53 protein-coding genes are annotated in these 43,362 nt (G+C 55.0%); 7 read left to right on the plus strand and 46 right to left on the minus strand.

Going from position 1 to position 43,362, the window contains the following annotated elements; all coding sequences use genetic code 11:
* Positions 1-256: 256 nt before the first annotated feature.
* From PQG80_RS27210 to PQG80_RS27230, 5 genes are all read right to left on the minus strand, one after another.
* Positions 257-1,009 carry an ABC transporter permease gene (locus PQG80_RS27210; protein ID WP_432432815.1) on the minus strand — a complete coding sequence of 251 codons (753 nt, stop codon included), beginning with the start codon at positions 1,007-1,009 and terminating at the stop codon, positions 257-259.
* A gap of 91 nt (positions 1,010-1,100) precedes the next feature.
* Entirely contained in the window at positions 1,101-1,877 is a 777-nt protein-coding gene (locus tag PQG80_RS27215; RefSeq protein ID WP_271754956.1) for an ABC transporter ATP-binding protein, read from the minus strand.
* Between the two features lie 4 nt (positions 1,878-1,881).
* Positions 1,882-2,943: an ABC transporter substrate-binding protein gene (locus tag PQG80_RS27220; RefSeq protein ID WP_271754957.1), complete on the minus strand. Its 1,062-nt coding sequence runs from the start codon at positions 2,941-2,943 to the stop codon at positions 1,882-1,884.
* 196 nt (positions 2,944-3,139) lie between these two features.
* The gene (locus PQG80_RS27225; protein WP_271754958.1) at positions 3,140-4,219 is read right to left on the minus strand and encodes a TetR family transcriptional regulator; all 1,080 of its coding nucleotides are present in this window, start codon (positions 4,217-4,219) and stop codon (positions 3,140-3,142) included.
* A gap of 132 nt (positions 4,220-4,351) precedes the next feature.
* Positions 4,352-5,275: a reverse transcriptase domain-containing protein gene (locus tag PQG80_RS27230; RefSeq protein WP_271754960.1), complete on the minus strand. Its 924-nt coding sequence runs from the start codon at positions 5,273-5,275 to the stop codon at positions 4,352-4,354.
* A gap of 206 nt (positions 5,276-5,481) precedes the next feature.
* Between PQG80_RS27230 and PQG80_RS27235 the strand changes: the two genes are divergently transcribed.
* Both PQG80_RS27235 and PQG80_RS27240 read left to right on the plus strand, forming a co-directional pair.
* The gene (locus tag PQG80_RS27235; RefSeq protein WP_271754961.1) at positions 5,482-5,916 is read left to right on the plus strand and encodes a MarR family transcriptional regulator; all 435 of its coding nucleotides are present in this window, start codon (positions 5,482-5,484) and stop codon (positions 5,914-5,916) included.
* Between the two features lie 16 nt (positions 5,917-5,932).
* Positions 5,933-6,685 carry an SDR family NAD(P)-dependent oxidoreductase gene (locus PQG80_RS27240; protein ID WP_271754962.1) on the plus strand — a complete coding sequence of 251 codons (753 nt, stop codon included), beginning with the start codon at positions 5,933-5,935 and terminating at the stop codon, positions 6,683-6,685.
* Between the two features lie 298 nt (positions 6,686-6,983).
* Here the strand turns inward: PQG80_RS27240 and PQG80_RS27245 are convergent, their stop codons facing one another.
* Together PQG80_RS27245 and PQG80_RS27250 are read right to left on the minus strand one after the other, a co-directional pair.
* On the minus strand, positions 6,984-7,850 hold the full coding sequence (locus tag PQG80_RS27245; RefSeq protein WP_271754963.1) for an FAD-dependent oxidoreductase: 867 nt from the start codon (positions 7,848-7,850) through the stop codon (positions 6,984-6,986).
* 41 nt (positions 7,851-7,891) lie between these two features.
* A complete protein-coding gene (locus tag PQG80_RS27250; RefSeq protein ID WP_271754964.1) occupies positions 7,892-8,320 on the minus strand; it encodes an FAD-dependent oxidoreductase in 429 nt (142 codons plus the stop codon).
* 366 nt (positions 8,321-8,686) lie between these two features.
* Between PQG80_RS27250 and PQG80_RS27255 the strand changes: the two genes are divergently transcribed.
* The gene (locus PQG80_RS27255) at positions 8,687-9,631 is read left to right on the plus strand and encodes a hypothetical protein (protein ID WP_271754965.1); all 945 of its coding nucleotides are present in this window, start codon (positions 8,687-8,689) and stop codon (positions 9,629-9,631) included.
* 379 nt (positions 9,632-10,010) lie between these two features.
* Here PQG80_RS27255 and PQG80_RS27260 read toward each other — a convergent pair whose 3' ends face one another.
* The 3 genes from PQG80_RS27260 to PQG80_RS27270 all read right to left on the minus strand — a co-directional run bounded on the left by PQG80_RS27260 (position 10,011) and on the right by PQG80_RS27270 (position 12,510).
* Positions 10,011-10,793, minus strand: coding sequence for a dienelactone hydrolase family protein (locus PQG80_RS27260; protein WP_271754966.1), 783 nt, complete (start codon positions 10,791-10,793; stop codon positions 10,011-10,013).
* Positions 10,794-10,883: 90 nt separating this feature from the next.
* Positions 10,884-11,645, minus strand: coding sequence for a metallophosphoesterase (locus PQG80_RS27265; RefSeq protein ID WP_271754967.1), 762 nt, complete (start codon positions 11,643-11,645; stop codon positions 10,884-10,886).
* 220 nt (positions 11,646-11,865) lie between these two features.
* Positions 11,866-12,510, minus strand: a complete 645-nt coding sequence (locus PQG80_RS27270) for a TetR/AcrR family transcriptional regulator (protein WP_271754968.1) — start codon at positions 12,508-12,510, stop codon at positions 11,866-11,868.
* Between the two features lie 106 nt (positions 12,511-12,616).
* Between PQG80_RS27270 and PQG80_RS27275 the strand changes: the two genes are divergently transcribed.
* Entirely contained in the window at positions 12,617-13,261 is a 645-nt protein-coding gene (locus PQG80_RS27275) for a peroxiredoxin family protein (protein ID WP_271754970.1), read from the plus strand.
* Positions 13,262-13,326: 65 nt separating this feature from the next.
* Here the strand turns inward: PQG80_RS27275 and PQG80_RS27280 are convergent, their stop codons facing one another.
* From PQG80_RS27280 to PQG80_RS27315, 8 genes are all read right to left on the minus strand, one after another.
* Positions 13,327-13,716, minus strand: a complete 390-nt coding sequence (locus tag PQG80_RS27280) for a DUF350 domain-containing protein (protein ID WP_271755007.1) — start codon at positions 13,714-13,716, stop codon at positions 13,327-13,329.
* Positions 13,710-14,429, minus strand: a complete 720-nt coding sequence (locus PQG80_RS27285; RefSeq protein ID WP_271754971.1) for a hypothetical protein — start codon at positions 14,427-14,429, stop codon at positions 13,710-13,712. Before PQG80_RS27285 ends, PQG80_RS27280 begins: the two co-directional genes overlap by 7 nt.
* Positions 14,422-15,621, minus strand: a complete 1,200-nt coding sequence (locus PQG80_RS27290) for a glutathionylspermidine synthase family protein (RefSeq protein WP_271754972.1) — start codon at positions 15,619-15,621, stop codon at positions 14,422-14,424. Before PQG80_RS27290 ends, PQG80_RS27285 begins: the two co-directional genes overlap by 8 nt.
* Positions 15,618-16,334, minus strand: a complete 717-nt coding sequence (locus PQG80_RS27295) for a hypothetical protein (RefSeq protein ID WP_271754973.1) — start codon at positions 16,332-16,334, stop codon at positions 15,618-15,620. The genes PQG80_RS27290 and PQG80_RS27295 overlap by 4 nt, the downstream gene beginning before the upstream one ends.
* Positions 16,335-16,346: 12 nt before the next feature.
* The gene (locus PQG80_RS27300; protein WP_271754974.1) at positions 16,347-16,580 is read right to left on the minus strand and encodes a hypothetical protein; all 234 of its coding nucleotides are present in this window, start codon (positions 16,578-16,580) and stop codon (positions 16,347-16,349) included.
* Positions 16,581-16,772: 192 nt separating this feature from the next.
* Positions 16,773-17,141, minus strand: coding sequence for a DUF948 domain-containing protein (locus tag PQG80_RS27305; protein ID WP_271755008.1), 369 nt, complete (start codon positions 17,139-17,141; stop codon positions 16,773-16,775).
* 53 nt (positions 17,142-17,194) lie between these two features.
* Positions 17,195-18,820 (minus strand): glycoside hydrolase family 13 protein, encoded by a 1,626-nt coding sequence (locus PQG80_RS27310; protein WP_271754975.1) that lies wholly within the window; start codon positions 18,818-18,820, stop codon positions 17,195-17,197.
* Between the two features lie 52 nt (positions 18,821-18,872).
* Positions 18,873-19,403 carry a VanZ family protein gene (locus tag PQG80_RS27315; protein ID WP_271754976.1) on the minus strand — a complete coding sequence of 177 codons (531 nt, stop codon included), beginning with the start codon at positions 19,401-19,403 and terminating at the stop codon, positions 18,873-18,875.
* Positions 19,404-19,582: 179 nt separating this feature from the next.
* Here PQG80_RS27315 and PQG80_RS27320 point away from each other — a divergent pair, with 179 nt between their 5' ends.
* A complete protein-coding gene (locus PQG80_RS27320; RefSeq protein ID WP_271754977.1) occupies positions 19,583-19,864 on the plus strand; it encodes an ArsR/SmtB family transcription factor in 282 nt (93 codons plus the stop codon).
* Positions 19,865-19,957: 93 nt separating this feature from the next.
* On the plus strand, positions 19,958-21,172 hold the full coding sequence (locus PQG80_RS27325; protein WP_271754978.1) for an MFS transporter: 1,215 nt from the start codon (positions 19,958-19,960) through the stop codon (positions 21,170-21,172).
* Positions 21,173-21,241: 69 nt separating this feature from the next.
* Here PQG80_RS27325 and PQG80_RS27330 read toward each other — a convergent pair whose 3' ends face one another.
* The 3 genes from PQG80_RS27330 to PQG80_RS27340 all read right to left on the minus strand — a co-directional run bounded on the left by PQG80_RS27330 (position 21,242) and on the right by PQG80_RS27340 (position 25,518).
* Positions 21,242-23,239 carry a glycoside hydrolase family 43 protein gene (locus PQG80_RS27330; protein ID WP_271754979.1) on the minus strand — a complete coding sequence of 666 codons (1,998 nt, stop codon included), beginning with the start codon at positions 23,237-23,239 and terminating at the stop codon, positions 21,242-21,244.
* A gap of 97 nt (positions 23,240-23,336) precedes the next feature.
* Positions 23,337-24,212 carry an RNA polymerase sigma-70 factor gene (locus PQG80_RS27335; protein ID WP_271754980.1) on the minus strand — a complete coding sequence of 292 codons (876 nt, stop codon included), beginning with the start codon at positions 24,210-24,212 and terminating at the stop codon, positions 23,337-23,339.
* Positions 24,205-25,518 (minus strand): phytoene desaturase family protein, encoded by a 1,314-nt coding sequence (locus PQG80_RS27340; protein WP_271754981.1) that lies wholly within the window; start codon positions 25,516-25,518, stop codon positions 24,205-24,207. Before PQG80_RS27340 ends, PQG80_RS27335 begins: the two co-directional genes overlap by 8 nt.
* 163 nt (positions 25,519-25,681) lie before the next feature.
* Between PQG80_RS27340 and PQG80_RS27345 the strand changes: the two genes are divergently transcribed.
* On the plus strand, positions 25,682-26,656 hold the full coding sequence (locus tag PQG80_RS27345) for a glycosyltransferase family 2 protein (protein ID WP_271754982.1): 975 nt from the start codon (positions 25,682-25,684) through the stop codon (positions 26,654-26,656).
* A 126-nt stretch (positions 26,657-26,782) separates the two neighbouring features.
* Here the strand turns inward: PQG80_RS27345 and PQG80_RS27350 are convergent, their stop codons facing one another.
* From PQG80_RS27350 to PQG80_RS27470, 25 genes are all read right to left on the minus strand, one after another.
* Positions 26,783-27,790, minus strand: coding sequence for a YsnF/AvaK domain-containing protein (locus PQG80_RS27350; protein WP_271754983.1), 1,008 nt, complete (start codon positions 27,788-27,790; stop codon positions 26,783-26,785).
* A 173-nt stretch (positions 27,791-27,963) separates the two neighbouring features.
* The gene (locus tag PQG80_RS27355) at positions 27,964-28,674 is read right to left on the minus strand and encodes an alpha/beta fold hydrolase (protein WP_271754984.1); all 711 of its coding nucleotides are present in this window, start codon (positions 28,672-28,674) and stop codon (positions 27,964-27,966) included.
* Positions 28,675-28,716: 42 nt separating this feature from the next.
* On the minus strand, positions 28,717-29,211 hold the full coding sequence (locus PQG80_RS27360) for a DUF2798 domain-containing protein (protein ID WP_334219853.1): 495 nt from the start codon (positions 29,209-29,211) through the stop codon (positions 28,717-28,719).
* A gap of 172 nt (positions 29,212-29,383) precedes the next feature.
* Positions 29,384-29,806, minus strand: a complete 423-nt coding sequence (locus PQG80_RS27365; protein ID WP_271755009.1) for a DUF1801 domain-containing protein — start codon at positions 29,804-29,806, stop codon at positions 29,384-29,386.
* 691 nt (positions 29,807-30,497) lie between these two features.
* Positions 30,498-30,971: an NUDIX domain-containing protein gene (locus PQG80_RS27370; protein ID WP_271755010.1), complete on the minus strand. Its 474-nt coding sequence runs from the start codon at positions 30,969-30,971 to the stop codon at positions 30,498-30,500.
* A 4-nt stretch (positions 30,972-30,975) separates the two neighbouring features.
* Positions 30,976-31,398 (minus strand): NUDIX hydrolase, encoded by a 423-nt coding sequence (locus PQG80_RS27375; protein WP_271754986.1) that lies wholly within the window; start codon positions 31,396-31,398, stop codon positions 30,976-30,978.
* A 36-nt stretch (positions 31,399-31,434) separates the two neighbouring features.
* Entirely contained in the window at positions 31,435-32,298 is an 864-nt protein-coding gene (locus tag PQG80_RS27380) for a hypothetical protein (protein WP_271754987.1), read from the minus strand.
* Between the two features lie 28 nt (positions 32,299-32,326).
* A complete protein-coding gene (locus PQG80_RS27385) occupies positions 32,327-32,779 on the minus strand; it encodes a DinB family protein (protein ID WP_271755011.1) in 453 nt (150 codons plus the stop codon).
* Between the two features lie 287 nt (positions 32,780-33,066).
* Positions 33,067-33,441 carry a VOC family protein gene (locus tag PQG80_RS27390; RefSeq protein ID WP_271754988.1) on the minus strand — a complete coding sequence of 125 codons (375 nt, stop codon included), beginning with the start codon at positions 33,439-33,441 and terminating at the stop codon, positions 33,067-33,069.
* 24 nt (positions 33,442-33,465) lie between these two features.
* Positions 33,466-34,128, minus strand: a complete 663-nt coding sequence (locus PQG80_RS27395; RefSeq protein ID WP_271754989.1) for an HAD family hydrolase — start codon at positions 34,126-34,128, stop codon at positions 33,466-33,468.
* Positions 34,129-34,144: 16 nt separating this feature from the next.
* A complete protein-coding gene (locus PQG80_RS27400; protein ID WP_271754990.1) occupies positions 34,145-34,603 on the minus strand; it encodes a RidA family protein in 459 nt (152 codons plus the stop codon).
* 66 nt (positions 34,604-34,669) lie between these two features.
* The gene (locus PQG80_RS27405; RefSeq protein ID WP_271754991.1) at positions 34,670-35,116 is read right to left on the minus strand and encodes an HIT family protein; all 447 of its coding nucleotides are present in this window, start codon (positions 35,114-35,116) and stop codon (positions 34,670-34,672) included.
* The gene (locus PQG80_RS27410) at positions 35,091-35,597 is read right to left on the minus strand and encodes a P-loop NTPase family protein (protein WP_271754992.1); all 507 of its coding nucleotides are present in this window, start codon (positions 35,595-35,597) and stop codon (positions 35,091-35,093) included. Before PQG80_RS27410 ends, PQG80_RS27405 begins: the two co-directional genes overlap by 26 nt.
* 44 nt (positions 35,598-35,641) lie before the next feature.
* Complete coding sequence (locus PQG80_RS27415; protein WP_271754993.1) at positions 35,642-36,196, minus strand: hypothetical protein; 555 nt, start codon at positions 36,194-36,196, stop codon at positions 35,642-35,644.
* Between the two features lie 233 nt (positions 36,197-36,429).
* Complete coding sequence (locus PQG80_RS27420) at positions 36,430-36,903, minus strand: GNAT family N-acetyltransferase (protein ID WP_271754994.1); 474 nt, start codon at positions 36,901-36,903, stop codon at positions 36,430-36,432.
* A 31-nt stretch (positions 36,904-36,934) separates the two neighbouring features.
* Positions 36,935-37,219 (minus strand): hypothetical protein, encoded by a 285-nt coding sequence (locus PQG80_RS27425; protein ID WP_271754995.1) that lies wholly within the window; start codon positions 37,217-37,219, stop codon positions 36,935-36,937.
* A 179-nt stretch (positions 37,220-37,398) separates the two neighbouring features.
* The gene (locus tag PQG80_RS27430) at positions 37,399-38,007 is read right to left on the minus strand and encodes a hypothetical protein (RefSeq protein ID WP_271754996.1); all 609 of its coding nucleotides are present in this window, start codon (positions 38,005-38,007) and stop codon (positions 37,399-37,401) included.
* Positions 38,008-38,454: 447 nt separating this feature from the next.
* The gene (locus tag PQG80_RS27435) at positions 38,455-38,820 is read right to left on the minus strand and encodes an MmcQ/YjbR family DNA-binding protein (RefSeq protein ID WP_271754997.1); all 366 of its coding nucleotides are present in this window, start codon (positions 38,818-38,820) and stop codon (positions 38,455-38,457) included.
* Positions 38,821-38,858: 38 nt separating this feature from the next.
* Entirely contained in the window at positions 38,859-39,434 is a 576-nt protein-coding gene (locus tag PQG80_RS27440) for a GNAT family N-acetyltransferase (protein WP_271754999.1), read from the minus strand.
* Positions 39,435-39,456: 22 nt separating this feature from the next.
* Complete coding sequence (gene aac(6'), locus PQG80_RS27445) at positions 39,457-39,903, minus strand: aminoglycoside 6'-N-acetyltransferase (RefSeq protein ID WP_271755000.1); 447 nt, start codon at positions 39,901-39,903, stop codon at positions 39,457-39,459.
* A 3-nt stretch (positions 39,904-39,906) separates the two neighbouring features.
* A complete protein-coding gene (locus PQG80_RS27450) occupies positions 39,907-40,206 on the minus strand; it encodes a hypothetical protein (protein ID WP_271755001.1) in 300 nt (99 codons plus the stop codon).
* A gap of 371 nt (positions 40,207-40,577) precedes the next feature.
* On the minus strand, positions 40,578-40,901 hold the full coding sequence (locus tag PQG80_RS27455) for a DUF3024 domain-containing protein (RefSeq protein WP_271755003.1): 324 nt from the start codon (positions 40,899-40,901) through the stop codon (positions 40,578-40,580).
* Between the two features lie 70 nt (positions 40,902-40,971).
* A complete protein-coding gene (locus PQG80_RS27460) occupies positions 40,972-41,538 on the minus strand; it encodes a histidine phosphatase family protein (protein WP_271755004.1) in 567 nt (188 codons plus the stop codon).
* A gap of 152 nt (positions 41,539-41,690) precedes the next feature.
* Positions 41,691-42,266, minus strand: coding sequence for a hypothetical protein (locus tag PQG80_RS27465; protein WP_271755005.1), 576 nt, complete (start codon positions 42,264-42,266; stop codon positions 41,691-41,693).
* Positions 42,267-42,354: 88 nt separating this feature from the next.
* The gene (locus PQG80_RS27470) at positions 42,355-42,876 is read right to left on the minus strand and encodes a GrpB family protein (RefSeq protein WP_271755006.1); all 522 of its coding nucleotides are present in this window, start codon (positions 42,874-42,876) and stop codon (positions 42,355-42,357) included.
* Positions 42,877-43,362 lie beyond the last annotated feature (486 nt).

Below are 43,362 nucleotides of genomic sequence, written 5' to 3' on the forward strand. Positions count from 1 at the left end.
GCGTTAGTTACATTTGGTGACTAACTCGGCAGATTTGCGAGGCGGCGGGCGACGTTAGTTACATTTGGGCACTAGCTCGGCGATTATGCGAGGCTGCGGGCGGCGTTAGTTACATTTGGGCACTAGCTCGGCGAAAATGCGGGCGGCGGGCGACGTTAGTTACATTTGGGCACGATCTCGGCTGGCTGTGTGCGGCAGCGGCTTCTCCGTTGTCCGCCGCACCGTCGCTTGGCAACGGCGGCGCGGCGGCAGGCGGTTACTCATAGTGGTTGCGCCTGAGCGCGACGTGCCCCGCGACCGCGACGATCCCGTACAGCGCCATCGAGAGCACCGCCAGCATCGCGATACTGACCATGACCATGTCCATCTGGAACACCTGGCCCCCGTAGATAATCATGTAGCCGAGACCGGCCTTGGACGACAGAAACTCGCCCATGATGACGCCGACGAGCGTGAGCCCTACGTTGACCTTGAGCGTCGCGATAAGATTCGGTACGCTCGCGGGCAGCAGCACCATCCGGAGCATCTGCAGCTTGGTCGCGCCGAACGACTCCATCAGCTTCAGCTTCGACTTGCTGATCTCCTTGAAGCCCGACTCGATCATCAGGATCGTGACGATGACCGAGATGGCGATCGCCATGCCGTACACAGAATAGCGGTCTCCGAGCCAGATATAGAAGATCGGCCCGAGCGCTACCTTGGGCAGCGCGTTTAGCACGACCATATACGGCTCGAGCACTTTGGACGCGTACGCGGACCACCAGAGCAGCACCGCGATCGCCGTGCCGACCGCCATCGAGAGCGCCAGGCCGATGACGGTCTCCGTCGTCGTGACCCACGCATGATGCCACAGCCGGCCCTCGATCGCCAGGCTTCGGAAGGCGGACACCAGCTGCGACGGACGGCTCGTCAGCATGGCGTCGACCCACTTGCGGTCGGCGGCCAGCTCCCAGAGGCCGAGGAACGCGGCGAGTAACGCGAATCTCGCCAGCCAGACGAACAATCGCATTCGCCGCTGTTTAGCCAGAAACCTTCGATATTGCGGAGAGGTTTGACCATCGATCGGTACGGATGATCGCCCCGGCATGTAGGGCGTTTGCTTAACCGGAGACGGCATGGCCTTCCAGCTCCCTCCATATGGCGTTGAAGTACGCGTTGTAACGGCCCGCCTCCCGCTTTTTCCACGGGGACAGTCCCTCGCCCTCGTCGAAGCGGATATCGTGTACGCCGGAGATCGTGCTCGGCCGCTTCGTCATGACCATCACGCGGTCGGCCATGCCGATCGCCTCGGAGATGTCGTGCGTCACGAGCAAGGCCGTTTTCCCTTGATCCTTGATGATGCGAAAAACCTCGTCGGCCAACGTCAGTCGCGTCTGATAGTCGAGCGCGGAGAACGGCTCGTCGAGCAGCAGGATATCCGGCTCCGCGACGAGCGTCCGGATGAGCGCCACCCGTTGACGCATGCCACCGGAAAGTTGCGCCGGGTTGTGGCCGGCAAACCCGCCGAGCCCGTAGCGTTCGAGCAGCTCGAGCGCCTTGCGCTTCGCCTTCTTCATATCCATGCGACGGATCTCTGCCCCTACGAGCAGATTGCTCAGCAGATCCCGCCACTCGAACAGATGATCGTGCTGGAGCATGTATCCCACCTTGGGGGAGACCCCGCGCACCTCCGTCCCGTCGATCAGCACGCTGCCCTTCGTCGGCTTCTGCATGCCGGAGACGAGGGAGAGCAGGGTGCTCTTGCCGCACCCGCTCGGCCCGACGATGCTGATAAATTCCCCGCGGTCGATCGTCAGGTTCACGTCGCGGAGCGCCTCGGTCTCCTGCCTTAACGTAAAGTAACTGAGTCCAACGTCTTGAAGCTCGATATGCGCCACCGGCTCATCCCGCCTCTCCAATCCGCTCTACAAAGCGCATGTCCACGATCGCATTCATATCGGCGACCTTGTCCTCGGCCTTCAGCACGCCGTTCTCGATCAGCACGCTCTGCAGCTTGTCGAACGCCTCCGCGGTCAGCACGGGATCCGCCGGCCACGTGTCCTGGTCCTGGTAGCGATGCACCGATTGGACGATCAGAGCGCCGGGCGTGCCTTCGAAATAAGGCGCGAGCGCCTCCGCGATCTCGTCGTCCGATGCGGCGGACAGCCATTCGGTCGCTCTGGCGACTGCGTTCACGAAGCCTTGGATGAGCTGCGGATGCTCGTCGATATAGTCGGACGTCGCGACGAACGAGGTCTCCGGGAAGTCGCCGAACGCTTCGCCGAGCGAAGCAACGTAATGCGCCTTGCCCTCGGCGATAAGCGTGGAGGCGACCGGCTCGAACAGCTGGATATAATCGCCCTGACCGCTCGCGAAGGCGCCGGCCATCGCCGGCGCGGCGATGTTCGTCACGACGTTAGCCTCGTCCGCGCCCTTTGCCAGGAGCGTCGATGCCATCACCATCTGCGGCGCGCTGCCCGGACGCCAGCCGATGATCTTCTTGCCCTCGAGCGCGCGCCAGTCGAAGGCGTCGGCCGGCTCGCGGGACAGCAGGAACGAGCCGTCCTTCATCGTCAGTTGATGGAAGACCTTGAGCTTCTTGTCGCCCTGCTGATTGTAAATGTAGATGGCGGTCTCGGGTCCGACGAGCGAGATATCGGCGGTCCCCGCGATGAGCGCCGCAGCCCCCTTGTCGGAGCCTTGCGCCGTGTTCATGTCGAGCTTGATGCCCTCCTCCTCAAAGTAACCCCTGGAGATGGCGACGTAATAGGGCGCGTAGAAGATCGAGCGGATGACTTCGGAAAACTTGATCGTCACGATCTCCTTGGGAGTTGCGGACGCGCCCGGGCTCGGGTCCGCGCCGGACGGCGAAGCGGACGGTTCGTTCGCTCGGCCGCATGACGCCGCCGACGCGATCAGCAGCAAGGCGAGCGCCAGCATGACGGTTCTTTTTAGCATGATCATGTCCTTACCTCCTGTCGATATCCTGTCATGAGATGCATTATATGCCCGGAGGACTTCGCTGGCGCCCCGGCGCGGACCGGTTCCGGCAGGCAAGCCAAAAAAAGCCGATCATTCGCATACGGGATCCCATCCATCCGGGATCGCCCTTTGCTTGATCGACTTTTATTCGCGCCAGCCGGCTGGCGTCTATCCTATATTACTGGCCGTCTTCCGCGGTCAGCGTCAGTCGAATCGCTTCCTGCACGCCTTCCCAGTGCGCCTTCATCTCCTCGCGTGCGGCCGGGCCGGACAGCTTGTCCTGATGGATGCTGATCGTAGCGCCCTGCTTGGCGGGGAGCACCCGGATCTGCAGCGCGGAGGGCGCCTCCCAGTCGCTCTTCATCCATTGCAGCCGGACATGGGACAAGGGCTTGACGACGGTGAACCGTCCCGAGTTCCCTTCCCGCGTCGCGAAGTTCTCGCCCTCGCGTACGACGGCGCCTTCGGTTTCCCCGAGCCACAGGCGCAGCCCTTCGGAGCCGGTCAACCAGCGCCAAGCCGCCTCCACCGTTACCGGCACCGTCCTGCGCACGCCGATCTGATAGCCGGCATCCTTCGTCTTCCCGACCGGGCTTGTCTCCGCTTGCCGTATCGTCTTGTCCATGTTCCCGTGCCTCCCCCAATCGTCATATCGAGGCGCCAATGCCCGCTCGAACAAATCCGCGCCGGATTCGACGACGTCCGCCATGGACGCCTCGGATAGCGGATCGCCCCCGTACAAGCGGGATACGAACGCGCCAAAATGCATCCACATGAACGACATCGCCTGCATCTGCGTATTCGTCTCGACGAGCTTGCCCGCAAGCCGCATCTCGCCCAAGTAGTCCGTCAGCAGCTCGAGCATTTTTTCCGGGTGCCGCCGGGCCTTCTCCCGCACCCCCGCGAGCGCGTCGTCCTTAAGCACGATCAGATACAGCTTACGGTTGCGCGCCATGATCTCATGATAGACCCGGCCGATCGTACGCAGATCCTCGCCTAGCTCCCAGACGATTTTTTCCTCGAACGCGGTCTCCATTTCCACGGCATAATGATATCGCTCCACCGCCTGCTCGATCAGCGTCAGCTTCGAGCCGAACCGCCGGAACAGCGTCATCTCGCTCACGCCCGCCGCCGCCGCGATTTCTTTGGTCGATACGCCTTTGAACCCCCTGTCGGCCATCAGTTCGATGGCGGCTTGCATCAGCTTTTCTCTGCTGTCGGTCTCTTCTCGCGGTATGAGGTTGACCTCCTTCTTCATGGTAGTTAGTGGTCACTAACATCCTTAATCCATAAATTAACCTTTTTCCCCTGACTTTGCAACCTGTATCGTTGCGGCACGAGAAAAAGCACGCTCCGAGAACGTGCTTTTCGCATGTCTGCTTGATTAGGATCATACCGGCGCAAATCGGGTCGTCGTTTTGCCCGATGCGGATGTCACGCGGCGGGATCGAAACGACGAGCCTAAGTATTCGAACGATACGTTCGGATAGCCGCCTTTGCGCGTTCCGTCCTTGCAATAAACGATTTTCGTTTTATCCGGATGAACGACCAGGCCGTGCGCCTTCAGCCGACGCCGGATTTGCTTCAACAGCGTTTTGGCTTCCGATTCGGTTTTGCAGTGACAGAGGATGTCGTCGGTATATCGTTCGAACGGTATATGGGGACGATTTTTTTGCATCCAGTTATCGAAAATGCCGCGCAAATAAAAATTGCCAAGCAAAAAGTTTAATTTATTGCCCTGCGCAAGCCCCTTTTTCTTTCGGATCAAAGCCCCGGATTTCGTTTTTTCGGGCGATTTGATCGTACGTTGCGTATAGAGCAGCACCCAGGGATTGCGGATGTGCTGCCTGAGCATATTCATAAGCAGCCGGTGATCGACGCTGTCGCCGAAGCTTCGAATATCGAGCACGACCGCCCAATCGTAACGGAGACATCGCTGGCCGGCGGTACGGATCGCTTCCTCGCGCGCTTGCTGCTTTTGCCTGTGGCCGTACGAATTCGGATGAAAAAGGCCCTCCAAGCGGGGATAAAGCTCGTTTTTCAGCATCGTCTGCACGATAAAATCTTTGACCGTCGGAATGCCGATCGCCCTTAATCCGCCCTTCCGCTTGGGAATGAATACCCTTCGGACCGGGGACGGCCGATACTTGCCCGAACACAATTGCTCGCGCTGTTCGCGCATCCACTTCGCGGGATTCCGTTTGTAATCATGGATCGTTTGACCGTCCACGCCGACAACTTTGGTTTTCCTCGATTGCCTGAATGCTTCGCGAATCAATCGCGGCGATATTTGGAACCTTCTGGCGCGTTCCACGCGAACCCCCCTTTGGATGGATGCGGTCGAGTCCCTACTGTATATGTCATCTCGTTTATTTTGATTGTGCGGTATCCCACCGCGTGCGGGTTCCGGATATAGAAGGTTGACGGGAAAGCGGGCGTTCGTTAAACTAAATTAGTTAAAAGATATTAAGTATTTAATTTCGAATCATTAAATGTGCTGAACAATAGGCGGACTCGGAGGTGATCGGACTGGACAAGCAGGAGACGCTGTCTACGTTGTTCGCGAATCAGATGCTCACGGTCGTCGCGAGCTATGCCAAGCTGCTGGAGAGCCAAATGACGGCGCCGCAGTATTACATGCTCCAGACGCTGGCTCGGTCGGACCGGATGACCGTGTCTCAATTCGCGAGCCTTCTGGGCGTGTCGCTGCCGGCCGTGACGAATCTGAGCGGCAAGCTGGTAAGCAAAGGGTATGCGGAACGGGTCGTGTCCGAGGAGGACCGCAGGCAAGTCTTTCTGAGGATCACCGATGCGGGACGGGCGTTCGAGAAGCGCATGCTGGACAAGTACAAGGAATTGACGAGCGGGATGTGGGACGGGTTTGCGGATGCGGAGATGGATCTGCTCATCGAAGCATACCGCAAGATGTCGGCGCATCTGCAAACGAAAATATAACGGGAGGTTATCGATCATGGGAAGACTGGAAAACAAGGTCGCGATCATTACGGGAGCCGCTGGCGGCATGGGCAAAGCGGACGCGCTGCTGTTCGCGCGGGAAGGCGCGAAGGTGGCGGTCACGGACCTTCAGGAGGAAAAGCTGCAGGAGGTCGTCAAGGAGATCGAAGAGGCCGGCGGCTCCGCGATCGGCTTCAAGCATAACGTCGCGTCGGAGGAAGACTGGAGCCGCATCGTGGCGGAGGTCGTCAAGGCGTTCGGCAAAATCGACATTTTGGTCAACAACGCGGGCATCAGCAATGCGACGCCGTTCCTCGAGATGACGGCCGAAAGCTGGGACAAGACGATGTCGATCAACGTATCGAGCGTCTTCTATGGCCAGAAGCACGTCATCCCGCACATGATCGAAGCCGGCGGCGGCTCGATCGTCAACATCTCGTCGATCGCCGGCCTGACCGGCGGCAGCGGCGCGGGCCCGTACACCGCGAGCAAAGGCGCGGTGCGCATGCTGACCAAGGCGACGGCCGTCGATTATGCGCGGTTCGGCATCCGGGCGAACTCGGTCCACCCGGGCTATATCGAGACGCCGATGACGGCCGGCATCTTTAACGACGACCGCATGACCCAATGGGCGCTCTCGCAGACCCCCCTCCAGCGGCTCGGCAAGCCCGAGGATATCGCGCGCGGCGTCCTGTTCCTGGCGTCGGACGAGTCTTCCTATATTACCGGCATCGAGCTGCCGATCGACGGCGGCTACTACGCCAAGTAAGCCCGCGTCCGGATCTGCTAATCCCCGGACGCGATTTTCGGCAGTACCTTCGCCCTTCCCTGGCGCGCATCCAATCGTCCGAGCAGCACGGAGATCTCCGCGATCCCCGCCTCTTCTCGGACGCGCGCCGGGGAAGGGCTTTTCTTTCGCCTCTTGTAGTGAAGGCGATGGGCGGCGGCGCGGCGATTGGAGGCGGATCGCATAGGCGCGCGCAAAAAAAGCCGCCCGGAGGCGGCTTAGAAATTGATGCAGCATGGTTACGCGTAACCTTTCGCTTTGGCTTCGGGTCTGGATTTGTTTACAGCTTCTCGACGATAAAATCGTCGAAGTACGTTTTTTGCATATGGGAGTATACGCCCGCCTGGCCGGAGGTAAAGGCGATCGAGGTCCCGCTGACGAGCAATACGCCGTCGATATAGCCTTTGATCGAGCTGCCGTCCACTTCCATCCGGAAGGTATGATAAGCGCCGGACGCCGGATCTGCGCTGAGGGTTGCCGAAGCCAGCGTCGTGTCGGCGCCGTTCTGATATTTCACCAGCGACACCGTATGATAGTATCCCGAATAGCTCATGTAGTAATAATTGCTGGCATTTTGATATCTCGCGATCAAGCCGACGCGGTCGTGCCAGCTGTCTACCTTGAGCTTGGACTCGACGCTGTAGTTCGTCCATGCGCTCGGAGCAGGGCTCGTCGGCGCCAACAGGCCGCCCGGGGTATGCAAGACGAGGAACCAGCCGCCGTAAGCGATCTCGTCGTCGAATACGGTTCTGTTCATCGGATCATGCTCGGTCATCAGGTAGACTTGGATTCTGCGGCTCTCGCGTTTGCCCGGCACCTGCCCGATCCAGTCGATGGCGTGATTCGCGGCGAGCTCCTTCGTATTGGGGTCCTTGTTCTTGATCCAATCCCAGACGCCCAGCACATATCGCGTCAATTGATGACGGATGTCCTCGTTCTCGTGAATCGTATGCCATGGCACGCCGATCTCGATCCACCAGTAGCCGCCCCGCACGTCGTTCGGCCTCCGGCCTTCCTTGTAGAAAAAGTCGTTGTCCAACTTCGCGGCCCACTCCGGCGCTTCGAATGGCGCAGGCGCGCCTGTATTCACCGTCTTGAACAGCAGCGACGATCCCATCACGTCGCCGCTTGCCTGAAACCGCTTCAATGCGGCGCTTCGCGCTCTTGCGAACGTCGACGATGGACGTATCAAGTGAAGGTCAGATTCGGCGTACGCACCGCCAGATCGTACATCGCCATATCCCATACGCTGTTCGTCCATCCGTTCTCGAAGATGACCTCGTGGTTGCGGGCGCGCTCCTCGATCAGCGGCTCCGATATAATGCCCGTCTCTTTCGCATAAACGTGGAATGCGGCCGCGCCGTGCGGCGTCACCCTCACCTCGGACGAACTGTTGCCTCCGAAGACGGGCCGGTCCTGAACGAGACAGGCCCGCGCGCCATGTCTGGCTGCGGCCACCGCGGCGCAGAATCCGGCCAAGCCCCCGCCGCAGACGACGACATCGTAACTTTCCTTGCGAACATGGCTGGTATTTTCCGCCTCATGCGCTTTCGTATGACACGCTCCGAATGCTCCCGATTTGCGATGTTCGTGTCTCTGCCAATTCCCTGCCTCCATGCGCCGCCCGCCTTCTACCATCGGCTTGACAGCGTTTTCTTTTATTGCCACCCCACTATACCATTGCGCTTCTGCCGACAAATAGCGCTATTTTTGATTTGATACCCTCATTTTGGATGGCTTAACGGTAGGCCAAAATAATGTCGCGCACCGCATACAGCGGACCTTATACGGCCGGATCGCTACGGCGCTTAGACGAGCGTATGACGCAGACTTTGATGGTCCAAGCGGGTGAGGAAATCGGTTGAGCGAAGTATAAGTGAGAGTTGTGATTTACATGTCGTTTAAACATTTGCCTGACATATTCGACTCTTATATTGATGACAGCACCTCATTCCCGCCTTTATCCGAGAGGAGAACGATCGCATGAACAAGAAAACGAAAAAAATCGCCGTAACGCTCGTCGCCCTGGCCGCCTTCGGCTTCGGCTCCGTCCAGCTTGCCCTAGCCGATGCGGCGCGGGGCACCGGCGGTCTCGCGCAAGCTGCTGCCGCTGCCCAGTCGACCACGACGCCGACCGGAACCGCAGGTTCGGGTACGGCCAAGCCTTCGACATCAGGACAAGCAGGCGCCGCTCAGACACCTGCCGATGGCCAAGGGAGTACGAACCCCGGACCGAAAAAGGAAAGGCCGGCACCGCGCGAGGGCGGTTCGGGACCTAACCCAGGTCAGCCGGGCGGGAAACAAGGCGCGGACGGCAAGCAAGGCGGCAAGCAAGGCGGCAAGCAAGGCGGCAAACAAGGCCCCGGCTGTGATCGGCCTGCGGGCGCGGCGCCCTCCGGTCCCTCGGCGCCTGCCGCAACCAGCACGATTGACGCCAACGGATACACGATCACCGTCTCCGGCGGATATGAGACCGATCCGGTCGACCACGGCCGTCCCGTGGTGCTCATCGCCGCAGCGCTGGGCGTGCCTACCGAGATGTTCCGCGAAGCGTTCAGCGGCGTAACGCCGGCCGGCGCGGACAGCGGCGGCCCGACGGAATCGGAAGCGCAGGCCAACAAGGCGGCACTCATGAAGGTGCTCGCGCCATACGGCATTACCAACGACAAGCTGGACGAAGTGTCCAACTACTATCGCTACAACGGCAATAAAGGGGAAGTATGGAAAAAGACGCCGGCCGTCTTGGAGACAATCGTCGAGAACGGCGTCGTCACCGGCGTGAAAATCTCGAAGGCCGGTGCCGGCTACTCGTCTGCGCCGACCGTGACTATCGAAGGCCCCGGCGGCAAAGTAACGGCGAAGGCCGAAGTCTCTTACTCGTCCGACTTCGCGACGAACGGCAGCCTCAAGTCAGTCACGCTGCCTTGACGATGTCAGGATGATAGTCTGCAACGAAAAAACCGCATCCACGCGGCAACGGTCAGCTAACGCGGCCCTTGCTCCGTTGATGCGGTTTTCTCCTATCTCCATATTCGTAAGCACATTCACGCTGCTCAGCGTTTCATGGCCGGCACCTGCTTCCATCCCCGCTCATGTAACTCTGTACAGCGCCTCTTTTCTCCACCTCCCTTCGATCCCCGGCCAAGAAACAATACACAGCGCTTCTTTCCTCGCTTCCTGTGGATCTCCGTCCAGGTAACGCTGCACGGCGCCTCTTTCCTCCGAACGGTTCAATCGCCGGCGGCGTTACGACAAAAAAAACGGCCGCACCGTCCAGAGGAAGGTCAGCCGCATTTCTCATGCGCACTCATCGCTTGCTGCGATGGGACTTGAACCATGCCAGCGCGTCCCGCAGCATCGCTTCCGTAAACGCATGGGCCACGCCTTCGTACTCGGTCACGACGAAGCGTTCCGGGCAGGCCGCATAGACGTCCGCCAGCGCCTCGCGGAACCGCCGTGCCCCGTCGGGCGGCACATGCCCGTCCTGCGCGCCGTTCAGAAAGCGGATGGCCGGCGCATGGGCGTAGCGCGCTGCGTTCGTCAGCGGATTGCACCGCCGGTAACAGTTCCAGGCATACGTGTCAGGCTCGCTCGGCGCCTCGTCCGTGCCCGGACGCAGCCAGTCCGGCGTGGAGATGCACGCCGCCACCGCGCGGATCCGCCGGTCGATGCCCGCCGCCGCCACCGCGATGTCGCCGCCCATCGAGATCCCCCCTGCCAGGACGGCGCCGTCCAGTCCGAACCGCTCGAACGCCCAGTCGATCACGCGCGGGTACTCCTCGGCCGTGAGCGCGATCATCGGCCAGAAGTAACGGCGCTTGTTCGCGTCCAGCTTGTGCCGGAACGCCTCCCGGCTCTCGCGCATCCGGTCGCCATGCTCGTACGGATCGTACGAGACGGCCGTGAATCCCGCATCCGCGAACAGACGCAGATGCTCCCGCAGCTTATCCTTGCTCCCCGACAATCCCGGCAGCCAGACGACCAGGTCGCCGCCTGCGTCCGATTCCGGCCGTTCCCAGATCAACGGGATATGGTCAACATTCTCCCCGCCGCTTCTCGCGCCGTTCTCCCCTTGCTCATTTCCGCCCATGCCCGTTTGCCTCCGATCCGTCGCTGAACGGTTAGTTTACGCCCCAATAATCGCAAGTTTATGAATTCCTTCTTGATCGCGAATTCCGATTCAGCGCGAACGGCGGCCCGCAGCCGCACGGCTCGTCCTCGTCCCCGGCTCGACATAGACGCGAGTCACAGCCCCATCCACGATCTCCAATGCGTTCAGCTGATAGCCGTAAGAGCAGCCTCCGTCGATGCCGATCTTGTCGCCACCGAACCACACGTCCGGCTTGTCGTGCAGCTCGATGGCTTTCGTATGGCCGAATACGACCGTCTTGCCGGCCGTGACCGGGTGCTTATAAAAAGCCTCGCGGATAAACAAGTAATCCATCACGCTCTGCTGACGCCAATCCTGAATCTCCGGATTAAGGCCGGCATGGACGTATATGAAATGATCGTCCTCGTAGTAATAAGGCAAATGCTCGAGGAAGCGAATGTGATCCTCGCAGCCTGCCATAATGCGCGCGCGATACTCGGAGACCCGCTCGGGCACGATCCTCGAGGCATGTCCCGCGCCCAGATAGCTGCCGATCGCCTCGGCGCCGCCCTTTTCGAAAAATTTGAGAATCTCCGCGGGATGCGCCCGTCCTTGCATGACCCGTACGAAACGCCGGTCGTGGTTGCCCTGCAGCGCGATGGCGCCGGACTCTCTGACCAAACGCCGGACAAGGGCGACGGCCTGCCTGCTCCCGGGCCCGCGGTCCACGTAATCGCCCAGCAGGACAAGCCGGTCGCATCGCGCGTCGAATCTGCACTTCGCCAGCAGCCGCTTCAATTGCTCCGCGCATCCGTGGATGTCGCTGATCGCCAGTGTACGCGTTTTGTTCAATTGCTGCACCTCCCCTGGCGGGATTCGCCTTGGCCGACCGCGCGCCTGAGCGGCGAATCGCCCGATTATTGGTCCGTATTTCCTTCTTTACCCGCGACGGCGCGTGTCGCATGCACCCGCGGAGCGAATGCCGGTGCCATGTCTCATCAGGTCGCACCGCAAAGAAGCTGCCGATAGCTGCCGAACGAGGCCGATGGCCGCTGCCGGTCGCCCTGCGGCCTCAACCCGGCTCTCCGCTCGCGGCAAAAGAGTGAATATGCCCCATCGCCATGTCCAGCGCGGCGCGCAGCGGTCCGGTGTCCCGGCGCACCTGCGTCAGCAGGAGGCCGCCCTGAAGCGCAGCGAGCATGCCGAGCGCCAGGCGCTCGGGATCCGCGGCAGGCGTCAGCGCGCCGCGGTCCCGCATCGCCCGCAAGCCCGCCCGAATGCTCTGCTCCCAGCGCATATAGCCTGCGGCAAGCCCGGTCCGCGCTTCGGGCTCCAGCTCCGAGAGCTCGCTGGCCAGCGAGCCGATCGGGCAGCCGCCCCGGCACTGCCGCTCGTCCTGCAGCGCGACGATCGCGTCGCACCAGGTCTGCAGCGCCTCGAAGCTGTCGAGCCGGCTGAGCAGCGGCTGCTGCGCCTCGAGCACGGACGCGACCTGATGGTCGACGACGGCCAGCACCAGCTCTCTTTTCTCTTTGAAATAGTGGTAGAGCTGCGATGCGCTTACCTTGGCCGCGCGCTGCACGTCCTCGACGCTCGTGCCCGCGACGCCGCGCTCGAACATGAGGGCGGCCGCCTCCGATACGATTCTCGCTCTCGTTTGTCTTCCCTTGGCCGTCAGACGCGGCCGCCGATTGGGTTGAAGGTTGGTAGGTTCCATAAGCCTATCTTAGCAAAAATGGAGTTGACAATCCAGAAAATGAAAGTTAAGATGAGTCCAACCCCAAAATGGAGTAATCAATCCAAAAATGGAACGGAGAATTACGATGAGCCTCAATCAGGCGCTGGACGAAATGAAGAGAGAATTCGAGGCGCATACGCCGTTGGAGGCGCAAGCCGCGCTGTATCGCCTGATCCGGGAGCAGCAGGAATCGGAGAAGCCGTTCGGCCTCCAGGTCGGCGACAAAGCCAAGGACTTCGCCCTGACCGATGCGCACGGCCGCCAAGTCAGCCTGTATGAAGAGCTGTCCGCCGGTCCCGTCGTACTTACCTTCTACCGAGGCGGATGGTGCCCGTACTGCAGCCGGCAGCTGCGCGCCTATCAGCAGGTGCTGCCCGAGATCGAAGCGCTCGGGGCCCGGCTAATCGCGGTCAGTCCGCAGAATCCCGACCAGACGCTGTCGCAGACGGAAAAGGACGAACTGCGCTTCCAGGTGCTCAGCGACAGTCACGGCATGGTCGCGGCGAGCTACGGCATCCTGTACGACGTCCCCGAGGATGTACAGGCCGTGCTCCAGCAGGGATTCGGTCTCGACCTGGCCGAGTACAACGCGACGAACCGCTGGATACTTCCCGTACCCTCTACATTCATGATCGACGAGAGCGGCATCGTCCGTTCGGCCTACGTGAACCCGGACTTCATGCGGCGGTTCGAGCCCGACGACATTCTCAGCGAGCTGAGCAAGCTGTAACCTTTAAAAGGACGAAGGGGACTGCCGAAAACCGGCAGTCCCCTTCAATATGTCCTAGCATGCGGTTAAATGATCAAGCTGCTGATGGCGAAAGCGGTGCCGACGTAGACGGCCGCGAGGAGCAGCCCCACCGCGACGTTTCCCTTCTGCAGCTCGACGGACAGCGTCAGCTTCGGCGTCACCCATTCGAGCACCCAATAAGCGAGCAGCAGGCAGGCGTATCCGACCGCGAACCACAGCGCGAGATGCCAGATCGAGCTGTTGGTATAGGCGGCCACGCCGAGCAGCAGCGCGGTGCCGAGGAACTTGCCGGAGAGCGCGAGGCCGACCGCGACATTGCCCCGCCGCAGCTCCTCGAGATCGTTGAAGCGCGTCATCCAGCTGAATACGAGCATTCCGATCCATTGGAGCGCGACGATGACGACGATGCTCACGAGTAGATTAACGGCTACGATGAAGCCCACCCCCTAAATTTGCTGTACACCAGATCGTATGCGGCATAGTCGTGCACTTCCTCGAGGAAAATGTCCGTCTCCTTGACCGTCTTCAACTGCGCATAGCGCTCGTCGTCGATCGGCTGCTTGACCCGCTGCCCCGAAGGCAGCTCCACGACGGCGAACTCCCGCGACTTGTCCCCTAGCGTCGTCTTGTAGACGCCGACCAGGTCGGCCTTCGTCTTGAGCCTCACCTTCAGCCGGTTCAAATCCGCTTCGGCATCCGACCGTACCTCATACGACTTAATCGGCCGCCATAACGAGAGAACGGTCTTCGCGCGACCCTGCGCGTCCTCGGTGAGCGTGGCGCTCATATGCTGAAGCACCCATACCTTGTCCCCGGTCGCGTAGTTCTTGTCGTTGGCCATCAGCTGGTTGTCCGGCTCGATCGTCATATCCCCGCCGATCAGGTCGCCGACCGTGCCCTCGACGATCCGGTAATCCCAGGGGACGGTCGAGATCGTGGTACCGTCGGCGGAGACGGAAGTCCCGCTCCCCGACGGCGTATAATTCGTCGTCCCATTGCTAACCGTCGTGCCCGCGCCGTCCATGCTGAACACGCTGCCTCTCGTTCGGTTGTTCGCGCATTGGGAGACCATCGCGATAAATAGGATGACGCCGATTACGACGGCGATCGCCTGCCAGACCGGCGTAGCGGGCCTTCTGCTATACATGACCGTTCACCCCGATCGGTACAAATTGACTTGCGTTGCCCGTAATTCGTCCGCCGGCCCGGCCGAGCAGGCCGCAAGGCTGGCCGTCCAGCATGAACAGACCGGTCAGCAGGTGCTGCTGGCGTCCGCCGAGCCGAAGTGCCGGCAGATCCGCGCGCTGCTGGTACACCACCGGGAAAAAGACGCTCGTATCGAAGCCTTCCCGGTCTTCTTCCTCCACGCCGCCCGTATCGTCGTACAGCTTCACGGAGCCGCCTTCCCTGCCGAACATCGACTTGGACACGTACGCCCCGTCGAACAGCGGCTTCGTATACGTCGGCAGCATGTAGCGGCGGATCCATGAGCGTTCCTGCTCGCTATACAACAACTCCAGCTCGTACAGCCCCCAGATGAGCGCCTGAAGTCCCTTGGACTGCAGCAGGATGGCATGCGGCGGGTTGAACAGCGCCAGCTGACCCCGCTCGATCGCGTAGGCGAGCGCTTCTCCGCCTTCGTCCAGCGCCATCCACTCCTTGGGATACAGCGCGAACATGCGCTCGATCGCGCGCCCGGCGGCGTCCTTGACGATGCCTTGGTCGACGGACAGCTCGAGGAGGTCGATCCGCTGCGGAGCGAGCCCGCTGTGCGCGGCCAGCAGATCGATCGTGCCCGTGTCCTCGGCATGGGCACCGTAGGCGGCGCACGCCAGCGTATCGGGCCGTTCCTTGGCCCAGGCGGTCTTCAACAGCGACGCCATCGCTTCGTTGGGCGAGGTCAGCCCGGCCTGCCGGCACAGCCATGGCGTCGCGGCGGCGGCCTCGGCGTAGCCGGTCGGCGTGTCCGCGTTGAGCTCGAGCAGGCGAATCCCGCCCTCCGGCGTCACGGCGAAGTCGAACCGGGCATAGCGGCTGATCTCGCCTTCGGGCGGAAGGGGAAGGGCGTCGAGCATGTTCCACAACAGCGACGGAACGCCGCACAGCGCATACAGCTCCCTGCGGCCGTGCGCGTAGCGGACCGCGCGGTCGAACACCTGCCATAGCCCTGCGGCGGCGCTCTTCAGCTCATGATAGAGATACGGATCCATCGCCACGACCTCGTCGAGCCAGTACGGCTCCCCGTCGAGGTCGGCCCAGCCGAACCCTCGCGCGGCAAGCTCCCGGACGGCGACCTGCCTGTCTAACGGCCGGCGGTCGAGCACGCGAAGCAGGCTCATCCGCCGAATCCTCCGCCGCCGCTCGACTTGCCCGAGGACGTGAAGCCGCTGGAGGTGCCGCCGATGCTGCCCTTCGAAGCGGAGGTCGAGCGCCGGGTGATGCTTCCGCTGTCGCCGGAGGTCGTCGGCCGCACGGTGGAGCCGGCCGTCGGCCGGTTCTGGAAGCGGTTCGCGTCGTAGGTGGGGCGGGTATAGGCCGCCCCGGTCGCGGCGTTGTAGGCCGGATGGGAAGCGCCCCATGAAGCGGACGAATAGCTCCCTCCCCGGCCCCAGATCAGATGATAGAGCATGAGATCGTCCCAGCCGAAGCCGGAATGCACGATCGTCGTGCCTCCCCCTCCGCCTCCCGAGACGGCGCCGCCGCCTGACGGTTCCGGCGTGGCGGTCGCCTCCTCGGAGGGCTCGGCCAGGTCCGGCAGATTCCAGTCGAGGGCCGGATCGTAGAAGGCCTTGACGGCCTCGGTGGACCACTCCAGCAGGACGGGCGATGACGCCGCGGCCGAAGATTCGGTTGGCGACGGCGACGGCGAAGCCGCCGTCGTAGCTGCGGTCGCGCCCGGCGGCATCGCGCTGCCGGCCAGCAGCGCAATGCCGAGCGCCGTGGACAGCACCTTGGGCGCCTTGCGCTCCGCGAAGGAGCCGGAGCGCGCAGGGTCCGGTCGGGAGCGTTCTTCCGCGGGACCGGTACCGCGCGAATCGTATGGTGAATTCATGTTCGGCGCCCCCTACAATGAGATGGATGACTTTTCTTTGCGCACGGGCACGAGCAGCAGCTCGACGATACCCTGCTCGACGTCGAGCCTGCCTTCGATCGTCTCGTACTCCTCAGAGCCGACCGTCAGGTAATTGACGTGATGCAGCGCGTTCAACATGTCGCGCGTCCACAATCGCTCGTCGATCTTGCGCAACTGACCGTCAGGCAGCTTCTGCAGCAGGACGACCGTCATTCCATTATCCAATTTTCATCACCTTTTCCATTTCGTGAGTCGTCGTGGCAATGACAATACATACGCCGACAACGGCAAAAGGTTTTACATTTGCGGTAAAAATTTTCCGCCGGACCCTGCAAACCCCGCCATTTCCCGACAGCAGAATAAAGTCCGCCCCCCAACTCGGAGACGGACCTGATCGCGGCATCCGCCGCCTAATCCTTACTTCACCTTGACCCGAAGCTGCGGGCTCGCGCTCCCGGGAGCGATTCGTTCCGGTGCAGGCGGGATGCCCGCGGCTTTTTTGACCGATTCGGTCACGGTCTGGATCACCTCTCCGACATCGTGCACGGATTCGAGCAGCGGGTCGATCGTCTGGATCTTCCCTTTGACGTCGCGGGTCACCTGATTGGCGCTTCGGATGAGCTGGGAAGCCTCGCCGGTCAAGCCGTGGACGGCGTTCCTGACCTCGGCGAGCGTCTTGTTGGTCTCTCCGAGCGTGATCATCCCTTTGCGAAGCGTCTGAATGAGATATAACGCCAGTCCTGCAAAAGCGATCGCGGCGACCGCGACGCTGATCTGGATTACCATAAGCAGCACCCCCTCTCCTTCTTCACTGTATGTCCGAAGGGAGTGGGACATTCCTATGCTTGGAGGGCATACATCCGCGCTTCATAGGGTCGCAGCGTGCCGCGCGGCGGCTCGTCGGCATAGTTGGCGATCAAGAGCTGCCTGTCCCCGGTCAGCGTCCCGGGCAGGTCGAACGATACGTGCGCCCCGTAGAAATTGCAAAGCACGAGGATCGTGTCGCCGTCCAGCCTGCGCGTATACGCGAACACGTCGCGATGTTCGGGCAGCAGCAGCTCGTAATCGCCGTAGACGATCGCCTTGCGGTCTTTGCGCAGCGCGATGAGCCGCCGGTAATAGCTGAAAATGGAGTCCGGATCTTTAAGCTGCTCGGCGGCGTTGATCTCCGAATAATTCGGATTCACTCTGATCCAGGGCTCTCCCGACGTGAATCCCGCCTGAGGCGACGCATCCCACTGCATGGGCGTGCGCGCGTTGTCCCTGCCCTTGGCATGGATGGACGCCATGACCTCGTCGTGCGGGTACCCCCGCCCGGTCCGTTCCTTATAGAGATTGAGCAGCTCGATATCCCGGTAATCCTCGATCGGATAGCGCACGTTGGTCATACCGAGTTCTTCGCCCTGATACACGTACGGCGTCCCCTGCATGCCGTGGAGCAGCGTCGCCAGCATTTTGGCGGATTGCACCCGGTATTCTCCGTCGTCGCCCCAGCGGGAGACGATGCGCGGCAGGTCGTGATTGTTCCAGAACAGACTGTTCCAGGCTTTGCCGCCCAGCTCCGTCTGCCACTTGGACAGCACGGCCTTAAGCTTCAGGAAGTCGAGCGGCGCGAGATCCCACTTGCTCCAGCCTTCCTTTTCGTCCAGCCCGATATGCTCGAATTGGAACACCATGGACAGCTCGCTGCCGTCCGGATTGCTGTACAGCCTTGCGCTCTCCGGCGTCGCGCCCCAAGTCTCGCCCACGGTGAGCAGGTCCGCGCGGCCGAACGTCGCCCGGCTGAGCTCGCGGATGTATTCGTGCAGCTTGGGACCGTTGCCCGTGATCTTGCGGTCGGGCTCCTTGGCGATCAGATCGATGACGTCCAGCCGGAAGCCGCCGACGCCTTTGTCGATCCACCAGTTGATCATGTCGTAGATCTCTTCGCGCACGCGGGGATTCTCCCAGTTGAGGTCGGGCTGCTTGACGGAAAAAAGGTGCAGGTAATACTGGCCCAGCTCCGGCACATACTGCCAGGCCGAGCCGCCGAAGACGCTGCCCAGATCGTTCGGCGGAGAATCCGGATCGCCGTCCCGCCATACGTAGTAATCGTGGAAAGGGTTAGCCCTGCTCTTCTTCGCCTCTACGAACCAGGGGTGCTCGTCGGAGGAGTGATTGAGCACGAGATCCATGACGATCTTGATCCCCCGGCGGCCGGCTTCCTCGATCAGCCGCTCCATGTCGGCGAGCGTGCCGAACATCGGATCGATGTCCCGGTAATCCGAGATATCGTACCCGTTGTCGTCCTGGGGGGACTTGCTCACCGGGGACAGCCAGACCGCGCCGATGCCGAGCTCCGCCAGATAATCGAGACGCGAGATCACGCCGGGCAGATCTCCGATGCCGTCCCCGTCGCTGTCCTGATAGCTTCGCGGATAAATCTGATACACGACGGTCTCTTTCCACCACTTCTGATGCTCCACGCCTGATCGCCTCGATTCGTCGGTAGCTGGCGCGCTTCGCGCTTTTCCTATTTTACCCGGTTCGGAGCCCCGCGTCTAAGAAGCTGCGTCTCCCCGAGGACAGCGCCCGGCACAGCCCGTACCCGAGCAGTCCGCCCAGCGTGTTCAGGATCAGATCGTCCACGTCGAAGCTGCCCATCATGAAGACGATCTGCGCGCATTCCAGCGCCAGGCTCACGCCGAACGCGCGGACCGTCATGCCCGCCCAGCCGGACCGGGTCAGCAGCGCGACGAATACGCCGAGCGGGACGAAAAGCGCGATATTGCCGAATAGATTCACGAAGTCGAACGGCTCGGATAGGCGTTGAAGGTAGACGGAGATCGATCTGAACGGCGTCAGATTGGCGGACTGCCACCGGTACAGCACGTTGCCGGGCCGATCGACCGCGCCGAGCAGCTGGCGAGCGAGAAGGGGAAGACTGACTTCGCCGAATTTGAACAAAATAATCTTGATCAGAACGTACAAATAGCAGACCAGCAGCAATGCGGCTCCTAAACGGAACGCAGCGGCTTTGTTGACAGGTTGACCGGGTGTCGGCGTCATATGAAGATCTCTCCTATCGGGGGTTAACTTCTCTCTGACACCCATCTTAACGTCGGGTTTTAAATTTAATCCGGGGAGCCTCTTTAAGTTTTTCTTAAATCGGGCGCTTTACAAAAAGCGCGCAGCGTGTTACTTTGTTTCTATACTTTTAGAAATATAAGATCGGCGGTGAGCAATCGATGGTTCCCGACAACGAGGACGTCAAGCAAGCGGTGAAGGTGTACAAAGCGCTCGGCGAGCCGACCCGCATCAAGATCGCGATGCTGCTCACGGAAGAGCAGACGCTCTGCTGCTCCGACATCAACAGCAAGCTCGAGTCGGTCGCGGGCTCCACGCTGTCGCATCATCTCAAGCAGCTGACCGAGAGCGGATTGCTCCAGCTGCGCAAGGACGGCACCTACATCTACTACAGCGTCAATAAGGACGTCGCGCGCAAATACGCGCCCTACCTGCTCGGATAGCCTCGCTGCGGCATCAAGCAGGCAGGTCTTTTTCGTCCTTTATTTCGATAAATTTAGAAATATAAAATCAGAACGTTGAGGGAGTTGAGACATTTGAGCACAACCTGGAAAATCTACATGTTGGCCATCGTCAGTTTCTTAGTCGGCACGTCGGAGTTCATCATCGCGGGCATCCTGGACAAAGTCGCCGCGGATATCGGCGTATCGCTCGCTGCGGCCGGCCAGCTGATCACCGTGTATTCGCTCGCGTACGCCTTCGGTACGCCCTTCCTGATGGCCGCGACGGCCAAGGTCGACCGCAAGCGGCTGCTGCTCTACGCGCTCGCCGTGTTCGTCGCGGGCAACTTCGCCGCGCTCGCTTTTACCGGCTACGGCTTCCTGATCGTATCGCGCGTCATCCTGGCGCTCAGCAGCGGCGTGTTCGTCGTGACGGCGCTCACGGTCGCGGCTAAGCTCGCGCGGCCCGACAAGCAGGGCAGCGCCATCGCCACGCTCGTCATGGGCTTCAGCACCGCGCTGATCGTCGGCGTGCCGCTGGGCAGGCTGATCTCGTCCGTCTATAGCTGGCAGTGGGTATTCGGCGCCATCGGCTTGCTCGGCTTGCTCGGCATGGCGCTCGTCGCCTACACGATGCCGCGGACGGAGAGCGAGCGTCCGATCCCGCTGCGCGATCAGGTGCGGCTGCTGGCCAATCCCAAGATCGCCGTCGCGCTGCTCATCACGCTGTTCTGGATCGGCGGCTACTCCATCACGTACACGTACATCTCGCCTTTCCTGCTCGACATCACGGGACTCAGCGAACGCGGCGTCAGCATCGGCTTGTTCGCGCTCGGGATCGCCAGCCTCCTGGGCTCCAAGCTCGGCGGCTTCGGCACCGACAGATGGGGCTACCGCCGGACGCTCACGGGCGGACTGGCGCTGCACGCGGTCATTCTCGTCCTCATCTCGCTGCTCGCGCACTCGCCCGCCTTCGTCGTCCCGCTGCTCATGCTATGGGCATTCGCGGCCTGGTCCTCGGGCCCGACGCAGCAATACCATCTCATCACGCTCGCGCCCGAAGCCTCCAGCATCATGCTCAGCCTGAACAGCTCCGTGCTGCAGCTGGCGATGGCGGCGGGCGCCGGCGTCGGCGGCGTCATCGTCGGGCAGTCCTCGCTCGGCGCGGTCAGCTGGATCGGCGCCGTCAGCGTAGCGGTCGCGGCGCTGGTCGCGGCTGCGGCCTTCGGCTACTTCAAGCCGGCCTCCGCCGCGTGGCGCCGCAAGGAAGCGGAGCTGGCGGCGAAGCTCGGGGCGCAGGATCTGGGTTAAAGGCGAAGAAGCCGCGGCTGAGGGCCGCGGCTTCTCTTTTTGTGCACGTATAGGATACCCGCGCTTCTCTTAGCGCCACTCCGTCACCCGGAACCGCGTCAGCAGACCGACGGCCCGCTCCGCCGCAAACCCGATACGGCTCCCGCTCGCCTGACGCTCGACGACCGCCTCTCCTGCCGGCGCTCCGTTCGCCCATACCTGAAGCCGGCCGTTCGCCTGACGCAAGTAAACGGATAGCGTGCGGCTTGACCCGCGGTCGACCACGATCGCATGACCGAGCCCCGGTATGTCCGCCATGATCCTGCCGCCTCCGCCGTCCTGCTCGAACGCGATCTCCAGCTCGGCGATATAGGCGTCCGGCAGCGGCATCGTATAGGCCGCCTGCGCGATGCCGCCTAGAGCGGCGAGGCGCAGTCCGCGCGCCGGATCGACGGCGGCGCGGCCCGTACAGGCGAACCGGCCGGCCAGCGACGCCGGCTCCCGGAAGTCCGTCTCGTAATGCCGCGTGACGGCGATCCCGGCGTACTCCGCTCCGGTATAATGCGTGACCATGCCGATCCGTCCGGCCCCGGCGTCTATCGCGCCCGCATAGAACGGCCGGTCGTCCAGCGCGATCGTCCAGCGGCCGGCGCTCCTGCCGACGTTCCAACGATGGTATGCCGCCGGATCGAACGCCGCGTCCAGCGGCGTCCTTGCGTGCTCGGCACGGATGCCGTCCCGCTCCGCGACGACGACCGCCTCCCGGCGTCCCGCATCGATGAGCACCTCGACGCCCGATCGCCCGTCCGCCGCGCCGGCGAAGCGAAAGCCGTATCGTCCGCCCGGCATCTGGGCGCGCCACCTCGCAGCGCCTTCGAACAGAAAGTCATCCCAGACTTCCGGCAGCCAAGCTGCCGCGTCACCTCGCGAGTCCGACTGCTGGCCGCAGCCGCCATGGGACGTCCATGCGCCCGCAGGGGTCTCCCAGCGCCCGGCATCGGCCAGCTGCCCGCCGACCTCCGCGAACAGCTCGCGGAAGCCCGGCAGCCCGGGCGCGTCCTGCGCGTCATCGGTCGGACCGGGCACCCACAGCCGCTCGCCCTGCCACAGCAGCGGGTCGATGCGGAGCTGCCGCCGCTCTTCTTGTTCGCCGCCGGCGGCGGCCTCGGCGCCGATAGCGTCTGCGGCTCCCGGCATCGCCTCGCGTCCGTGGTACACCATCCAGCTGTCCGCCAGATTAGGCGCAGTCGCGACCGAGTGATGGCCCGTTCCTTCTACCGATCCGCGCCTGCGCAGCAGCGGCGCGTACTCGTCGTCGGCCGGCCACTTGGACCAGGCCAGCTCCCCGATCGCGCCGTCGCCGCGCGCCGTCGCGTAGCCGACGAAATAATGCTCCCGCTCGAAGCTGTTGCCGCTGTACATCAGGTAACGCGTATCTCCGCGCCGCAGGTAAAATGCGCCTTCGATCGTATGCCAATGGCGCCCATCGCCGAACCGGTCCGGGCTCGAGATCTCCTCGTCCAGGGTCGGTCCGACGACAAGCGCGGGCCGACCGGCGGGCGTCGTCATGTCGAGCAGCCGGTCGACCAGGATGACGGTGCCCGGCCGTTCGTCGGCAGCGCCCGCGTAGTTGTCCACCGAATAGTACAAGTACCACGAACCGTCTCCGTCAGCTACGACATGCGCGTCGATGGAGAAATGCTCGAAAAGCGTTCTGACCGGCTCAAACGGTCCGATCGGATTCGCGGAAACGGCGACCTTCATCCATTGAAAATGGTCCGGCGGCGATCCGGACGAATAGTACATATAGAAGCGGCCGTTGTGATAGACGACGCAGGGCGCCCAGTAGCCTTTCTCCGGCTGCGTCAATGCAAGGCCCTTGTTCTCCCAGTGGACTAGGTCCGTCGAATAGAGAACGGGCACGCCATCGCGCCCTGTCGGATAGCAATAGTATGCGCCGTTGAACTTCAGTACGTACGGGTCCGGTTGGGCGGGGACGCCCGGCGGCGAATCGCCCTCTCCACAAGCGATCGGCAGCGGATTGCGGTAGGTTCTCGTTCGCAAGGCGGTAAAGACGTCGGAAGACACGGCAGCATTTCCCCTTCGCATCAAGTAAGATCATGTCGCTTGCTCTCCGCGTATATTCACCGCCCGGTGCCCGGATTCCTGCCGCTCGCCGCTCGCGTCAAGGAAGGTCGCGATCCTCGATCGGAACGTGCTTCAGCTTATCCGGATTGGCGATCGCATAGATATTTCCGATCTGCTCCCCCGCGAAGTCGAACGAATAAATATACTGCAGCCGCTCCTCCACGACGAGCCGGATGCCCGGCAGCCCGTTGACGTTGTGGAAGGACAGGGTGAACTTTCCTTCGTACATGCGCAGCAGGTTCTGGAGCAGCTGCGCTACGGCGCGGACGCCGGCAACCGGTTTTTGCGCAGCCATGACCTTGCCGCCGCCGTCCGACAGGAACACGACATTGTCGCTGAGCAGCTCGAGCAGCGTTCCCGTATCGCCCTGCGCGAGCGCGCCGACGAAGCGCTTGATCTGCCTGTCCGCGACATCGACCGCAGGCGAGCGGGACGGATCGTAGTGAATGCTGCCCCGGGCCCGGCGATAGATCTGGCGGCAGTTGGCCTCGCTTTTTCCCACCATGCCCGCGATCTCGTCGTAGGCGTACCCGAAGATCTCGCGCAGCAAAAAGACGGCGCGCTCTACGGCGCCGAGCTGCTGGAGCAGCAGCAGGTAGGCGGTGGACAACGACTCCCGTCGCATATAGGCTTCGGATGGATCTTCGGAGGCTGCCGACGCATCGTCCATGAGCGGCTCGGGCAGCCAAGGTCCGACATACAGCTCCCGCTGCCTGGCCGAGGACCGCAGCAGGTCCAGGCAGCGGTTGGTGACGATCTTGTAGAGGAACGCCCGCTCGTTGCGAATGTCGCCCGGATCCGGCAGCTGGCCGTAGGCGACGAACGCCTCCTGCACGATATCCTCCGCGTCCATGACGCTGCCCGTCATCCGGTAAGCCAGAGAAAACAACGGCTTCCGGTACTTTTCATACAATTCGACTGTGCTCGCGATAGGTCATTCGCTCCGTTCCCCCGCGCGCCAGCAGGTGGCGCACCGCTCTCTTGGCGCTCGCCGTAGCGGCGTCGACCAATAGTTCACCGTGCGAAGCCCAATCTCCTGCCACGTACAACCCGTTAATCTCAGGAACGGCGGGACCCGGAAGCTCCGTGCGACGGATATGGGGGAAATCGTGGCATACCGCGATCTTCGGCAGGTACTGCTTGGCAACCAGCTCGCCCCGCCACCCGGGCTGTACCAGGTCCAGCGTCTGCTCGAGTTCCCGCAGATCCGCCGCGGCATCCGTCTCCCGGCCCTGGTACTTGATCAAGCATACGACCTGGGAGCCGTCGTCGCTGAGCGTCGCCGCGCGCGATTGGTTGGTCAGGAAGACGGTCCGGTCGACGCCGTATACGAACTGCTGCTTGGGCGCCGGCAGACGTCGCAGCGCGACGTCCAGGCAGGCGGCCGTGATCTCGATCGCCTGCTCGCGCCATGCGTGCAGCGATGTCGTCTCCGCGCGGGGCACGAGAGCGTGCGCGGCTGACGGAGGCACGGCGAGAATGACATCGTCCGTTTCGAGGCTCGTGCCGTCCTCGCATCGGACGCGCCGCACGGCGCCGCCGGCGTGCTCGACCTGGGCCGCCTTGGCGCGCGTCAGTCTCTCTACGCCGAGCCTCCCCGCGAGCTCGCCGAGCCCGTCGGCTAACGTGCCCCAGCCGCGGTCCAAGTAGAGAACGCCCTGCAGCGCGCTCTTGAGCTGCCGCAGCGCCGGGCCAGCCGTCATCAGATCGGGCGCTCCCGCATAGGTGGCGGTGCGGAACAGCGAATAGAACAGATGACGCAGCATCGGGTCCTGCACGTTCGATTCGATCCAGTCCCTGAGGCTGATTCCGTCGTAACGCCGCGTGTCGAGCTTGCCGAATTTAGCGAGCCAGCCGGCGAGCTCCAGCTTTCCTTTCCAGGAGAGCAGCGGCGTCGTCAGCAGGGATCCGGCGCCCGTCGGCATCGTGCTGAGTCGATCCTTCCAGATGCCATAGCCGTCCGCGGACGGACGGCTTCCTTGCAGGCGCAGCCCAAGCTCCCGAAACGTGGCGCGCGCGTCTCCCCCTTCGTACAACGCATGGCCGCCCAGATTGAAGTAGACGCCTTCCTTATGGTTCGTGATGGCGCGGCCGCCGAAGCGCTCTTGTTTTTCGATCAGCACCGTGCGCTTGCCCGCCTTCGCCGCATATACCGCGGCCGTGAGCCCTGCGATGCCTCCGCCGACGACGGCGACGTCGTATTTCGTTGTCATCTTCATCATCCCTCTCCTTCGGATACCGGTATGACGGGGAAGGCGCGCGTTTTGTGACAACGACCGCGAAAATGCTTCGGATATGCATTGGCAGGAAGGCGCATGCATGATAATATGATACATATCGTATCGTATCATTCGCATTCCTTTTCGAGGGAGATGTCCGGAAATGTCCGTGAAGATCAGCGTCGCCGTACCCACGCACAAGCGCGCCCATTATTTGAAGGAAACGCTGCTGTCCATCTGCGCCCAGACGCGCGCGCCCGACGAGATCGTCGTTAGCGAGGACGGCAAGGACGGCCCGACCGGCGAGGTGGTCCGGGACATCCGCGCGCGTTATCCCGGTATCTCGATCAAGCATATCTCCAGCATATCGGACGATGTCCGGATCGGCCAGCTAGGGAACAGGCAGCAGGCGTTCCGCGCGACGACCGGCGACTTCGTCGCGATGCTCGACGACGACGACGTGTGGGAGCCGCAGTTCCTGGCGTTGGCGTCTCAGGCATTGCTGGCGCATCCGGATAGCGCATTCGTGTCCAGCAATCATTATTTTATGGACGAGTCGGGTCGCAGGCTGTCGCAGCAGAGTCATGACTTTGCCGCGTATTGCGGGAGAGCCGAGATGCGCAGCGGGCCGTACGACGACGTGCTGTCGCGGACGCTCCGCAACCAGGCCTGCGTGTTCTCGCTGCAGTTCAGCCTTTTCCGAAGAGGCACGCTGGAGCAGATCGGCTTTTTCCAGCCCAGCGGCGGGCTTGTGCCCGACTATATGCTGATGCTGGCGCTTGGCGCGCGAGGACTCGGCGGCTGCTTCCTGACCGAGTACCTGGGCGCCTGCCGCGTCCATGCGGGGCAGCAGACGGCCAAGCGGCTGGAGAACGTGAAGAGCAAGTTCGAAGGCCTCGCGTACATGGTCCATGTGCACGGCGTACGGTTGAAGGCGGAGGAGCGAAGGCTGCTCGTGAAAAAGTACCGGCAGACGGTACTGGAGTATGCGATCGCGCTGGCCCACGACAAGCAGCGGTCCGCAGCCGTGCGCATGATGACGCGGCCGTTCAACCGGTTTGGATCGGCTATTCCGTCCCCAAGGCGGCTGGCCGTACTCGTCGCGCTGCTGCTGGGCATGCGAAGGCTGCGGCATTAGGGTAGCAATCTTGCGTAGATGTGCGGCTATAGGCCGCTCGAAACGCCAGAAAGCCGGGGTGCGCTGCCCCGGCTTTCTCATTTGAAATGGCTTATGCGGTTTGCTTGCGGCCCGGTTTCAGCGCCCTTAACGCCGGTTACGGGAAGTGCTGAACAGCTCTTCGTTGTCCACGGCCGGGTTGCCGGAGCGCTCGAGCTCCGCTCTCTCCTTGCGCACGGTCTCGGACACCTGCTCCGTATCCTGCACGACCCGCTTGCCGATCGAGATCTCCTCGGTCGCGACCGGCCGCTTGGTCACTTCCACGCGCTCCTCGCTGACCGGGATACGGATCGTCTCGTCCCTTCCGATCGCCGCGCCGTCCGTCGCCTCGTCCTGGATCGCGCGGCGCTCGATGACGACCTCTTCGCGCTGTACGGGCACCTCGATCGTCTGCCGTTCCTCGACGACATCCTTGTGCACGGACACCTCGCCGGTACGTACGCGCTCCTTGTCCACGTTGAGCCGCTCTTCGTGCAGCCGCAGCGTGTCGGCGCCGCTAGCGTCGGCGGTAGGGGAAGCCGGTGCGTCCGATGCCGCTTGGACGAGATCGTCGCGTTGCTCTCCGTCGAGGTTCGCATACGTGTCTGCGTTCAGCGAGCCATAGCGGCGGAAAATCTCGTAGACGCGGTGTTGGCGCGTCGCGTCGGCTTCAACGAGGACAAGCAGCTTGTGATCGTTGACGTACTCGTCGTAGCGCTTGGCCTCTTCCTTCGGAATGCCAAGTCCGATCAGGCCGCCCACTAGACCGCCGGCGCCCGCGCCGACAGCCGCACCCGATAGCGTCGCGGCGATCGGTCCAGCCGCCAGTAGCGGACCGACGCCGGGTATGGCCAGCAGGCCGAGTCCGGTGAGAAGCCCCGTCACGCCGCCGATGACGCCGCCCGTGGCCGCTCCGGTCGCGATGCCTTGCGGCGCCTTCGTCCCCGTCTCCTCGTGGATGTCCTTCAATTCCTTCTTATTTTTGCTGACGACCGAGATTTGATCCGAGCTGTAACCGAGCGTCTTCAGTTCCTCGATCGCAGAGATGACCGCTTGTTCCGATTCAAAAACGCCTACGACATGCCGATTCGCACTGTTGTTCAGTTGATTTGCCATTATCCTCAGCCTCCTGATCGGTTCAGTTGTGATTGTTTTGTTCACAATCTCTATTTAACCGATCTGAGGCATTCTAACATTAAAAAACGGAACCGCAGATGAGAACCGCATGAACAATTTTTAACGCTCGCATTCGTTTCAACGGTTGTCGCTAACTTCGTTTACCTTGCCGCTTACGTTATAAAATCGCTGATCGTACGGTCCAACTTCTCCTTCTCCGTTCCCCGGATGTTATGGCCGCTCTCGCCGAAGTCAACGATGCTCAGCCGGCTGAAGTGCATTTTGTAAGGGAGCAGCGCATCTTCGGGGATAAGAGCGTCCGGGAGCAAGCCTCTCAACACGAGCACGGGCTTGTCGAAGGGAAACGCGAGCGAAGCGGCTGTGGAGTCCCTATGGATGCCGTAAACCGCCTCGGCGCGAATTTGCGACAATCGTCCTGTCGGAACTAAATATTCGTCGATATAGGCTCTGGCCCACTCGGCCGTCATCGCTTTGTGTTCGGCGGGATAGTCCTGGACGATTAAGGTCACAATCAGGTGGGGATGCAGCCGCGCGTAAGCGAGCGCATACGACACGCCGCGCGAATACCCGTAAAGATGGAACTGCGCAAGTCCGGTCCGCCGTACGATCGCATCAATGTCCATGACGTGGTCCTGCAGGTCGTAGCCGGTGGCTGGCGTACCGCTGCCCCCTCTTCCCCTGAAGGAGAGGACGACGGTTCTTCTGGGCAGCATATCGGCTATGAAGTCCTCGTACTCCTCCGCCGTCTCCGAGAGACCCGGACAGACGAGGATCGGGACGAGTGCCGGATCCGATTCATGCAGTGAATCGAGGAAATGAATGTTCACGCCGTTGAGATCCGAAGCGTCCGAGATCAGCCTCATGCGGATCGTGCCTCCCTATGCTGAATCAATCCATTGGGTATATCAACTTCCGACCAAGGCGCTACCGTCTCTCGTCATCTTGACGAATATCGACCGCACGACCGGACCGACGATGATCAGCTGCAGGGGAAGCGCAAAGATATAGTTTATCGATATCGTCTTCAGGTAACTTTCCACGAAGGATTCTCCAGCCAAACCGTCCGCGAATATGGCCGACATGCCCATGCCGAATAGAGACATTAAAATGACCATGCCCGTCACCATGAAAAACGATAGCGTCACGATGCCGAGTACCTTGTTCGATCGGGCAAACCGCAAGCAGAAAGCGATTTTCTTCGCTAACGGACCCACGATAAAAGATTCGACTGTAAACGCGGCAACAAATCCCATAACGAGTTGAAGCAGGATGCCCGGCACGGACATTGTGCGCCATAGGTCCTTTGTCGTCAGATTGTAGAATGTCATGAATACGACCATGCCCGTGCACATCATCAATCCAAAATAAAACTCTTCCTTTTTCGTTCTTGGCAATTCCATCATCCTCTCTTATGTCTTTGTCATTATAGAGAGGACGGTCGACTCCTCATAAGTGAACATTCTGTGAACTTGACTACAAAATAGATAAGGATCGTTAGAACAACGGTCATGGCAACAAAAAACGATTCAAGCCCCACTTTGAGTCCCTTTTTCATTTTGAGCTCATAACGGATCATCCACTCGGATAGACCCTTTGTAGAAATTCGACCGACTGCACGATCAATGCCTCTAACACTTCGATCTCGATGTCTGCAACTTTATTGACATACACGCAGCCCTTGCCCGCCGTGTATTTTCCGAATTTATCTAGTAATGCCGCGCGTTCGGTATCGTCGGGCGCAAAGTAGAGGCTAATCCTGGCTTTCCGAGGAGAGAAACCGACCAGCGGCGCATCTCCCTCGTGGCCGGACGCATACTTGTAGTGATAAGAACCGAATCCAATAATGCTCGGCCCCCACATTTTCGCCTCGAAGCCGGTCGTCTCCGTAAAGATGTCCAATAGCTGAAAGGCGTCTGCGCGTTTTTGAAGATGGTCAATCCCTTCGATAAACGCGATGACGCTGGCATCCGTTTGTTTCGTTTTTAATTCATACATGCACGGAATCGCTCCTGTTCTTGAACGGCTAAGATTTATATCCCACTCCAACAGCAGTCCGTCTAACTCAATTGCAGTATCCCTTATAAAGGATTTTATCTTGCTCAATTGAAAATAACTCGGGGAGATCCGTGGCTCATGATGTATGCCTTGCAGCCAGCCTATCTTGCTGTCCCTATACGCAAGTACTTCTTTTTGCGTGACGAAGGGATCGAGCGTATCTCCTTCCGCTCTGGACAGCTGAGAAAACAGAGGCATTATAAAGTGAAGCGAGCGTAAGAGGTCAAATTCAATCTGGCTTACTTCTTGCGCATAAACCTTTTTAATTTCGCCAGTATCACCTTTGTAGTCTCTTTCGAATTCCGCATATAGGGTTTCCGTCCACCGAACATCCGTGTAGATGTGCGAATAATAACCGATCACGAAGTCGTTCCATTTTTCCGTTGGCTTTATCGTTAAATCGTTCTTCATAGACGCCATTATCGATGCAATAGACGGCAGTTTGTCGTAATAAACAAGATGTGTGACGCCCTTCTCCTGCCTGCTGATCGAGCCCCTCGCGTGAACGGCATCCGGAGCGATACTGCCCAATAACAGATCAGGCGAGGGATCCCCCTTGGCTATAAGCTTGGAAATCCCAAAGTGCACCATGGGCCATGGCATGCATATCCCCCTCTCTAGCGTCCACGTCTCATCCCTCAAAGATAGCGCTTTCTTCTTCCCTCGATTCGAAAATGGATGATGGATAAGGGTTGGCGATCGGCGGAATTTCTTTCGGCTTAAAATATTTCAATTCCTTTATTTCTTCATTGTCCGGGGCGAGTTCTCCTCCAATTGTATGGCACTCGAACACAATCGATAAATATTCGACTTGATGACCATTCTCATAGACGAATCTGTGTTTTTCGCCGCCAAAGACGCCGATTATTTTATCAGGCCGTACGATTAACCCGGTTTCCTCCAAAGCTTCTCGACATACCGCTTCAGCCGGCGTTTCTCCCAATTCGATTGCCCCGGCAATTAGCCCCCATATTTGTTCATGATGTTTTCTTCCAAAGAGAATTTCGCCGCTCTCATTACGAATGATGGCAACCACGGCAGGCATAAAAATCAACTCCGAACCCAACTTGTGCCTTAAATCTTTATAGTAGTCGGACATCGGCATAATTTCACTTAACTCCTTCATTCGTATAGGCGATCTCCGCCCCGGCAATTAAACTTTGAAGCCCGTGGTTATAAAACGGCATCATTTCATTGGCCCGTTCAACTTCTATCCATCTGATCTCGGCGATCTCTTCTGGCCGTTGAATTGCAATTCCTCCCCCTACAACTTCTGCATTAAACACAAAAAATATCGCATGATGATCGGATTTCTTGAATTTGCACTCATTGATGGCGGCTATGCCGGATACCTTTACATCCAACCCCGTCTCTTCCTTCACTTCTCGGATCGCAGCTTGCTCCAAGGTTTCATCTTCTTCCACGGATCCGCCAGGCAAGGACCAGCTAGAATTGCTCACGTTTTTTACGGCCAACACTTTGGATCTCGTTGGGTCCGTGATTAAACAGTAAGTAACATCGACTCTCTTCATGCGGCAACATCCTTTCAGATCCATTTACGGTCTGATCTACAAGAGCTTTTTCCACTGCTCCCACGCATCCATATAAGCTGACAGATCGTTCGGATGATGTCTAATACTAAGTCCAATGCGGCAGTAGAGTTGCACGGCCACTTCTTCAATTAATCTTGTTCGATCCATATTCCCATGCTTCATCAGATCAAACGCCGAGAATAAAGTATCCGTATCGATGTCGTCGGGGGAGGAACAGAAGGCATAAATAAAATCGTAAATAATAGGTCCAGCCATGGGGGATGGATCGATAACCCCGACTAGTGTACAATTCTCAAAAACGAAATTATGAACGCCAGTATCGCCGTGCAGTAAATATCGAGTAACTGGAGGATCAAAGTCTCTGAACAGCTTGTTCACCAATGAATGTACAAGCTCGTAGTCTTCAGAAGACATATGATTTGCTACATTGTTTTTGGCATTCCTAAGGCTAATTTCATTAAAGGCTCGCCATGATTCCCGCGGGTACTCTAATCTGCCCCATACATCGTCGCCTTGATATACTTCATATTTATTGAACAGTTCTTTTACTAAGATCGCTAACCAGTTTTTCTTAATGCCACGGTTAAAATGAGTCGTTCCCTTTATGTAGGTATAGATCATATGCGAGTAATCATCTGCAGCGTAAACAATCTTAGGCAACAGAATGGAGCGCTCATAGGTTTTGAGCAAATGCATGGCTAAAGAAGTTCCTATCGCTTCCTCGAGCTTCAAAATGTATTTAAAATCGAAATCGTCTCCAAGTCGGTATACAAGACCAGTTGTCGTTCCCTTCATTTGCTCGAAATTCGTGATTTTTTCTTTGAGACCAATAGATTGAACGATATGCTTGATATGGCTTAGATTCGTTTGTTGATTCAATTGGATGATCACATTCCTTTTTAGCCTGTCAAATCTGAAGTCTCTTTTTGATCATTCTGATCTGTCCTCTGTGATTGATTTCATCTTCAAAAACATGAAACCACATGAAGTAATAATTAGCTTGCTTTCCATTCCAGAAGTCTTCTTGCTGATCTAACCAATCATCATCGACGTTTTTAAAGAGGTCATACGTTCTTGCTCTGACTTCGTTTAATTTTTCCACATAATAATTCAAATCATTGCCTCGGATCGCTTCCCGTCCTTCTTGCCCAAGATTAAGAGCAGCACCCCAGATCAACATCTCCTCGTCGTTCAGATCCCTCTTTTCAAAGGTCTCCAACTGGTAGGCGAATTCTACTGCCGCGAAGTGCAGCAACAATGCTCCTATAGAATTGCTCTCTGAATCTAGTAAAAAGTCCAACTGCTCTACAGTTAAATTTTTAACGGCAGCCAAGGTGGTGAACCTTGCATAATTCATCATCGAGAGCAAACGACTAACTTGAGGCGAGTATCCGGGGATGTCGGTAATAAGATAGATATTGTCCGTATTTAACACGCTAACACTCCTCGTTATTCAGAGCTTTTGTTTAGGCTTATTTGTTGAATAATTAAATCCAATCGCTCGATGATCCGTTCTTCATTCTTAATCTGCGTTTTCATACAGGTATGGATCGTTCCTAAACCCACCACAACCAAAAACATAAAGGCGCCAACTATGAAATACACGCGTTCACCTTCTGACCTCAAATGTAATATCCCACCACGAGATCACAGCAATGGGTGAATAGGTTGAATACACTCTACGCGATTTCCAAACGGATCTCTAAATTCAAATCGCTCGAAGCCTTCGATCGGTACCGATTCTAATATTTCAATGTGATGAGCGGTAAGTTGTGCTACTATTCCTTTTATATCTTCTACTTCATACGCTAGATGGGCTTTGGTTATATGGCGATCTACACCCGCTTCTGTACCGACATGCAACTGCTGATCGCCGACCTCGACCCAGAACCCGCCTCTCCCCTGCAACGACTCAGGTTTTGGAACTTCTCTAAGTCTTAGGATGCCGCAGTAAAAAGCCCGGGCTTCCTCTTCTCTGTCCATAGGTATCGTGATTTGAGCGTGGTGAACGCGAAGTATCAATATTATTCCTCCCATCAAATGGGTCTAAAGAATTTCTGCCAATTCGCTTAACTTCCTTATGGTGTACGCCGGCTTTGCTGTCACATCGTCCTTCCATGGTTGGTTTACTTCAATCCATATGGTGTTCATCCCGGCCTGACTCGCCCCTTGAATATCGTTTTTGGGATGATCGCCAATATATATGCATTCCTCGGCTCTTAATCCCAGTTTCTGGGCGGTCGTCTGAAATATTCTCGCATCCGGTTTTTTGACTCCCGCCTCTTCCGAGACCAGGATAAAATCAAACGCATTCCGTATGCCTAAACAATCGATCTTGCCATACTGAATCGCATTTCTGCCATTCGTGATGAGCCCTATTTTGTATTTTTGTCGAATGTATTGAATGGTCTCTTCCGCGTGTTCCATAAGTAAAGCATTTTTAACATAATGAACGCTGTAGTATTCCAGTAGTTCAGCTATCACTGGCTTCGCTGTCCAAGGGAACTCTTCAAGTAACTCCGTAAACAATACATGCTTGTCCTTATATCCGTCTTGATCCAGCTCGATTATTCTGTTAATTAAAGATTCCTTGTCTTGGGCATGCCGGAAGTAGGTATCGACAAATGATGAGGTGAACCGGTGAAAGGTTCGGGTTCGATCCAGAAGCGTGTTATCCAGATCAAAGATGACAGCTTTAATATTATCCATGAATTTACACCCTTTCTCATTCCTCCACTTGAAAAATTGAATCTACGATAAGCGGTAGATTGTCTCTTACCGAGTTTGCGCCGAATACGGATCTCGCATGCGTCCCTTGATCGTTAAAAACGTCTATCATTAAATCTGAAAATCCATTTAACACTTTATGATGTTCCTCGAAGTCCGCAGTTGCATTAATAAAGCCTTGCACCTTGACCGCTCTTTTCACACGTTCTAATGAACCTAATGCTGACTTTAATACGGCGAGGACTTCTATGCCAGTCTGTCTTGCAAATTCATATCCTTGTTGCGTGTTAAATTCGGCTCCTAATTTCCCTCTGGGACTCCCTGTCGGTCCCTTGCCAGAAACAAATATTAATCCGTTCACAATCACGTAATTCGCATATTTAGCAGCAGGCTCACTTGCACTCGGTAGGGTGATGTTCAGATCCCTTAATCTGTTTTCAATCGAGTCTACGGGCATAAGAAATTCCTCCCATATGTAATATTGGTAGGAGTTTACTCCTTTATTGAAAGTTGGTCAACACGATTATTCTTCTTTATGAGCTGCAATTAAAAGGTTCCTTACCTCTTCTAACGTTCTATCTGTTTTAAATTCAAGCTTGGGTTCAGACCAGCGAAAATCATCGCCATCATACCTTGGAATAACATGCATATGATAGTGTCTGAGATCATTAAATATCCCGCCATTCTGACAAATGGTTATTCCATGCGGGTTAAAGGAACGCTTTAATAAGAGTGACATTTTTACCGACGTATCTATGATTTCGTGACGCAGATCGTTTTCGATCTCGTCAATATCCAAGTAGTGCTGCTTGGGTAGAATCAGAAGGTGTCCATCGTTAAAAGGAGCAATATCTAAAACGCAAGCAATGCGTTCCGTTTCGTATATAAGATTAACCTCAGTCTCCAGTTGGTTAGCAATTCTGCATCCTAGACATTCCACCCTATCACACGCTTTCATTGAATTTTTCAATTTCCCGTATGACTTCAGCTTTATTCCTAACCACAAAAGAAGTTTTCCGATACTTCTCGATAAGCCCGGTCACTGCTTCAATCTCGTATTGATGATTCCATCTAACCATCATTTTACATAAATTCCCGAATGATTGTTTATAGTTCCACGGACGTATTCCCGTTCGAGATAACATAAACCTTTTGATAATCCATAGATCTCTTTTCAATACATGAGGTTTAAGAAGAAATATCAGGTCAGCTTTCTCTATCGTTCCGAGCGTCCAATCTTTATATTGAACGCCTTCCACGATCCAAGAATCTGAACTCAAAATCGATCTTAGCTTTGCATCCCGATCAGCCTCAGGGAACTTTCGTTGATCCGCGCTTCTATCCCAGATCAAGTTATCAATCTCGTAGAAGGGGATGTCATATCTGAGAGATAGCTCTCTCGCAAGTGTCGATTTGCCGCTTCCGCAGGGTCCAATAATTCGAATTTTCATATGAAATGGCCCTCTCAACCGTACTGGCGGTTATAGTTTCTAAATTATTCTTTCCATTCATCAAATTCATGTACTTTCCATTCATCTTCTTTTATTGTTTTTTCATCTTGCAGAACAGTGTCATAGGCGTGACGAATAAGACGATTCCCCTGAACTTCAATGCCTTCTTGATGATCTATCAATACTCCATCACCGATCATGGCTAATGCTGCCGCTGAATACCATCCGATTCTAAATTCAAAGCTGTCTTGAATACTTATACTAAAAGTCACTTCAATCTCAGCATTTGATTGTATTTCCTCATCCGTATTTTTCGTGTTGTTGCCGCTAAACCATTTATGGACAAACGACTTTTTCACAGGCACAAGGCTCATTCGTTGGATGTCCAACTCATAACCGGTCAATAATTCGATGTTATTAAATCTTGGATTGGGACAGTCATAATTAACAACCTTAAAGGGAAGGAAACCCGAATGATCTGAAAAAGTAAATTTGGGATAAACCTCAACGCGCATGTTGAACTTATTAATCTCCGATATCCATTGCGGGATCATAGTATCGTCCAATCGCTTTAATCGAACTGTAAGATCGTAACTCATCGTATAACCTCTTTCCGAATAAAATGATCAACTCGATAACACTAGTCAATGGACTAAGATCTGATCTGACCCTAACCATCAACCTCATTATGTACGTATTGGCTGAGAGCAGCCCCTGGCGATAAACCCGGTTTGAATAAGAAGGACTTTCTTATTTGCACGAGCGCCCCTCCAGTTAGGAGACCCTAAACTGCCACAGGCAACGCTTCAAATCCGCAGTTAGGGAAAAAGAGCTACTTAAAAAGCTTTTTGTAATTCACAATCGTCATCCGATCATTAATACGTTTTTCTTCCCCGGTCCTTTGATAGCCCAACTTCTCATAGAGATAGCAGTTACCCCGCTCCTGCAATATGGTGTCTAACTCCCAGGCACTCGCATCGCTATAAGTTCCTTCAATCAGAGCGAATACCTTTTGTGCGATCCCCTTCCCCTGATGCTCGGGCAGAATAAATATGGGACTGATTCTGTAAACTTTGCTTTCTTTTCGCATAACTCTAATGGCACCTATCGCACTGTTAGACAGTTTAATGAGGTATAAATCCGTAGCGTACTGATTCAATCGCTCGATAACGCGTTCGATTGACTCGTTTGCAGGGCTCGTTTCATAGTCTCGATATTTCTCTAACAACGGCTTGAAGGCTTTAATCTGCATGTCGTGGATTATCGATGCATCACTCTGATCAGCTTTAACAATCGTAATATTCATTTGTCACTGACCTTGCCTTTAAAGTTTTTTGTTATACCAACTTCTTAACCCAAACCTTATAGACAAGGGTCCCCTCGATCAACTCTTCATCGCAATACACTTCATGACGGCGCTCATGAATGGTGTTTGACCTCACGAGTTCATATAAAAGAGCATAAGCTAGTTTAGGGTCTATCGTTTTATAGCCATCATATAGATAACCGATCTCGTTGTATGCACTACTATAAACCCATTCATGCGCCTCGCGGACGGTCTTGAACATTATTTTTTCAACAAACCAAGATATTGATTCTGAGTTATGATCATTCAATTTCATGTGTCTTCCTTTCCTTAACTTATTATTCAAATATTCTTTTCGTCACTACCACGAATGGGAATGTTTGGATTAGTTCTACCCCGATCCATCTGAGCTTGGTCCCCTTTCTTCATTCACAATTTCTCGTATTTAACTAAAAAAACGACTGCGGTACGGCAGCCGTTCCTATGTCGGAGTTGTTAATAATCTTCATCACGTAACGGTGATTGGTGCCACTCAAAATGGTGGAGAATATCGATTTCTTGTTGATCGTATTCTGCGTTATAAAAATGGGAATGCGACGTTGGTAAGTAAAGAGGTTCATTATGATCGGAGAACTGCAGCCCATTTAACAAATTTTCAAAATACTCCATATCACCATATAAATAAATTAAATTATCTTTATCGTAAACGACCGTAGCATTCATATGAGGAGAGTACACCCAGATATCATGTCTACCGTCATTTTCAATGAAATTCCCAAACTCAATAAAGAAATTTTCAATTTCTAATCGATTGATTTCGTGGCTTTGGTATCTAGCCATTTCCTGACCGGTCCTACTTACATGGAGAATATAGAGAACAAAATAGGGTTCCTCCATCGCGTTTACCAAGTTCAACAATGTATCTATTACATTCGTCGACCAAATCATTATTCTTGAAAAGCTTTTTGAATTTTCAATGTGGTACACGTTCGAGTTTGCAAACTTATTAAATTGCTCGAACTCATCCTTATTTTCCTTCTCAAAAAAACCAATCTTCCTTATCATGATTGAACTCCTTTCCTTCGAAATGCTCGCCAGGTTCATTCAAGATCCATCCTTGACGATGAAAAGGCCTGTCAGGATTGAATAACCGCAGATTATGCCAACAAAAAACTGTCCATGGTATCCCATCAATCTCCCGACAACCAACGGATCTAATAGGACTAGGTTGGTGTAAAAAAATGAAACAAAATAGGCAAGTAAAATAAAAGAGATCGCAAATATCACTAATCTAGCGGGCGATATTCTAAATTGCTTTGGAATCCCATTAATAAAAGCTAAATAAATGCCCATTATAATAGAGATCCAAATAGGGATCCATAAACTATATCCTTTTAAAGTATAAGTTTTGGCTTTCCAATCACTTGCAAACTCAAATAAAAAACTTGAATAATAAATCAATATTATGGCTCCAATAGACCAACATAGTGAATATAGATATCGCCATTTAAACAATGATGCACCGTCCTTTTCTTATCGTCACGACGATGATTAATCGCTTCCACGGTCATCTGCGCAATTACTCGCATCAAATGCCTTCACTAACTTCTTCGGAGCAACATGGCTCCATGCTTTTATTAAAAGGCCTTTTAACTCAATTGGTGATACTGTATTAAGATTTATATGCATGTAATTCAGATTTGAAAACGTTTCTGGCACGCGATATGTTTCTGGATCCAACATGGTATACATCATTCGATCTTCCCCATTTGTCTTAACTGTTAAGATGCTACCTTCAGGTTGTATGGTTGCAAAGATCTTATTGTTTACTCGAAATGACGGCTTGCCAAAGTGATCGATTTCTTTTGTTTCGGGGAGTGTCAAAATAAAACTGCGTATATCATGGATAGGAAACAAGCGACTCACCCTTTTAGTTTAGGGCATGACATCCCTGATTACTTACGTTGGTTCATGTCGTTTTTAAGTATGATGTAATGGTTGTATTTTGCATGCTCTATCTCCATTTCTCCCCTTAATTCAAAGTTACTTTTTTCAATTACTCTATTTGATGGGTTATTATCCAACAGCGCTATCGCATTCAATTGTTCTACCTCTGTATTTTCAAAAAAGAATTTTACTATTTCTTGCAAAGCTTGCGTTGCGTATCCTTTACTACGATGATCTTTAGAAATGCCATACATCATTTCTCGATTTGGCTCTGGGAGCTCGTCTTTGATTCCTGAACAACACCAACCAATAAATTCTCCGCTCGTCTTGAGTATGATTCCCATACGTAGCCGAAGACTTTCAACTTTTTGATCCTCATTCACTCGACTTATAAACTGATTATTTTCGGGTATTTCATAGTTCCTCAACCAGTCTTCCCGTATTGCTTTTGCGACATTCCAGCCAGGAAGATATTGATATATTTCAGGTTGCCAGGAAATTTCATGGAGTTTGTCTAGGTCTTCTATTCGATATTCACGAAGAATAATATCTTGGCATTCGATTGTTAATGATTTGTCGGGCATACGAGGACTCCTTAATTACCGTTTATTCATCGAACCGTTTAATAAATGCTACTATTCGGCCCGCTTCTTTAAAGCCAATTTTTCTATGAAACTCTTGACTAGCATGATTCTCTAACTGAGTATCCGATGCAATCTCTTTACATCCCAAGGATTTAGACCATTCCTCTCCTGCCGCAACAAGCTGCTTAGAGATTCCTTTATTCCTGTGCTCTTCCTCTACATAAATTCCTTCTACATACCCTACTGGACTTGAATTGGATCCTTCCACATAGTCATACCTTAATGACATATGTATAAATCCGACGTACTCTCCTTCTACAACAGCGAGATAAACCGTGTCATTGTTGGACTGTAATAATTCTTCAAATTCATCCTTCAGGTTCGACCAATCATTATCCGGCCATAGCTTCAATGCCAGGTCAGCCACTTTATCAAGACTTGTGTTATTTACTGCCTCAATAATCACCATTTATCACGTCCCTTTTTTAAAAAAAATATCGACTTTTTCTTCCCAACGTGTCATTGCAGCTTGTCCACCAGCAGGCATATACCACCAATTTATAAAAGAATCCCATACCCTTGAACATGCCTCTCTTAATTCAAAATATTCAATCTTTTCGAAGTGTGGTGCTCCTATACTGTAATAGTTATCAGGGTTTAACACTGCTGCTTTTTTTGCTAAGCTACTATTCCAATAATCATTCCACTGTTCCTTCAGATTCTGTTTAATCGAATCATTCAAATTAATTTTTTTAGAGACCCAATCATTCATAAATTTATCTTCAACTTCGATCAATCCAAAGGAACATGCCACAAAGATCAAGAAGTTAATTTCGTAATCGCTCGAGAGAAAGACAGTCCATGAATTTGAGTCTCGGATCATACGATATTTTCCTTTCCTGCTTAAAGAGTATTTCGCATAACTTTGCCGTGTTCACGACGGCGGAGGTATATTGTCGAATGGCGACGCCTGAGTAAACTAAAAACCACTTCAAAATAAATATACCACTACACCTAAAAATTGGTAGTGGTCACATTTGATTTTATTCGTTTTTCCCGATTGCTTTTACCGTTCCCGTATTCCGCCTAATTCCTCTTCCCGAATCTCTCCTAGCGACAAGAGGGCCGCGTTGCCAACTTCGATTACACCCAGAAAATATCGTTACTATCTATCTCCATTAACTGCTTCTCAAAGTCTGTAACAGGTTCTATGTCATCTACAAAATGCCACTTGTCCTTACTGTCCTTCCAATAGACTTTCCAATATGATTCATCTAACCTCAATTGAGCAATGGGGTATTCAAACCGCCCTCCCATATATCCCGGTTTTTCCTGACTTAATGTAACTGTATTGCCCCTGAACTTATATCTAATTTCAATTTCATTTTTAAGATGGTTAGGAATTTTCTTGTCTATATAGTTATCCAGTATTTTTCCAATTCTCTTCTTCGTAAATGCATCAAGCATAATTTCACCTCTGGGTTGTAATTTATTAAATAATGTTTTCGCATAACGTTCCGTATTACGGCGCAGAGGCCTAAGGCTTCCACATTCTAGTTACTTCTTCTAATTCTAAGCCCTCAAATTGCATTTTATAGATATCTGGTTTCGTTAATAGATTTAAAAAATCCAAGCCAAAAACCGGATCAAAATGATTCATCATTAACGTCATTACAAGACCATGGGTGCCGATTGCTATTTTCTGCCCTCTGTGCTCTTGTAATATGGGATTTAGCACTGAGATTGCTCTATTCTGACACTCAGCATTAGACTCTCCACCTGGCAAGGTATAATCAGGGTCATTAAAACTCTCTCTGATACCAGACATTAACTCTGAATTATCCATCATATAAGATGCAAAATGACGTTCTTTAAGATCTTCAAATATTTGAATATCTAACTTTAAGTGCTCGGCCAATCCCTCAACACTTAGAATTGCTCGACGATAAGGACTTGATATAACCATGTCAATTCCTTCTTCGATAAGTAGCCTCGTTACTTTTTTAATATCGACCTTTCCTTTTGGGGTAAGCCCTCTTGTTCTTTTGTTTCCTTCATTATATGGTGATTCTCCATGCCTAACCATATAGATAATTGTTTTCATTCAGTTCTCCTTCATAACGTCACGAAGTGACCGGTTGCTCTTGCTGATTTGGCCTCGCATGTGTGCCCGCTTGATCCCGCTTCACGAATCCATTTGGCGGACAGAGAGACAGTGGGTACCACAGAGTTAATACATTTGTTAGATGATGCTGGCTAATCCCACCAACTCATCAAATTTTCTTCTGTGTTAAGCTCATCAGCATCCATACAGAATTCGATAAATTCGCTTTTAATCTCCTCTGTTACATATTTATTGGGGACATAAAGACCATCAATGGATATTCTATAATCATCTCTACTCGGTCCAACTAAGTACCCACTTGCGAGAACTTGGGGGTATTTAGTCATAAAATAAAATATATCTCTTACAAAGGGAGCAGCGTTCTGTGCATCGTTGGGATTGATATGATTATTTAAAATCAGTTCTTCTAATGTTCTAACGTCCAGGTTATCATAATAGGCGATATCGTTCTGTTTCTTCGACCAATCGAAGTTAATGCCTACAATTTTATCTCTTAATTTATAATCTTTGTTGTATACAAATTTATACTCTGGCACTTCAATTTTCTTTAGCGTTTCACTATGCGGAGTATAGTCAGCAATCTTAAGGTCGTTTTCATTTACTACGTGATGGATCTCTGGAGCCTTGAAGCTTACATCCACCGTTGGTCTTTGAGAAGAGCAAGAAGTAATGACCATTAGATAGCATACTAGTAATAAGGTTCTCATTGTCCCTCCGCACTTCAAGGCATGTCTGCTAAAGTTCCCGTATTCACGACCGCGAGAGGCTTAAGGTTCCAAGGATTTAAAAAGGCTGCTATCCGGTTTTATGACTCCATATATTTGCCTTCTTCATAATTTCCCATACGATAGCAGTCTTGGCTTCTACATATTGTTCCCTTTGGTTCTTAAACCGGTCTGCTAATTCATATTTTATCTTGGCATATTGATCTCTATCTACTTCATGAGTTCTTAAATAATCCCGAAACAGTAAATTGAATTGTTCAGACCAGCTACCTGCTTGTCTTACATGAATATGAGTTCTTCTTGTCCCTAATGGTTCTCGGAAATACTTTTTGGTCAAGTCGTCATTATCCGGACGATATCGAAATCCTAATGATGTTAGTCCGGATGAGACAATCTCTATACAAACCAAATCCTTCACAGAGATCTGAATATCAATGATGGGCTTAGCCGCTAACCCAACTACTGCCGTTGATCCTATATGATCAATTCTATGTATGTCTGAACCAATCTTTGTCACGATCTGGGTTTGTAATTCATTAAAACGAATTGGCCAATTATAGCTGTACGGCTCAATAACCACTGGATCCTTCATTGAGATCACCAACTCAAATGATTTATGTTGCTCTTCGCCGAACTCTTATCACGTCCCCGAGTTCAAGGACACCGAGAGGCTCATGTTCGCACAGCGACTAGGTCCATCAAGCATTAGCCCCGCAAGCATGTTCGCCTAAACAAGCGGAATCAGATTTTTTAAATGTGTGTACTTCACCGAAACACCCCAGGGTGTAGTTTGGAATTTTCAACGGGACGTTCCAGTATTCACGACACCCATAGGCCTCGCATGTGTGTTCGCCTGATTCCACTTCTTTGAAATCTAACTGGTAGAGCGAGGGGCCACCAGGTCCCAAAGCGTGAATACATTGTTATAGGAAATCAATGCCTTCTTTGAAATATGTACTAACTATTTAGTCGTATATTGAGTTCATTCTCCAAATTATTCTTTTTTATTTGTAATTGACCTATTTCAATTGAAAAATGATTCGGTTTAATAAATTTGTTAAGCCTATTTATATATTTC

This window comes from Cohnella rhizoplanae (genome assembly GCF_948329515.1).
Classification (GTDB): Bacteria; Bacillota; Bacilli; order Paenibacillales; family Paenibacillaceae; genus Cohnella; species Cohnella rhizoplanae.

Bases quoted from the DNA above. Each gene is read 5' to 3' on its own strand.
- PQG80_RS27305 (WP_271755008.1), bottom strand. From the start codon at position 17,141: ATGGTAATCCAGATCAGCGTCGCGGTCGCCGCGATCGCTTTTGCAGGA.
- PQG80_RS27365 (WP_271755009.1), bottom strand. From the start codon at position 29,806: ATGTATGAATTAAAAACGAAACAAACGGATGCCAGCGTCATCGCGTTT.
- PQG80_RS27290 (WP_271754972.1), bottom strand. From the start codon at position 15,621: ATGAGCCTGCTTCGCGTGCTCGACCGCCGGCCGTTAGACAGGCAGGTC.
- PQG80_RS27250 (WP_271754964.1), bottom strand. From the start codon at position 8,320: ATGGAGGCAGGGAATTGGCAGAGACACGAACATCGCAAATCGGGAGCA.
- PQG80_RS27320 (WP_271754977.1), top strand. From the start codon at position 19,583: ATGGTTCCCGACAACGAGGACGTCAAGCAAGCGGTGAAGGTGTACAAA.
- PQG80_RS27275 (WP_271754970.1), top strand. From the start codon at position 12,617: ATGAGCCTCAATCAGGCGCTGGACGAAATGAAGAGAGAATTCGAGGCG.
- PQG80_RS27285 (WP_271754971.1), bottom strand. From the start codon at position 14,429: ATGTATAGCAGAAGGCCCGCTACGCCGGTCTGGCAGGCGATCGCCGTC.
- PQG80_RS27375 (WP_271754986.1), bottom strand. From the start codon at position 31,398: ATGAAGAGAGTCGATGTTACTTACTGTTTAATCACGGACCCAACGAGA.
- PQG80_RS27410 (WP_271754992.1), bottom strand. From the start codon at position 35,597: ATGAAAATTCGAATTATTGGACCCTGCGGAAGCGGCAAATCGACACTT.
- PQG80_RS27260 (WP_271754966.1), bottom strand. From the start codon at position 10,793: ATGGGCGGAAATGAGCAAGGGGAGAACGGCGCGAGAAGCGGCGGGGAG.
- PQG80_RS27465 (WP_271755005.1), bottom strand. From the start codon at position 42,266: ATGAGAACCTTATTACTAGTATGCTATCTAATGGTCATTACTTCTTGC.
- PQG80_RS27225 (WP_271754958.1), bottom strand. From the start codon at position 4,219: ATGAAGAAGGAGGTCAACCTCATACCGCGAGAAGAGACCGACAGCAGA.
- PQG80_RS27370 (WP_271755010.1), bottom strand. From the start codon at position 30,971: ATGCCGATGTCCGACTACTATAAAGATTTAAGGCACAAGTTGGGTTCG.
- PQG80_RS27355 (WP_271754984.1), bottom strand. From the start codon at position 28,674: ATGAGGCTGATCTCGGACGCTTCGGATCTCAACGGCGTGAACATTCAT.
- PQG80_RS27340 (WP_271754981.1), bottom strand. From the start codon at position 25,518: ATGAAGATGACAACGAAATACGACGTCGCCGTCGTCGGCGGAGGCATC.
- PQG80_RS27210 (WP_432432815.1), bottom strand. From the start codon at position 1,009: ATGCGATTGTTCGTCTGGCTGGCGAGATTCGCGTTACTCGCCGCGTTC.
- PQG80_RS27470 (WP_271755006.1), bottom strand. From the start codon at position 42,876: ATGAAGGATCCAGTGGTTATTGAGCCGTACAGCTATAATTGGCCAATT.
- PQG80_RS27440 (WP_271754999.1), bottom strand. From the start codon at position 39,434: ATGCCCGACAAATCATTAACAATCGAATGCCAAGATATTATTCTTCGT.
- PQG80_RS27420 (WP_271754994.1), bottom strand. From the start codon at position 36,903: ATGAATATTACGATTGTTAAAGCTGATCAGAGTGATGCATCGATAATC.
- PQG80_RS27360 (WP_334219853.1), bottom strand. From the start codon at position 29,211: ATGGAATTGCCAAGAACGAAAAAGGAAGAGTTTTATTTTGGATTGATG.
- PQG80_RS27385 (WP_271755011.1), bottom strand. From the start codon at position 32,779: ATGATGAATTATGCAAGGTTCACCACCTTGGCTGCCGTTAAAAATTTA.
- PQG80_RS27395 (WP_271754989.1), bottom strand. From the start codon at position 34,128: ATGGATAATATTAAAGCTGTCATCTTTGATCTGGATAACACGCTTCTG.
- PQG80_RS27430 (WP_271754996.1), bottom strand. From the start codon at position 38,007: ATGAACCTGGCGAGCATTTCGAAGGAAAGGAGTTCAATCATGATAAGG.
- PQG80_RS27460 (WP_271755004.1), bottom strand. From the start codon at position 41,538: ATGAAAACAATTATCTATATGGTTAGGCATGGAGAATCACCATATAAT.
- PQG80_RS27220 (WP_271754957.1), bottom strand. From the start codon at position 2,943: ATGATCATGCTAAAAAGAACCGTCATGCTGGCGCTCGCCTTGCTGCTG.
- PQG80_RS27255 (WP_271754965.1), top strand. From the start codon at position 8,687: ATGAACAAGAAAACGAAAAAAATCGCCGTAACGCTCGTCGCCCTGGCC.
- PQG80_RS27350 (WP_271754983.1), bottom strand. From the start codon at position 27,790: ATGGCAAATCAACTGAACAACAGTGCGAATCGGCATGTCGTAGGCGTT.
- PQG80_RS27425 (WP_271754995.1), bottom strand. From the start codon at position 37,219: ATGAAATTGAATGATCATAACTCAGAATCAATATCTTGGTTTGTTGAA.
- PQG80_RS27450 (WP_271755001.1), bottom strand. From the start codon at position 40,206: ATGAATGATTGGGTCTCTAAAAAAATTAATTTGAATGATTCGATTAAA.
- PQG80_RS27240 (WP_271754962.1), top strand. From the start codon at position 5,933: ATGGGAAGACTGGAAAACAAGGTCGCGATCATTACGGGAGCCGCTGGC.
- PQG80_RS27295 (WP_271754973.1), bottom strand. From the start codon at position 16,334: ATGAATTCACCATACGATTCGCGCGGTACCGGTCCCGCGGAAGAACGC.
- PQG80_RS27400 (WP_271754990.1), bottom strand. From the start codon at position 34,603: ATGCCCGTAGACTCGATTGAAAACAGATTAAGGGATCTGAACATCACC.
- PQG80_RS27315 (WP_271754976.1), bottom strand. From the start codon at position 19,403: ATGACGCCGACACCCGGTCAACCTGTCAACAAAGCCGCTGCGTTCCGT.
- PQG80_RS27270 (WP_271754968.1), bottom strand. From the start codon at position 12,510: ATGGAACCTACCAACCTTCAACCCAATCGGCGGCCGCGTCTGACGGCC.
- PQG80_RS27415 (WP_271754993.1), bottom strand. From the start codon at position 36,196: ATGAGTTACGATCTTACAGTTCGATTAAAGCGATTGGACGATACTATG.
- PQG80_RS27345 (WP_271754982.1), top strand. From the start codon at position 25,682: ATGTCCGTGAAGATCAGCGTCGCCGTACCCACGCACAAGCGCGCCCAT.
- PQG80_RS27455 (WP_271755003.1), bottom strand. From the start codon at position 40,901: ATGCTTGATGCATTTACGAAGAAGAGAATTGGAAAAATACTGGATAAC.